At 71.1% G+C, this 56,792-nt stretch carries 47 protein-coding genes, 1 tRNA gene and 1 riboswitch (1 of these 49 cut by a window edge); of the genes, 26 read left to right on the top strand and 22 right to left on the bottom strand.

The window, feature by feature from the left end:
• Nucleotides 1-177: 177 nt before the first annotated feature.
• On the bottom strand, nt 178-3,501 hold the full coding sequence (locus ACF1AJ_RS00885) for an ATP-binding protein (RefSeq protein ID WP_391505738.1): 3,324 nt from the start codon (nt 3,499-3,501) through the stop codon (nt 178-180).
• 37 nt (nt 3,502-3,538) lie between these two features.
• Here ACF1AJ_RS00885 and ACF1AJ_RS00890 point away from each other — a divergent pair, with 37 nt between their 5' ends.
• On the top strand, nt 3,539-4,180 hold the full coding sequence (locus ACF1AJ_RS00890) for a class I SAM-dependent methyltransferase (RefSeq protein WP_391505739.1): 642 nt from the start codon (nt 3,539-3,541) through the stop codon (nt 4,178-4,180).
• Nucleotides 4,181-4,274: 94 nt separating this feature from the next.
• Here ACF1AJ_RS00890 and ACF1AJ_RS00895 read toward each other — a convergent pair whose 3' ends face one another.
• On the bottom strand, nt 4,275-4,877 hold the full coding sequence (locus tag ACF1AJ_RS00895; protein WP_391505740.1) for a CoA-binding protein: 603 nt from the start codon (nt 4,875-4,877) through the stop codon (nt 4,275-4,277).
• The gene (locus ACF1AJ_RS00900; protein ID WP_309860385.1) at nt 4,874-6,175 is read right to left on the bottom strand and encodes an O-acetylhomoserine aminocarboxypropyltransferase/cysteine synthase family protein; all 1,302 of its coding nucleotides are present in this window, start codon (nt 6,173-6,175) and stop codon (nt 4,874-4,876) included. The genes ACF1AJ_RS00895 and ACF1AJ_RS00900 overlap by 4 nt, the downstream gene beginning before the upstream one ends.
• A 76-nt stretch (nt 6,176-6,251) precedes the next feature.
• A riboswitch (guanidine-III (ykkC-III) riboswitch) is annotated at nt 6,252-6,315 on the top strand.
• Between the two features lie 10 nt (nt 6,316-6,325).
• Between ACF1AJ_RS00900 and ACF1AJ_RS00905 the strand changes: the two genes are divergently transcribed.
• On the top strand, nt 6,326-6,640 hold the full coding sequence (locus ACF1AJ_RS00905) for a multidrug efflux SMR transporter (protein ID WP_309860383.1): 315 nt from the start codon (nt 6,326-6,328) through the stop codon (nt 6,638-6,640).
• 15 nt (nt 6,641-6,655) lie between these two features.
• Here ACF1AJ_RS00905 and ACF1AJ_RS00910 read toward each other — a convergent pair whose 3' ends face one another.
• The 3 genes from ACF1AJ_RS00910 to ACF1AJ_RS00920 all read right to left on the bottom strand — a co-directional run bounded on the left by ACF1AJ_RS00910 (nt 6,656) and on the right by ACF1AJ_RS00920 (nt 11,142).
• Nucleotides 6,656-7,678, bottom strand: a complete 1,023-nt coding sequence (locus ACF1AJ_RS00910) for a YeiH family protein (RefSeq protein WP_391505741.1) — start codon at nt 7,676-7,678, stop codon at nt 6,656-6,658.
• A gap of 212 nt (nt 7,679-7,890) precedes the next feature.
• On the bottom strand, nt 7,891-9,483 hold the full coding sequence (locus ACF1AJ_RS00915; protein WP_391505742.1) for a protease pro-enzyme activation domain-containing protein: 1,593 nt from the start codon (nt 9,481-9,483) through the stop codon (nt 7,891-7,893).
• Between the two features lie 45 nt (nt 9,484-9,528).
• The gene (locus tag ACF1AJ_RS00920; protein WP_391505743.1) at nt 9,529-11,142 is read right to left on the bottom strand and encodes a dolichyl-phosphate-mannose--protein mannosyltransferase; all 1,614 of its coding nucleotides are present in this window, start codon (nt 11,140-11,142) and stop codon (nt 9,529-9,531) included.
• Between the two features lie 57 nt (nt 11,143-11,199).
• Here ACF1AJ_RS00920 and rsmI point away from each other — a divergent pair, with 57 nt between their 5' ends.
• The 5 genes from rsmI to ACF1AJ_RS00945 all read left to right on the top strand — a co-directional run bounded on the left by rsmI (nt 11,200) and on the right by ACF1AJ_RS00945 (nt 16,698).
• Nucleotides 11,200-12,018, top strand: a complete 819-nt coding sequence (rsmI, locus tag ACF1AJ_RS00925) for a 16S rRNA (cytidine(1402)-2'-O)-methyltransferase (protein WP_391505744.1) — start codon at nt 11,200-11,202, stop codon at nt 12,016-12,018.
• Nucleotides 12,019-12,133: 115 nt separating this feature from the next.
• Nucleotides 12,134-13,723, top strand: coding sequence for a methionine--tRNA ligase (gene metG, locus ACF1AJ_RS00930; RefSeq protein ID WP_391505745.1), 1,590 nt, complete (start codon nt 12,134-12,136; stop codon nt 13,721-13,723).
• Entirely contained in the window at nt 13,720-14,649 is a 930-nt protein-coding gene (locus tag ACF1AJ_RS00935) for a TatD family hydrolase (RefSeq protein ID WP_391505746.1), read from the top strand. The genes metG and ACF1AJ_RS00935 overlap by 4 nt, the downstream gene beginning before the upstream one ends.
• Nucleotides 14,646-15,497: a 16S rRNA (adenine(1518)-N(6)/adenine(1519)-N(6))-dimethyltransferase RsmA gene (gene rsmA, locus ACF1AJ_RS00940; protein WP_391505747.1), complete on the top strand. Its 852-nt coding sequence runs from the start codon at nt 14,646-14,648 to the stop codon at nt 15,495-15,497. Before ACF1AJ_RS00935 ends, rsmA begins: the two co-directional genes overlap by 4 nt.
• A 265-nt stretch (nt 15,498-15,762) precedes the next feature.
• Nucleotides 15,763-16,698: a 4-(cytidine 5'-diphospho)-2-C-methyl-D-erythritol kinase gene (locus ACF1AJ_RS00945; protein WP_309861421.1), complete on the top strand. Its 936-nt coding sequence runs from the start codon at nt 15,763-15,765 to the stop codon at nt 16,696-16,698.
• Between the two features lie 444 nt (nt 16,699-17,142).
• Here ACF1AJ_RS00945 and ACF1AJ_RS00950 read toward each other — a convergent pair whose 3' ends face one another.
• Together ACF1AJ_RS00950 and ACF1AJ_RS00955 are read right to left on the bottom strand one after the other, a co-directional pair.
• Nucleotides 17,143-19,974: an AAA family ATPase gene (locus tag ACF1AJ_RS00950; protein WP_391505748.1), complete on the bottom strand. Its 2,832-nt coding sequence runs from the start codon at nt 19,972-19,974 to the stop codon at nt 17,143-17,145.
• Between the two features lie 130 nt (nt 19,975-20,104).
• Nucleotides 20,105-21,907, bottom strand: a complete 1,803-nt coding sequence (locus ACF1AJ_RS00955; protein WP_391505749.1) for an ABC-F family ATP-binding cassette domain-containing protein — start codon at nt 21,905-21,907, stop codon at nt 20,105-20,107.
• A gap of 43 nt (nt 21,908-21,950) precedes the next feature.
• Here ACF1AJ_RS00955 and ACF1AJ_RS00960 point away from each other — a divergent pair, with 43 nt between their 5' ends.
• Entirely contained in the window at nt 21,951-23,582 is a 1,632-nt protein-coding gene (locus ACF1AJ_RS00960; protein WP_391505750.1) for an acyl-CoA dehydrogenase family protein, read from the top strand.
• Between the two features lie 98 nt (nt 23,583-23,680).
• Here ACF1AJ_RS00960 and ACF1AJ_RS00965 read toward each other — a convergent pair whose 3' ends face one another.
• Both ACF1AJ_RS00965 and ACF1AJ_RS00970 read right to left on the bottom strand, forming a co-directional pair.
• Complete coding sequence (locus ACF1AJ_RS00965) at nt 23,681-26,197, bottom strand: CDP-glycerol glycerophosphotransferase family protein (RefSeq protein ID WP_391505751.1); 2,517 nt, start codon at nt 26,195-26,197, stop codon at nt 23,681-23,683.
• Between the two features lie 84 nt (nt 26,198-26,281).
• Complete coding sequence (locus ACF1AJ_RS00970; RefSeq protein WP_309861403.1) at nt 26,282-26,785, bottom strand: MarR family transcriptional regulator; 504 nt, start codon at nt 26,783-26,785, stop codon at nt 26,282-26,284.
• A gap of 67 nt (nt 26,786-26,852) precedes the next feature.
• Here ACF1AJ_RS00970 and ACF1AJ_RS00975 point away from each other — a divergent pair.
• From ACF1AJ_RS00975 to ACF1AJ_RS00985, 3 genes are all read left to right on the top strand, one after another.
• Nucleotides 26,853-26,924: transfer RNA gene (locus ACF1AJ_RS00975), tRNA-Gln, on the top strand.
• Nucleotides 26,925-26,954: 30 nt separating this feature from the next.
• Nucleotides 26,955-28,397, top strand: a complete 1,443-nt coding sequence (gene glmU, locus ACF1AJ_RS00980; protein WP_391505752.1) for a bifunctional UDP-N-acetylglucosamine diphosphorylase/glucosamine-1-phosphate N-acetyltransferase GlmU — start codon at nt 26,955-26,957, stop codon at nt 28,395-28,397.
• The gene (locus ACF1AJ_RS00985) at nt 28,398-29,375 is read left to right on the top strand and encodes a ribose-phosphate diphosphokinase (protein ID WP_309861397.1); all 978 of its coding nucleotides are present in this window, start codon (nt 28,398-28,400) and stop codon (nt 29,373-29,375) included.
• Here ACF1AJ_RS00985 and ACF1AJ_RS00990 read toward each other — a convergent pair.
• Nucleotides 29,332-30,675, bottom strand: coding sequence for a nucleotide disphospho-sugar-binding domain-containing protein (locus ACF1AJ_RS00990; RefSeq protein ID WP_391505753.1), 1,344 nt, complete (start codon nt 30,673-30,675; stop codon nt 29,332-29,334). The genes ACF1AJ_RS00985 and ACF1AJ_RS00990 overlap by 44 nt on opposite strands.
• 73 nt (nt 30,676-30,748) lie before the next feature.
• Between ACF1AJ_RS00990 and ACF1AJ_RS00995 the strand changes: the two genes are divergently transcribed.
• The gene (locus ACF1AJ_RS00995; protein WP_391505754.1) at nt 30,749-31,414 is read left to right on the top strand and encodes a TetR family transcriptional regulator; all 666 of its coding nucleotides are present in this window, start codon (nt 30,749-30,751) and stop codon (nt 31,412-31,414) included.
• Between the two features lie 223 nt (nt 31,415-31,637).
• On the opposite strand, the gene ACF1AJ_RS01000 is transcribed toward ACF1AJ_RS00995, so the two are convergent.
• The 4 genes from ACF1AJ_RS01000 to ACF1AJ_RS01015 all read right to left on the bottom strand — a co-directional run bounded on the left by ACF1AJ_RS01000 (nt 31,638) and on the right by ACF1AJ_RS01015 (nt 36,144).
• Nucleotides 31,638-31,988 carry a hypothetical protein gene (locus ACF1AJ_RS01000; RefSeq protein ID WP_018191620.1) on the bottom strand — a complete coding sequence of 117 codons (351 nt, stop codon included), beginning with the start codon at nt 31,986-31,988 and terminating at the stop codon, nt 31,638-31,640.
• Between the two features lie 108 nt (nt 31,989-32,096).
• Nucleotides 32,097-33,554 carry an NADP-dependent phosphogluconate dehydrogenase gene (gene gndA / locus ACF1AJ_RS01005; RefSeq protein ID WP_391505755.1) on the bottom strand — a complete coding sequence of 486 codons (1,458 nt, stop codon included), beginning with the start codon at nt 33,552-33,554 and terminating at the stop codon, nt 32,097-32,099.
• Nucleotides 33,555-33,679: 125 nt separating this feature from the next.
• Nucleotides 33,680-35,095: a glucuronate isomerase gene (gene uxaC, locus ACF1AJ_RS01010; protein WP_391505756.1), complete on the bottom strand. Its 1,416-nt coding sequence runs from the start codon at nt 35,093-35,095 to the stop codon at nt 33,680-33,682.
• Nucleotides 35,092-36,144 (bottom strand): LacI family DNA-binding transcriptional regulator, encoded by a 1,053-nt coding sequence (locus ACF1AJ_RS01015; RefSeq protein WP_391505757.1) that lies wholly within the window; start codon nt 36,142-36,144, stop codon nt 35,092-35,094. The genes uxaC and ACF1AJ_RS01015 overlap by 4 nt, the downstream gene beginning before the upstream one ends.
• A 135-nt stretch (nt 36,145-36,279) precedes the next feature.
• Between ACF1AJ_RS01015 and ACF1AJ_RS01020 the strand changes: the two genes are divergently transcribed.
• From ACF1AJ_RS01020 to ACF1AJ_RS01060, 9 genes are read left to right on the top strand one after another with little or no spacing between them, the layout of a single operon-like run.
• Entirely contained in the window at nt 36,280-37,641 is a 1,362-nt protein-coding gene (locus tag ACF1AJ_RS01020) for an ABC transporter substrate-binding protein (protein WP_391505758.1), read from the top strand.
• A gap of 8 nt (nt 37,642-37,649) precedes the next feature.
• Nucleotides 37,650-38,669, top strand: coding sequence for a carbohydrate ABC transporter permease (locus tag ACF1AJ_RS01025; protein ID WP_391505759.1), 1,020 nt, complete (start codon nt 37,650-37,652; stop codon nt 38,667-38,669).
• The gene (locus tag ACF1AJ_RS01030; protein ID WP_018191614.1) at nt 38,666-39,538 is read left to right on the top strand and encodes a carbohydrate ABC transporter permease; all 873 of its coding nucleotides are present in this window, start codon (nt 38,666-38,668) and stop codon (nt 39,536-39,538) included. Before ACF1AJ_RS01025 ends, ACF1AJ_RS01030 begins: the two co-directional genes overlap by 4 nt.
• A 27-nt stretch (nt 39,539-39,565) precedes the next feature.
• On the top strand, nt 39,566-40,411 hold the full coding sequence (locus ACF1AJ_RS01035; protein WP_391505760.1) for a sugar phosphate isomerase/epimerase family protein: 846 nt from the start codon (nt 39,566-39,568) through the stop codon (nt 40,409-40,411).
• Nucleotides 40,408-41,553 carry a Gfo/Idh/MocA family protein gene (locus tag ACF1AJ_RS01040; protein ID WP_391505761.1) on the top strand — a complete coding sequence of 382 codons (1,146 nt, stop codon included), beginning with the start codon at nt 40,408-40,410 and terminating at the stop codon, nt 41,551-41,553. Before ACF1AJ_RS01035 ends, ACF1AJ_RS01040 begins: the two co-directional genes overlap by 4 nt.
• Nucleotides 41,550-42,413 (top strand): sugar phosphate isomerase/epimerase family protein, encoded by an 864-nt coding sequence (locus ACF1AJ_RS01045; protein WP_391505762.1) that lies wholly within the window; start codon nt 41,550-41,552, stop codon nt 42,411-42,413. The genes ACF1AJ_RS01040 and ACF1AJ_RS01045 overlap by 4 nt, the downstream gene beginning before the upstream one ends.
• Nucleotides 42,410-43,702 (top strand): mannitol dehydrogenase family protein, encoded by a 1,293-nt coding sequence (locus tag ACF1AJ_RS01050; protein WP_391505763.1) that lies wholly within the window; start codon nt 42,410-42,412, stop codon nt 43,700-43,702. The genes ACF1AJ_RS01045 and ACF1AJ_RS01050 overlap by 4 nt, the downstream gene beginning before the upstream one ends.
• Nucleotides 43,699-44,958 carry a D-mannonate dehydratase ManD gene (gene manD / locus ACF1AJ_RS01055; protein ID WP_391505764.1) on the top strand — a complete coding sequence of 420 codons (1,260 nt, stop codon included), beginning with the start codon at nt 43,699-43,701 and terminating at the stop codon, nt 44,956-44,958. The genes ACF1AJ_RS01050 and manD overlap by 4 nt, the downstream gene beginning before the upstream one ends.
• A 25-nt stretch (nt 44,959-44,983) precedes the next feature.
• Entirely contained in the window at nt 44,984-45,487 is a 504-nt protein-coding gene (locus ACF1AJ_RS01060) for a gluconokinase (RefSeq protein WP_391505765.1), read from the top strand.
• 81 nt (nt 45,488-45,568) lie between these two features.
• Here the strand turns inward: ACF1AJ_RS01060 and ACF1AJ_RS01065 are convergent, their stop codons facing one another.
• Both ACF1AJ_RS01065 and ACF1AJ_RS01070 read right to left on the bottom strand, forming a co-directional pair.
• Nucleotides 45,569-46,033: a MarR family winged helix-turn-helix transcriptional regulator gene (locus tag ACF1AJ_RS01065; RefSeq protein ID WP_391505766.1), complete on the bottom strand. Its 465-nt coding sequence runs from the start codon at nt 46,031-46,033 to the stop codon at nt 45,569-45,571.
• Nucleotides 46,026-46,460, bottom strand: coding sequence for an SRPBCC family protein (locus ACF1AJ_RS01070; protein ID WP_391505767.1), 435 nt, complete (start codon nt 46,458-46,460; stop codon nt 46,026-46,028). Before ACF1AJ_RS01070 ends, ACF1AJ_RS01065 begins: the two co-directional genes overlap by 8 nt.
• 229 nt (nt 46,461-46,689) lie before the next feature.
• Between ACF1AJ_RS01070 and ACF1AJ_RS01075 the strand changes: the two genes are divergently transcribed.
• Complete coding sequence (locus ACF1AJ_RS01075; protein WP_391505768.1) at nt 46,690-47,307, top strand: 50S ribosomal protein L25/general stress protein Ctc; 618 nt, start codon at nt 46,690-46,692, stop codon at nt 47,305-47,307.
• Nucleotides 47,308-47,316: 9 nt separating this feature from the next.
• The gene (gene pth, locus ACF1AJ_RS01080) at nt 47,317-47,931 is read left to right on the top strand and encodes an aminoacyl-tRNA hydrolase (protein WP_391505769.1); all 615 of its coding nucleotides are present in this window, start codon (nt 47,317-47,319) and stop codon (nt 47,929-47,931) included.
• Nucleotides 47,932-48,148: 217 nt separating this feature from the next.
• Here pth and ACF1AJ_RS01085 read toward each other — a convergent pair whose 3' ends face one another.
• Nucleotides 48,149-48,619: a hypothetical protein gene (locus tag ACF1AJ_RS01085; protein WP_391505770.1), complete on the bottom strand. Its 471-nt coding sequence runs from the start codon at nt 48,617-48,619 to the stop codon at nt 48,149-48,151.
• Between the two features lie 98 nt (nt 48,620-48,717).
• Here ACF1AJ_RS01085 and ACF1AJ_RS01090 point away from each other — a divergent pair, with 98 nt between their 5' ends.
• Nucleotides 48,718-49,422, top strand: a complete 705-nt coding sequence (locus ACF1AJ_RS01090; RefSeq protein WP_391505771.1) for an alpha/beta fold hydrolase — start codon at nt 48,718-48,720, stop codon at nt 49,420-49,422.
• A gap of 56 nt (nt 49,423-49,478) precedes the next feature.
• Nucleotides 49,479-53,099, top strand: coding sequence for a transcription-repair coupling factor (gene mfd, locus ACF1AJ_RS01095; protein ID WP_391505772.1), 3,621 nt, complete (start codon nt 49,479-49,481; stop codon nt 53,097-53,099).
• 86 nt (nt 53,100-53,185) lie between these two features.
• On the opposite strand, the gene nhaA is transcribed toward mfd, so the two are convergent.
• Entirely contained in the window at nt 53,186-54,331 is a 1,146-nt protein-coding gene (gene nhaA, locus ACF1AJ_RS01100) for a Na+/H+ antiporter NhaA (RefSeq protein ID WP_391505773.1), read from the bottom strand.
• Between the two features lie 113 nt (nt 54,332-54,444).
• Here nhaA and ACF1AJ_RS01105 point away from each other — a divergent pair, with 113 nt between their 5' ends.
• Nucleotides 54,445-55,152: a MazG family protein gene (locus ACF1AJ_RS01105; protein ID WP_391505774.1), complete on the top strand. Its 708-nt coding sequence runs from the start codon at nt 54,445-54,447 to the stop codon at nt 55,150-55,152.
• Between the two features lie 15 nt (nt 55,153-55,167).
• Here the strand turns inward: ACF1AJ_RS01105 and ACF1AJ_RS01110 are convergent, their stop codons facing one another.
• The 3 genes in view from ACF1AJ_RS01110 to ACF1AJ_RS01120 are tightly spaced (at most 59 nt apart) and all read right to left on the bottom strand, a layout consistent with a single transcriptional unit that may run on beyond the window.
• The gene (locus ACF1AJ_RS01110; RefSeq protein WP_391505775.1) at nt 55,168-55,635 is read right to left on the bottom strand and encodes a heme-degrading domain-containing protein; all 468 of its coding nucleotides are present in this window, start codon (nt 55,633-55,635) and stop codon (nt 55,168-55,170) included.
• Between the two features lie 59 nt (nt 55,636-55,694).
• Complete coding sequence (locus tag ACF1AJ_RS01115; protein ID WP_391505776.1) at nt 55,695-56,510, bottom strand: ABC transporter ATP-binding protein; 816 nt, start codon at nt 56,508-56,510, stop codon at nt 55,695-55,697.
• A 1-nt stretch (nt 56,511) separates the two neighbouring features.
• On the bottom strand, nt 56,512-56,792 hold the final stretch of the coding sequence (locus ACF1AJ_RS01120) for a FecCD family ABC transporter permease (RefSeq protein WP_391505777.1). Its footprint extends 784 nt past the window's final position; the window shows 281 of its 1,065 coding nt (coding positions 785-1,065); its start codon lies beyond the right edge, outside the window — the gene reads right to left on this strand; its stop codon occupies nt 56,512-56,514.

Below are 56,792 nucleotides of genomic sequence, written 5' to 3' on the forward strand. Positions count from 1 at the left end.
GTTGTTTTGTGAGAAAGACTATATTGTTTTTTTTTTTTTTGTGGTGACACAAAGCTTTTCTCCTCTTGGGGGGGGGGGGGCGGGGGGGGGGGGGGGGGGGCCCCCCCCCCGCCCCCCCCCCCCCCCCCACGGAAGGGCGAGGAGCGACGGCGGAGGGGCTGGACGGGGTCCGCCGGGTCAGGGGCGCACGTCGGAGAGCAGCGACAGGCCGCGCACGACGGCCTCGGCGGGCGGGACGGCAGCCACGGACGCGGCGGAGGCCTGCAGGCGCTCGCGCCCCCACGTCTCCGCGATCCGGTCCGCGAGGGCGTCCTGGTGCAGGCTCGCGACGTCCTGCCGGGCGTTCGCCCGCCCGGAGAGCGCGAACAGAGTCAGCCCCGCATCCACCCAGCTATCGGGATGCCGCTCGGCCGTTCGCGGGTCGAGCATCCACACGGCGAACCCGGACAGGCCGGACCCGGTGACCGGCCGGTCGAGCGACGGCGGGTTGAGTCGGGAGGTGACCAGGATGCGCGTGCGCAGTGCCGCGGCGGCCGCGTCCGTCTCCGCGGGATCGACGACGGTCGGGTCCGTGGCGAGCACCCGCAGCCGGACGACCAGCGCCGCCGCCCCGAGCACGATCGTCCAGGGGTTCAGGATGCGCTCGCCGGTGGTGGGCGCGCCGCCGAACGCGGCGAGCGCCTCGTCGTAGAGCCGTACCGCCTCGGGCAGGTCACCCTCCGCCACGGCGATCTCCGCCATCCCGGCATAGCCGATCGCGTAGTAGTCGGCGTAGTCGAAGCCGGTGCGGTCGACCTCGACGGCGAGGTACCGCTCCAGCAGGGTACGGCCGCGGGCGGTCTCGCCGTTCGCGATGGCGTTCATCGCGATCAGCCAGTCGAGCTGGCGGAGGTCGCCGTCGGCCTGCAGCAGCGACATCTGGTCGTGGGCGCGCTGCGCCCACTCCAGGGCCTCGGCCGGATGCGCGAGCTGGCTGTGGCATTGGGCGATGGCCTGGGCGGCCGACGCCAGCGACCAGGCGTCCCCGGCTGTCTGGGCCGCCTCCCAGCCGCGCGTCGCACGTTCGAGCGCCTCATCCAGCTCGCCGGAGTTCTCATGCAGTTGCGCGAGCAGCAGGTTGCCGATGGCCGCTCGTTCGGCCTCGGGGGAATCGGCGTACGTGCGCAGCAGATCCAGGCCGGTGTCGGCCCGGCCGGCATGGAGGACGAGTGCGGCCATCGCGTCCAGCCGGGAGTCGGCGAACGGCTGCCGTCGACGCAGCCGGCGCAGCCGGGAGATCGCGCGGGCCGAGGTGCGCAGGTCGACGAACAGGAAGGTGCCGCCGACGATGGTGTAACTCGCCGCGACCGCCTCGCGGAGTTCGCCCTCGGGCTCCCAGTCCTTCAGCAGATCCATGATCGCCGAGCCGAAGCCGAGCACCTCGGAGTGCGCGCTGCGCAGAGACCAGTAGTAGGCGAGCGTCGCGAAGACCACCGCGGCGGTGTCGCGCCGGCCGCCGTCGATCGCGGATCGGAGCACGGTGACGAGGTTGTCCTGCTCCGCGGTCACCCGCTGGAACGTCGGAACCTGCTGCGGGCCGTGCATCCGCGACAGCGTCTCACGGCAGAACGCCACGGCCCACGCGTCCATCCCGACGAGCACGGCGTCCTCCTCGCGGGCGCCGACCAGCTCGTGGTCGCCGAACTCGCGGACCGTCTCCAGCATCCGGTAGCGGAGGAGTCCGGTGCTGCGGTCCTCGGTCACGGTCACCAGCGATTGCGCGACGAGGGCGTCCAGGTCGTCCAGCACGGTCACGGCGCCGGAGCCGGCGACTGCCTCCGCGGCCTCGGCGCTGAAGCCGTCGGGGAAGCGGGACAGCCGTCGCAGCAGCGCCTGCTCCGACGTGCTGAGGAGGTTCCAGCTCCACTCGATGACGGCGAACAGGGTGCGGTGACGCTCGGGCGCGGTGCGCTCGCCGCCGGTGAGCAGGGCGAAGCGGTTGCCGAGACGGCGTTCGATCTCATCCACCGACAGGGATCGGGTGCGCGCGGCGGCGAGCTCGATGGCGAGCGGGAGGCCGTCGAGCCGGTCGCAGAGCCGGGCGACGACGTCGAGGGGCAGCACGGCTCCGGGCCGTGCGGCGCGGGCCCGCTCGACGAACAGGGCGACGGCCGGCCCGTACGCGTCCGCAGGCGACGAGCCGGATGCGGCCGCAGCACCCGACGCGTGCGCCGCGTCCCCGTCGGTGCTCTTCAGCGAGTCGAGCGGGTACACGCGCTCGGCGCCGATCGCGAGCGGCGCGCGGCTGGTGGCCAGCACGCGGACGTTGGTGGTGGAGTCGAGGATGTCTTGCACGTATGCAGCGGCCGCATCCACGATGTGCTCGCAGTTGTCGACGATGAGCAGGGTCTCGCGCTCGGAGAGCAGTCCCAGGATGCGCGAGCGCAGGTCGAGCTGCGAGCCGGGGTCGGCCGCCCTGGTCGCACGGGCCTCGCGGATGCCGAGGGTCGACGCGAACGCGAGCTCGACATCCTCGCCCGACCGGACGCTCGCCAGCTCGACCACGATGACGGCGGGGGTGTGCACGGCACGGTTGCCGACCTCCTGCGCCAGGCGGGTCTTGCCGAGGCCGCCGGCCCCGAGGATGGTCGTCAGCCGGGAGGTGGCGATGAGGTCTTCGACGGCCTGGAGATCGTACTCGCGCCCGACCAGCGCGTTCGGCGCGGTACGGAGTCCGATCCGGACGCGCCGTGGAGCGCTGGGTCGCTCGTCCTCGTCGGCGGCGAGCAGTTCCGCATTGAGGGCGACGAGTTCGGGTCCGGGGCGGGTGCCGAGCCGGTCGAGGAGCGCCTCCTTCAGCTCGGCGAACGCCAGCAGCGCCTCGCTGCGCCGTCCGGCGTCGGCGAGGGCCCGCAGCTGCTCCAGCCGCAGCGTCTCGTCGAGCGGGCGGCTGTCGAGGAGCGGGCGCAGGTCGTGCAGGGCGGCGGTCGGGTCGCCGCCCGCCCGTCGGGCGCGGGCGCGGAGGAGCAGCAGCTCGTCGCGGAGGGAGGCGGCGGTGCGCTGCAGTTCGTCGGCGAGCGGCGAGCTCCCCAGTTCGGCGCCCGGTTCGCCGCGCCACAGTCCGAGCGCGTGCGTGGTCTCGGCGATCGCGGAGGCGGTGTCGCCCGAGCGCACGGCGGCGGTAGCGCGGTCGAGGCAGTGACGGGCGAGCCCGAGGTCGGTCTGCTCGGGCGCGACCGCGAGCGTGTAGCCGCTCGGCGTGGACTCCAGCAGGCCGTCGGCGCTGGTGGTCCGCACGCGCGAGACGAGGGTCTGCAGCGCCGCGCGCTCCTGCCGGGGCGGGGCGTCATCCCAGAGGTCCTCGACGAGGGACGGGACCGTCGCGACGCCGCGTGCGAGCACCAGGGCCACGATCAGGCTCTTGCCGAGCACGCCGGCAGGCTCCGCCAGCGCGCCGGCGCGGTCCTCCACCAGCACCGGGCCGAGCACGGCGACGCGAGGGGGCGGGGGCGCGGACTGCACCCGCCGATCTTAGCCAGTGCGGACGACGCTCGGTGGGATGGTCCGGGGCACCGTGCGCCTGGTGCTCGGGGAGCGCGCTCCGCGTAGGCTCGGCGACATGGCGTTCGACTGGTCGCAGTTCTATGAGAAGCAGGGCGGGCGCGGCGTGCGGCCGACCTTTCAGAGCGCCCTCGCCGCGTGGGACGGAGAGCCGGGCGACGCGGTCGATCTCGGCTGCGGCGACGGCGTCGAGACGCGTCATCTGGCCGAGCACGGGTGGCGCGTCCTGGCGGTGGATGCGGACCCGGGCGTCGAGGAACGCGTGTGCGCCGGGCTGTCAGGTGAGGCATCGGAACGCGTGATGGTGCGGCGTGCGTCGTTCGAGACGCTGGGCGAGCTCCCGGCCGCCGACCTCATCTACGCGGGCTTCGCACTGCCGTTCTGCGACGAGTCGCACTTCCCGTACCTGTGGGCCGACATCCGCGAGGCGCTGCGGCCCGGCGGCGTGTTCGCGGGGGAGTTGTTCGGCCCGCACGACGAGTGGGCCGGACGCGCCGGGATGAGCTTCCACGACCGAGCCCAGGTAGAGGGGATGCTCGCCGGGATGGACGTGGTGCAGCTGGTGGAGGATGACCGTCGCGGCATGTCCTTCGAAGGCCCGAAGCACTGGCACGTCTTCCACATCGTGGCGCGCGCCTGAGATGCCGCGCCCCTCAGCTCACGGTTCCTGAGTTTTTCGCGCTCTGACCATCCATTCGTGCGAAAAACTCAGGAGCTGCTAGTGAGGGGACGGGTCAGCGGAGCGTCTTGCGCGCGGTGATCTGGCCGGTGTCGAAGCCCAGCAGGTGCAGTCCGCCGTGGAAGCGGGCGTGCTCGATCTTCATGCACCGGTCCATGACGACCGTCAGCCCCTTCGACTCGCCGTACTCGGCGGCCTCCTGGTTCCAGATCCCCAGCTGCACCCACACGGTCGGAGCGCCGATCGCGAGCGCCTCGTCGATGACCGCCGGGATGTCGGCGGGCTTGCGGAAGACATCCACGATGTCCGGCACCTCCGGCAGCGACGCGAGGTCGGGGTAGGCCTTCTGGCCCAGGATGGTGTCGGCGTTCGGGTTGACGAAGTACAGCCGGTAGTCGCTCGACTGCTGCAGGTACGTGCCGACGAAGTAGGAGGAACGCGCCGGATTGGGCGACGCGCCGACGATCGCGACGGACTTCGCGCCGCGCAGGATCTTCAGGCGCTCCTTCGCGTCCGGTCCCACCCAGGTGCGCTGCGACTTCAGCAGCTTGGCGAGCGGGGAGTCGGACGGCAGGGCGCAGCTCAGGCCGTTCGCCAGCTGGACCTCGGTGGTGGATTCCGTGGTGGACGCGGTGGTGGGTTCGGTGGCAGTCGTCATGCTGCGTTCGCCTCCTCGACGGCGATCGTGAGCGCCTGATCGAGATCGTAGATGATGTCGTCGACGTCTTCGATCCCGACGCTGATCCGCACGACGCCGGGGAGCACGCCCGCGTCGAGCAGCTGCTGCTCGGTCAGCTGCGCGTGGGTGGTCGACGCGGGATGGATGACCAGCGTCTTCGCATCGCCGATGTTGGCAAGGTGACTGGCGAGGTTCACCGACTCGATGAACTTCTGACCCACCTCGCGGCCGCCCTTCACGACGAAACTGAACACGCTTCCCGGCCCCTTCGGCAGGTACTTGAGGGCGCGGTCGTGATGCGGGTGCTCGGGCAGTCCGGCCCAGAACACCTTCTCGATGCGCGGGTCGGCATCCAGCCATTCGGCCACCGCGCGGGCATTGTCGACGTGCGCCTGGATGCGGTACGGCAGGGTCTCGACGCCCTGCGCCAGCAGGAAGGCCGAGTGCGGCGCGAGCACCGGTCCGATGTCGCGCAGCTGCTCTGCCCGCAGCCGGGTGAGGAAGGCGTACTCGCCGAAGTTGCCCGACCACTGCAGCCCGCCGTACGAGGGCACCGGCTCGCCGAAGAGCGGGAACTTCGAGGAGTGCCAGTCGAACCGACCGCTCTCGACCACCACGCCGCCGAGGGTCGTCCCGTGGCCGCCGAGGAACTTGGTGGCCGAGTGGATGACGATGTCGGCTCCCCACTCGAACGGCCGGTTGAGGTACGGGGTCGCGATCGTGGAGTCGATGGCGAGCGGGATGCCGGCCGCGTGCGCGACCTCCGCCAGCCCCTCGATGTCGGCGATCTCGCCGGAGGGATTGGCGATGGTCTCGGCGAAGACCAGCTTGGTGCGGTCGGTGATCGCGGCGGCGTAGTCCGCGGGATCGGCGCTTTGCACGAAGGTGGTCTCGACGCCGAAGCGCCGGAGGGTCACATCCAGCTGGGTGATCGATCCGCCGTAGAGGTTCGCCGACGCGACGATGTGGTCGCCCGCGCCGACCAGCGACGCGAAGGTGATGTACTGCGCGCTGAGGCCGGAGGCCGTCGCCACGGCGCCCAGGCCGCCTTCGAGGCTGGCGACTCGCTCTTCGAACGAGGCCACAGTGGGGTTGGCGAGACGCGAGTAGATGTTGCCGTACTTCTGCAGGGCGAATCGCGCCGCGGCATCCGCCGTGTCGTCGAACACGAAGGCGCTGGTCTGGTAGATCGGCAGCGCTCGCGCTCCCGTCACCGGGTCGGGGATGTTGCCCGCGTGGATCGCCCGCGTGCGGAAACCGTATTCGCGATCTGCCATGGGCTCACGCTACCCGACCCCGCCGACGCTGTCGGGCGGGCGTCGTAACACGCCGCAACCCGGTTTGCTAGCCTGGGCACAGGCCCGCGAAGGGCCCCGGACGACGGTTCAGTACCCGGTGAGCGACAAGACTGGCCAAGGAGTCGGATCGTGTCCTGGATCGTTCTCATTCTCTCCGGCGTGCTCGAAGCCGTCTGGGCGACCGCGCTCGGCCGCTCGGAGGGGCTCTCGCGGCTGTGGCCGTCCGTGGTCTTCGTCGGAGCGCTTCTCGCCTCCATGGCCGGACTGGCCTTCGCGATGCGGGAGATCCCCACAGGGACCGCTTATGCGGTCTGGGTCGGCATCGGCGCGGCGCTGACCGTGCTCTACGCGATGACGTTCGGCGGTGACGGGTTCTCCCTCATCAAGGCGCTGCTGATCGTCGGCCTGGTCGGCTGCGTCATCGGGCTGAAACTGGTCGACTGAGCGCGAGTTGTTGCCTCAGGCGGCTGTCGACACCCAGACGGCACCCAGCGCGAGCACGGCGATCAGCAGCCACGAGACGAGTCCGGTGACGAGGGCGCGCCAGCCGGTGCCGACCAGGGTGCGGAGACGGACGGCGGTGCCGAGGCCGAACAGCGCCATGGCGAGCAGTACGGTCTGCAGGGTGTCGGCGCCGTCCGTCACGGTGGACGGGAGCGGCACGAATGTCCGCACCAGAACGGCGAGCAGGAACCCGGCGACGAAGAGCGGGACGATGGGCGGGCGCTTCACGCCCGGGTCGCCGACGACGTGGCGGCGACGCTCCACGACCGCGGCGACCGCCACGATCGGGGCGAGCATCAGCACGCGGGTGAGCTTGACGACGACCGCCACGGCGAGGGCGGCGGCGCCCGCGAGCTGCGCGGTCGCGACGACCTGCCCGACGTCGTGCACGCCGGCGCCGACCCAGTGGCCGAACTGCTGAGCATCCAGTCCGAGGGGATGCCAGAACAGCGGAAGCACGAAGATCGCGAGCGTGCCGCACAGCGTCACCAGGGCCACCGGCGTCGCGGCCTCCTCATCCTTGGGCTTCACGACGCCGCTCATCGCGCCGATCGCGGACGCGCCGCAGATCGAGAAGCCGGTGGCGATCAGGAGCGGCTGGTGACCCGGGAGGCGCATCAGCCGGCCGATCCAGAAGGTGCCGGCGAAACTGAGCAGCACGACGCCGATGGTGGTCAGGATGGCGACCCAGCCGAGCCCGGCGATGTCGCCGAGGCTGAGTTTCAGGCCGAGCAGCACGAGGCCGATGCGCATCAGGCGCTTGGCGCTGACGGACAGTCCCGGTGCGAGGCGCCCGGTCACGGCCTGCCGCGCGACCGGGAGCTGGCCCACCACGATCCCGAGCACCACCGCTGCGGTCAGCAAGGGCACGGCGGGCACCAGCCAGTGCACTCCCCACGCGACGGCGGCAGCCAACGCGCACACCGCGAGGCCCGGAAGCCAGGGAAGCGGACGGGCGGTCACCGACGGAGTGCTCACCGGTCCATTCTGTCGGCAGCGCCCACCGTCCTCGCGCCGCCCTACCGCGAACGGCGCCGCCCCCGCGCCGCAGATTCGACCGCTGGCCTCGGAGACTCGACCCCTTGCGTCGGAGATTCGGCTCCCCCAGCGCCAGAACTCCATCCGCGCCGCGGTCCGTCGGAGATTCGGGGCGATTCGTCCGACGCGACGCGGCGCGGCGCACGGGCCGGTCAGAGCGACGACAGCAGCCGCGTGCCGTCCGGCACGCCCAGACCCGTGCACGCATCCCACCCGGCCGTCGCCCGGTAGGCGCCGTTGTCGCCGGTCGTGATGTCGCGGAAGCCGTCCGCGACCTGCCCGGCCGGCACCGAATCGTAGAGCCGGGGCTGGAGGAGTCCGAGCGGCTTGCCCGTCGACTGCACGAGCCGCGCGACGAGCGCAGCCCAGAGCGGGGAGACCGCGCTGGTGCCGCCGATCACGGTGTCCTGACCGTCGACGCGGATGCGGTATCCGGTCTGCGGGTCGGCGACCGCCGACACGTCGGGCACCCCGCGTCCGCCTGGGCCGTTGGCCGAGCCGCCGGCGTCGGTCCCGTCCGCGCCCGACGGCACCCCGACGCCCGCCTGCCATGAGGGCAGCGGGAAGACCGCGCTGACGCCGCCGCCGGTCGCGCCGCCGCCCGTGCCGTTGTTCCAGACGATCTCCGAGCGCACGGTGCCGGTCGAGGTGTCCGCCTCGAGCCGCGTGCCTCCGCAGGCGAGCGCGTGCGGCGAGGAGGCGGGGAAGTCGACGTGCGGCCGGCCGTCGCCGACCCGGTCGCTGCTCCCGTCGTCGCCCGCGGCGGCCGTGGTCGTCACGCCGAGGGCGGCGGCGTCCTGCAGGGCCTCATCGAATGCCGTGCGCGCCTGTGCCGTCCAGCCGTCCTCCGACTGGCCCCAGCTGATGCTGATCGCCGCGGGCGTCGGCTCGGCGTGCGCGGCGGTGGTCACCGCATCCAGGAAGCCGGCGTCGGTGTTGGGCGCGAAGTAGACGACGATCTCGGCCTTGGGGGCCAGCGCGCCGGCCACCTCGATGTCGAGCATGACCTCGCCGTCGGCGCCGTTCGGGTTGCCGTCCGGCGCGTTCGAGCCGCCGTCGACCCCGACCGCGCGAACGCTCGGCGTCGGGATGCCGAGGCCGGCGAAGTACACGTCGAGATCTTCCTGCACGTAGCCGCCGCCGAGCTCGATGATGGCGATGGTCTGCCCGCTGCCGTCGGTGCCCTCGGGGAACGCGTAGACCGTGCCGAGCTGCGGCGGCGTATAGCTCGTGTTGACCGCGGCTGCAGGGACGTACCGGTACTGCGCCCGCGCCTGGGGGCGGTCATCGAGCCCGAGGACAGCGGTCACCACGCCGGCGAGCGCGGCGGGGATGCTGAGCCCGCCGGTCCGCTGGCGGTAGACGGTCCCGCCCTCGCCGGCGTCTTCGGCGCTCGACTCGGCGAGGTCGGTGCCGAACACCCGGGCGACCGTCTGCACGGGACCGGAGATGCGGACCCGACGCGCGCCCGCATCCACCTCGTCGACCGTCAGCCCCAGGCCTTCGAGCGTGCTGCGCACCAGCTCGACGTCCTCGGGCGACGCGCCATAGCGTTCCGCGAGCTCGTCGCGGCTCAGCGGCTCGGCGAAGGCGCTCTGCGGGAGTTCGGCGCGGCGGCGCAGGACGAGCGTCGCATCCACCCGGGAGTCGGGCGCCAGGCCGCCGTGCGCGCGGAAGCCCGGACGTTCCGGCCGTTCGCTTCCGGGGAGGGGGACGAGGTCGAGGGGCTGTTCCGCATCGGTCATACCACTCGGTCTACCACCGGCCTCCGACACCGCACAGGGCCGCAGCTATACCCAGCTGGGCAGCCACATGTGGATCTGCCAGAACCAGAACGGCACCTGCTGGCCCGTCCAGATCGGCCAGAAGAACGCGCTCACCAGGGTGCAGGCGGCAAGGAAGACGCCGGTCCAGACGATGCCGCGGCGCCGTCGCGGCTCCGGATCGGTGCGTTTCCCGAGCACGATCGCGATGGCCGCCGCGAGCGCGAGGATGAGGTACGGCTCGAAGGCGATCGAGTAGAAGGTGAAGATCGTCCGGCCCATGTAGAGCCACCACGGCAGGTAGCCCGCCGCGAGTCCTGTCAGGATGAGGCCGATCCTCCAGTCGCGGTAGCGGATCAGCCAGTACACCAGGAAGAGGATGGCCGCCGTCCCCGCCCACCAGATGAGCGGGTTGCCGAGTGACGTGATCGCCGCCGAGCAGGAGTCCCACTGGCAGCCGGCCTGCCCCTTCGTCGTGCCGACGTAGTACATGCTCGTCGGCCGCAGCATCAGCGTCCACGTCAGCGGGTTCGACTGGTAGGGGTGCGGGGTGTGCAGATTGATGCTGTAGTCGTACATCTGCGTCTGGTAGTACCAGAGGTTCTGCACCCAGAGCGGCACCCAGCTGAAGGCGCCCGTCCACTGCGCGTGCGCGGCTTCGGCCCAGTGTCGGTAGTAGCCGTTGCTCGACAGGATCCAGCCCGTCCACGTCGCGACATACGTGACGAACGCGAGCGGGACCATGAGGACGAAGGTCGCCGGCGCCTGCTTGAGCAGGGCGCCGCTCGCATAGAACGGCAGCCTCTCCCGGCGGCGCGCCACCGCATCCACCACCACCGTGTACACGGCGAAGAAGGCGAGGAAGTAGAAGCCCGTCCACTTGACCCCGGCGCACAGCCCGCAGAGGATGCCCGCGGCGATCAGCCACGGACGCCACCACAGCACAGGCCCCCACGCCGGATCGCGACCCGCCGACCGGGCGGCTGCGACCTTCGCCGCCAGCCGATCGGCCGCCCAGCGCCGGTCGAGCAGGATGCAACAGAATGCCAGCAGCGCAAAGAACATCACGAAGTTGTCGAGGAGCGCGACGCGGCTCATCACGATGGCGTGACCGTCGATCGCGAACAGGAAGCCGGCGATTGTGGCGAGCATCGTCGAGCGGAACAGGGTCCGCGCGATGAGGAAGACGAGCAGCACCGCGATCGTCCCGGCGATCGCGGTAGAGACGCGCCAGCCGAACGAGTTCGCGGGGCCGGTGGCCGCCATCCCGAGCCCGATCAGCCACTTGCCGAGCGGTGGATGCGCGACGAACGACGGATCCGCGTCGAAGATCTGCGTCTGGCCTGCGGCAAAACGCGGGTCGGCCTTGTCGGGCCAGCTGCCCTCGTAGCCGAGGTTCCACAGGCTCCAGGAGTCCTTCACGTAGAAGGTCTCGTCGAACACGAGCGCGTGCGGCTGCCCCAGGTTCCACAGTCGCAGCACGGCGGCGAGCAGGGTCACCGCGACGGGCGCGCCCCACATCCACAGCCGCAGGCGGGCCGGTGTTCCCAGGACGCGCGCCCACCAGTCGTCGAGGCGCGTGCCGACGGGGACCGCGGCGACGTGCGCGGCCGGGAGGTCGGTCGGAGGAGCAGAGGTCACCCAGCCATGCTAGGGGCGGAGGCTCGGTGTCGCCTTTCGACTGCCACACTAGAAGCCATGATCATCCTCGCCGCGACCCCGATCGGCAATCTCGGCGACGCGTCCCGGCGGCTCGTGGAGGTGCTGTCGGCCGCGACGGTGGTCGCGGCGGAGGACACCCGGGTCGCCCAGCGCCTCCTGGCCGGGCTCGGCGTCGAGAACCGCCCTCGGTTGATCGCCCTGCACGACCACAACGAGCGGGACCGCGCGGCGGAGCTCGTGGAGCTGGCCCGCGACCAGGATGTGGTGCTGCTCTCCGACGCCGGGATGCCCACGGTGTCCGACCCCGGATTCCACCTCGTGGAGGCGGCCGCCGCGGCCGGGGTCGGCGTGACGGCCCTTCCCGGCCCGTCGGCGGTGCTGACGGCGCTCGCCGTCTCCGGGCTCCCGACGGACCGGTTCACCTTCGAGGGCTTCCTCCCGCGCAAGCAGGGGGAGCGGCTGTCCACCCTGCGGGCGGTCGCCGCCGAGCAGCGGACCATGGTGTTCTTCGAGTCGCCGAACCGGCTCGCCGCCTCCCTCGGCGACATCGCGACCGCGCTCGGCGCCGACCGGCGCGTCGTCGTCTGCCGCGAGCTGACGAAGCTGTACGAGGAGGTGCGTCGCGGCACCGCGGCGGAAGTGGCCGCCTGGGCCGCGGAGGGCGTGCGCGGGGAGATCGTCGTGGTCGTCGCGGGCGCGCCGCCGCGGGCGGCGGATCCCGAGGCGGCGGTGCAGCAGGTGCTCGCGCTGGTCGCGTCGGGCACGCGGCTCAAGGATGCAGCGGCCGAGGTCGCCGAGGCGACGGGCCTCGGGAAGCGCGACCTCTATCAGGCGGCGCTCGAGCGGCGCGGCTGACGAGTCCGTCCACGCGCTCATTCCCCGCAGCGCTCGTTCCCCACAGCACATCCCGTTCTCCACAGACGGAGTAACACACCGGATCGCGTGCTCCAGCGCCCGTAGGATAGTCACCATGTCCGACGGCTCTTCCTTCTACATCACCACGCCGATCTTCTACGTGAATGATGTCCCGCACATCGGGCATGCCTACACGGAGGTCGCCGCCGACGTCCTCGCCCGCTGGCACCGCCAGGCCGGCGACGACACCTGGCTGCTCACCGGCACCGACGAGCACGGGCAGAAGATCCTGCGTACGGCGACCGCCAACGGCACCACGCCGAAGCAGTGGGCCGACAAGCTGGTCACCGAGGAGTGGCTGCCCCTCCTCGACACGGTCGACATCGCCAACGACGACTTCATCCGCACCACCGATGAGCGGCACGAGGTCAACGTCCAGAAGTTCCTGCAGAAGCTCTACGACGACGGCTACATCTACGCCGGCGAGTACGAGGCCCTCTACTGCGTGGGCTGCGAGGAGTTCAAGCCGCAGAGCGAGATCGTCGACGGCACCGGGGAGTACGAGGGCCAGAAGGTCTGCGCCATCCACTCGAAGCCGCTGGAGCTGCTGCAGGAGAAGAACTACTTCTTCCGGATGAGCCAGTTCGCCGACCGTCTGCTGTCGCTCTACGAGGAGCGCCCGGACTTCGTGCAGCCCGAGTCGGCCCGCAACGAGGTCGTCAGCTTCGTGCGCCAGGGGCTCAGCGACCTGTCCATCTCGCGGTCGAGCTTCGACTGGGGCATCAAGGTGCCGTGGGACGAATCGCACGTCGTCTACGTGTGGTTCGACGCCCTGCTCAACTACATCACCGCCGTCGGCTACGGGCAGGACGACGAGGAGTTCGCCCGCCGCTGGCCGGCGAACCACCTGGTCGGCAAAGACATCCTGCGCTTCCACGCGGTCATCTGGCCCGCCATGCTGATGGCGGCGGGTCTCGAGGTGCCGAAGCGCGTGTTCGGTCATGGCTGGCTCCTCGTGGGCGGCGAGAAGATGTCCAAGTCCAAGCTGACGGGCATCGCGCCGACGCAGATCACCGACACGTTCGGCTCCGACGCGTTCCGCTACTACTTCATGCGCGCCATCAACTTCGGGCAGGACGGCTCGTTCAGCTGGGAAGACCTGGCCGCGCGGTACCAGGCGGAGCTCGCGAACGGCTTCGGCAACCTCGCTTCGCGCGTGATCGCGATGGTGACGCGGTACTTCGAGGGCATCGTGCCGCCGGCGGGCGAGTACCAGGAGGTCGACCTGCACGTGCAGGAGGTCGTCCGCACCGCGGCGGCCGATGCCGACGCGGCGATCTCGCGCCTGGCAATCCACGACGCCCTGACGGCGATCTGGCGGATCGTCGACGAGCTCAACGGCTACATCACCGAGCAGGAGCCGTGGACCCTGGCGAAGGATGAGGCCAAGCGCGAGCGCCTTGGCACCGTGCTGTACACGGCGGCCGAGGGACTGCGGTCCCTCGCCGTGCTGCTGTCGCCGGTGATCCCGGCCGCGACCGGCAAGCTGTGGGAGTCGCTCGCCGTCTCCGGCGAGCTGGGCGCCCTCGACGCGCAGCCGCTCCGGACGGCGGGCGACTGGGGTCAGCTGCCGGCGGGCACCGAGGTCAACGGCCTCGAGGCGCTGTTCCCGCGGATCGACGCGGAGGCGGTCGCCGCGGTATGACGGACCCGTCGTTCGTCCGGCAGCGGCACGTCACCGACGGCCGCGACCTCAGCTATCCTCCGCTGCCCGAGGCGCTGACCGTTCCCGTCTACGACAACCACACGCACCTCGAGATCGCCGACGGCGAGCAGCCGCTCGACTACCGCGAGCAGCTCGACCGGGCGTCGAGCGTCGGCGTGCGCGGCGTCGTACAGGTGGGCAACGACGTCGAGACGTCCCGCTGGTCGGCCGAGACGGCGGCCGTCGAGCCGCGGATGCTCGCCGCCGTCGCGCTGCACCCGAACGACGCGCCGGACTACGACGAACGCGGAGAGCTGGACGACGCCCTCGCCGTGATCGCCGAACTCGCAGGCCGGCCCCGGGTCCGCGCCGTCGGCGAGACCGGCCTCGACTTCTTCCGCACGGAGGAGGGTCCGCGGCGCGATGCGCAGTTCCGCACGTTCGAGGCCCACATCGAAATCGCGAAGCAGAACGACATCGCGCTGCAGATCCACGACCGCGACGCGCACGCGGCCGTCGTCGCCACGCTGAAGCGGGTCGGAGCTCCCGAGCGGACGGTGTTCCACTGCTTCTCGGGCGATGTGGAGCTGGCCCGCATCTGTGCCGAGAACGGCTGGTACATGTCGTTCGCGGGCAACGTCACCTTCAAGAACGCACCGAACCTCCGTGCCGCGCTGGAAGCGGCCCCGCGCCACTTGGTCATGGTGGAGACGGACGCCCCCTTCCTCACGCCGATGCCGTTCCGCGGCCGCCCGAATGCGCCCTACCTCATCCCGCATACGCTCCGGGCGATGGCCGAGGTGATGGGAACGGACGCCTCGACCCTCGCCGCGCAGATCAACTCCAACACCGAGCTCGTCTACGGCCGGTGGGACAGCGAGCCCGTCGGGCCGCCGCCGACGCGCCCCATCGGGATCATCGCGTGAGTGAGCTCCGGCTGCTCGGGCCGGCGGAGATCCGCGACCTGGCGGAGCTGCTCGACGTCACCCCGACGAAGAAGCTCGGGCAGAACTTCGTGATCGACGCCAACACCGTCCGTCGGATCGTCCGCGTCGCGGAGGTGCAGGCGGGCGACAGCGTCGTGGAGATCGGGCCGGGACTCGGATCCCTCACCCTCGGCCTGCTGGAGGCCGGAGCGGACGTGGTGGCCGTCGAGATCGATGGCCGTCTCGCCGCGCAGCTGCCCACGACGGTCGCCCAGCTGGCGCCGGACGCCGCACAGCACCTGACCGTGGTGCATCGCGACGCGCTCGCCATCACTGAGCTGCCGGTCGATCCGGTGCGCCTGGTTGCGAACCTCCCCTACAACGTCTCGGTGCCCGTGCTGCTGCACTTCCTCGAGCACTTCCCGTCCCTCCGCTCCGGCGTCGTCATGGTCCAGGCTGAGGTCGGTCACCGGATCGCGGCACAGCCCGGCTCGAAGGTCTACGGCGCCCCGAGCGTGAAGGCCGCCTGGTACGGCACCTGGCGCACCGCCGGTTCCGTCAGCCGCCAGATCTTCTGGCCGGTGCCGAATGTCGACTCCGTCCTCGTCGCGTTCGAACGCCGCGACGACCCGCCCGGCGACGAGCAGCTCCGCCTCCGCACGTTCGCCCTCATCGACGCCGCCTTCCAGCAGCGCCGCAAGACCCTCCGTCAGGCCCTCGCCCCCGTCTACGGCGACCCGGCCTCCGCTGAGGCGGCCCTGCAGGCGGCGGGGATCTCCCCGTCCCTGCGCGGTGAACAGCTCGGCCTGAGCGACTTCGCGCGCCTGGCGGCGGCCGGCGCGGAGTAGCGGCGGCCGCATCCCGGCGGCGGCATCCCGGCGGCTGCAGCGCCCGTCCACGGACGCGCGGTCTTGGCGGCCGGTGGTCGCGACCACATGGTGACCGCCATGCTGCCGACCTGCGCCGCCAATCGGCCCGACGCAGCCCGACGTAATCTGACGCAGCCCGAGCCGACCCGGCGCGGCCCGGGGGCCGGCCCGGCGCGGCCCGCGCCGCGAACAGACGCTCAGGCCGTGCCCAGCGTGGACGTTCCGGTGTGTGTAGGTTGGAGGTATGGTGGACGCGTGGGACGTCGACGGCGTGCATGTACGCGCCCCGGGCAAGATCAACGTGTTCATGCGTGTCGGAGCCGTCATGGAAGACGGGTACCACGACGTCGCGACCGCTTACCAAGCCGTCTCCCTCTACGAGGATGTCCGGGCGTATCACGCCGATGACTTCTCGGTGAGTTTCGGCGGCACCGTCGACACGAGCGGCCTGCCGCGCGACGAATCCAATCTGGCGATCAAGGCCGCCCGTCTGCTCGCGAAGCGGACCGGCTACTCGAGCGGGGTCCGCCTGGAGATCGACAAGCACGTTCCCATCGCCGGCGGAATGGGCGGAGGCTCGGCCGACGCCGCCGCGACGCTCGTCGCGTGCGATGCCCTCTGGGGCACCGAGCTCGGGCGCGAGGAACTCCTGACGCTCGCCGCGAAGCTGGGCGCCGACGTGCCCTTCGCGCTGGTCGGCGGCACCGCCATCGGAACCGGTCGCGGTGACCGGCTGAGCCCTGCCCTGGCGACAGGCCAGTTCCATTGGGTGCTCGCGCTCCCAGACGGCGAGCTGAGCACGCCGCGCGTCTACAGCGAGCTGGATCGGCACCGCGAGCGCCACGCGGCCGATATCGCTCCGGCGCAGGTCTCGCCGACGGTCGACTCCGCCGTGCTGCAGGCCCTCCGCGCCGGCGAACCGGCCATGCTCGCCGAGGCGCTGACCAACGACCTGCAGGCTCCGGCCATCCACCTCGTGCCCGAGATCGCCGATGTCATCGAGCTGGGCGAGATGAACGGTGCGCTGGCCGGAATCGTGTCCGGATCCGGCCCCACCGTCGCCTTCCTGGCGGCCGATCTTGATTCGGCGATCGATCTGCAGATCGCACTCAGCGCCGCACGCGTGAGGGCCGTCCGGGCCACCGGGCCCGTGCATGGAGCACGGATCCTCGGCGACTGATCTCGCAGCGCCGGCCCGAAAGTCGGTAACGGCGGCGCTCGTGCGTGTGGTGCACCAGGTGCGGTGATGTGGGGTCATGCATTCAGCATCCCGGCACCAGTCTCGAGCCATATTCCGATCGCGGAATCTGTGGAGAACCCGCGCCGCGCACGTTCGGGTGCAACGTAGGAGAAAGTGCCGCAAATCTCCGACCGACTGCGGTGCGGATGGAGATTCGGCGCGATCAGCCGCGAATCTCCGACGCAAGCGCCCGGAGGGCCGACGCAAGCGCCCGGAGGGCGGACGCGAGAGGGCGGACTGCCCGAGGATGCCCGGCCACGACACGCGTCGGGTTGAGACGATTCGTCGGAATGTGAAGCGTATCCACGTCCCGGGCCGGGCATCCCAGGTCTCTCCACCTTAACCAGCGCTCGGCCCCTGAAAGCTGCCCGAAGCGCGAAACCGTCAAGACTTGACGGGTCTCCTCCGGGACAGCGTCCGCAGGTCGCGGCGCGAGCGCAGCCCGAGCTTCGAGAGGATGTTGCGGACGTGGAAGTTGACGGTCGTCACGGACACGTAGAGACGCTCCGCGATCTCCTTGTTCGTCATCCCCGCGGCGAGCGCGTGCGCCACCTGCCGCTCGCGCGTGGTGAGCGTTGCCAGCGGATCGACGGTGGAGGACGCGACCGCCGTCTCGTCGAGCAGACGTACGCAGCGGGCGAGGTAATCTGCGGCGCCGAGCCGGCGGAATGTCTCGGCCGCAGCATCCAGCTGTGCCCGCGCCCGCTCCCGGGTTCCGGCCGTGGCTCCCGGCTGCGCGGCAGCGAGCCGTCCGGCGTCCAGCGCGGCGACGGCGCGGGGAAAGGGGAACCGCTCCGCTCCCGGCTCGGCGACCGCGTCTTCGTAGGCGTCGAGCGCTTCGGCCGCGCGGCCCTCCGCCTCGAGCACGCACCCCTCCAGCCAGCGCAGCGATCCGTAATACGGCCGCCACATCGGCGACGACGCCGCCCGCTCGTACGCCTCCCGCGCCTCCACCGGCCGCCCGAGGGCCGCGAGCGCGTCGACCCGGTAGGTCAGCCAGCCGAGCGTGGAGCCGCGGGATGCGGCAGCCTCCGCCTGTTCGGCTGCCGCCAGCTGATCGTGCGGCCGGCCTAAAGCGCGCCCGAGCTCCGCACGCGCGAGGTGCGGCAGGTCGCCGTCGTACGATCCGGTGATGCGCGGGTCGGCCTGCGCGGCGGCGCGGAGCCGCTCCTCGACGGCTTCCGCCTCGCCACGGCCGGCCCGCACCAGCGCGGAGGTCCACAGGGCGATCGGCCAGCAGGACAGGTCGGTCTCGTCGAGCGCGAGCGCGACGGCCGTGTCCGCCAGGGTGACGGAGTCCTCCCATTCGCCGGTGAGGAAGAGGATGTGCGCGTACATCGTGCGTGCGAATCCGGCCGTCCAGCTGGAGGGGAAGCGTCGCGCCAGGTCCGCAGCGCGCGCCAGGTCGGCACGCGCCCGGCCGATGTCGCCGCTCAGGATGAATACGCGCGAGCGGCTGACCAGCGCATCCACCGCGGCCGGCGACTCATGTCCGACGAGCAGCTCGTCGAGTTCGACGGTGAGCGGACCGAACAGGTCGGGCCGGCGGGAGTGCGCGGCCGAATTGATCGCCCAGCCGAGCAGACGCGTCAGGTCGTCCTGCGGTGCGGCCAGCCAGCGGAGGGTCGGATCGGCGACCTCGTTCGGCGCGGGGGAGGCGGCGATGTGCTCGCGCGCGGCGTCGAGGTGGTCGATCACGCCGGCGAAGTCGCCCATCGCCATGAGCACCTTGGGCAGCGCCTCGGCCACGTGCGACCGGAGTGCCCGCTCGTCCGGGGTGAGTGCCGGTCGCCGCTCGAATGCCAGCGCCAGCGCGAGCGCGCCCGGGAGGTCGCCCGAGAGCGTCCGCAGTTCCAGCAGGACCGCGTCGCGCGTGGGCGAGGCCGGCGTCGCCTCGAAGGCGGGCCGGAGGTCCAGGATGCGCTCGTGCATCCGGAACCGCATCGCGATGAGACCCAGCTCGAGCAGCGCGCGCTCCGCGTCGCCGCTGTCCGCCAGGTCGACGGCCGATCGTGCGTAGCTGAGCGCCTGCTCCGCCTGCCCGAGGTCGGACACCGTGAGCGCGGCGGAGAGCAACTCGGCGACCAGGGTCGGGTCGGCATGGTCTGCGGCCTCCACCCGGTGCCGCAGCGCCCGGTGACCGGACAGCACCTCGGAGGCAACACGGTGGATGGCGACGCGCCTCTCCAGCGACAGCTCGCCCGCGAGGGCGTCGGCGAGGATGGCGTGCGCCGGCTCGACGCGGACCACGCCGTCGCGCGTCTCGGCGAGGACGAGCCCGCGGGCGACCGCACCGTGCACATCCACATCGATTCCGAGGCGCTGCGCGATGGTTCCGACCACCGGCAGCGGCAGCGGGTCGCGCAGCACCGCGACGAGTTCGGCAGCCGCGCGCACCGACGGGTCGGCGCCCTCCAGCGAGGCGGCGATCGCGGTGGCGAGCGGGGTGATCGCGGTGGCGGGGAGGTCCCATCCGGCCGGGTGCAGCGCCTGGGCGAAGGTGTCGCGCAGCTGGCCGAGGAGGACGCTCAGCAGCAGCGGAGATCCCTGCGTCGCCTCCGTCAATCGCGTGGCGGTACGGCGGGAGACGGGGTGTCCGAGGATGTGGCGGGCGAGCTCCTGCGTGTCGCCGACGGCCAGCGGCGTGAGCTCGACGCGGGCGTGGTTCGTGGTGGTCGACGCCAGGTCGTCGAAGAGGGCGCTGACGCTGTTCGGCTGCGGCCGTGCCGCCGCCGTGAACAGGAACGACTGCTCCGCCAGCCGGCGCACCAGGAAGCGGAGAGCGCGCGCGGAGGGCTCGTCCACCCATTGCGCGTCGTCGACGATGAGGCACACCGGGCCGTCGATCGCGTCGATGGCGTCGAGCAGCAGCCGGCCGACCGTCAGGGGGTCGTCGCCGGGCGACGGCGGGCGGATGGCGGCATTCGTCGCCCGCTTCGTGCCGGTCCGCTGGGCGTTGAGGCCGCGGACGAGGGTCTCCACGGTCGCGTAGGCGAGGTCGGACTCGAACGAGTCGGCGTGCACCCGCAGCACCGTCCAGCCCTCGAGCCGTTCGGCGACATCGGCGAGCAGCGCCGTCTTGCCCATGCCGGCCTCGCCGGTCAGGAGCACGGCCCCGCCGCGCTCCTTGGCGCGGTGCGCGACCAGGAGCATCGTCTCGCGGGCACGGTCCCGTCCGAACAGGGGCCGCTCGTCGGCCCGCTCCTGGTCAGTCACGTGGCGCTCCCGTCCCCGTCGGCCGCGTCGGGTCGGGTTGCGCGACCGATCCTCAGGATCATCGCACAGCGCGAAGCCGAGTTCGTTCCCCAGTCCGGGGGAGTGGACGCGGGGTGCCGGCCGTGCCGGATCAGCCCTCCAGCTGCTCCGAGAGCTCCAGCCAGCGGGTCTCCAGGTCGGCGATCTCGCCCTCCAGCGTCCGGAGTTCCTCGGTGAGCCGGCCGAGGCCCTGATAGTCGCTCTGGTCGTGGCGCGCCAGCTCCTCGTGCTTGGCGGCGACCTGGTCGCCCACCTTGGCGAGCCGGCGGTCGAGCGCCGACAGCTCCTTCTCGGCGGCGCGGAGCGCGGCGCCGGAAAGGGCGGGGCTGACGGGCGTCGGTGTGGATGCTGTGCTCGCGACGGCATCGGAGGCCGCGGCCCCGACCGCGCCCTGCGCGCGCCGCAGCCGCAGGTACTCGTCCACCCCGCCAGGAAGGTGCCGCAGGCGGCCATCGAGCACGGCGTACTGCTGGTCGGTGACGCGCTCGAGCAGGTACCGGTCGTGGGAGACGACCAGCAGCGTCCCCGGCCACGAGTCGAGAAGGTCCTCCATCGCGGCCAGCATGTCAGTGTCGAGGTCGTTGGTCGGCTCGTCGAGGATGAGCACGTTCGGCTCGTCGAGCAGGATGAGCAGCAGCTGCAACCGGCGCTTCTGGCCGCCCGACAGATCCTTCACCGGGGTCGAGAGCTGCGCGTTCGAGAAGCCGAGACGCTCCAGCAGCTGGCCCGGGGTGACCTCCTTGCCGCCGGCGAGGTAGGTCGTCCGCTTGCCGGCGACGACCGCGGAGACCCGCTCGTCCTGCACGTCGTCGAGCTCGGCGAGCTGCTGCGTGAGTGTCGCGATCCGCACGGTCTTCCCGCGCTTCACAATGCCGGAGTCCGGCTTCACCGTGCCCGCGACCAGGCCGAGCAGCGTCGACTTGCCGGCGCCGTTGACGCCCAGGATGCCGGTGCGCTCACCGGGGGCGATCCGCCACTCCACGTCGCGCAGCACGGTCTTCGGCGGGTACGAGACGGAGACGTCGATCAGGTCCACCACATCCTTGCCGAGGCGGGAGGTGGCCAGTGTCGTCAGCTCGACGGTGTCGCGCGGCGGCGGCTCGTCGGCGATGAGTGTCGCGGCCGCATCCATCCGGAACTTCGGCTTCGAGGTGCGAGCGGGAGCCCCGCGGCGCAGCCACGCCAGCTCCTTGCGCATCAGGTTCTGCCGCTTCGTCTCGGCGACCGCGGACATCCGGTCGCGCTCGACGCGCTGCAGGACGTAGGCGGCGTACCCGCCCTCGAAGGGCTCGACGATGCCGTCGTGCACCTCCCACGTCGTCGTGGACACCTCGTCGAGGAACCAGCGGTCGTGCGTCACGACGACGAGCGCGCCGGACGCCGTCGACCAGCGGCCCTTCAGATGCTGGGCGAGCCAGGCGACGCCCTCCAGGTCGAGATGGTTCGTGGGCTCGTCGAGGAAGAGGATGTCGTGGTCGTGCACCAGCAGCGCGGCCAGGGCGACGCGGCGGCGTTGGCCGCCGGAGAGCTCCCCGATGGTCGCCTCCCAGCGGATGTCGGAGACGAGCCCGGCCAGCACGTCGCGCACGCGCGGATCGCCGGCCCAGAGGTGTTCCTCCCGGTCGCCCACGATGGCGTGCCCCACGGTCAGCTGCGACGGCAGCTCGTCGCGCTGGTCGAGCATCCCGACCGTGACTCCTCGGCGCCGGGTCACCCGGCCCGAGTCCGGCTCGATGCGCCCGGCGAGCAGCTGCAGCAGCGTCGACTTGCCGTCGCCGTTGCGACCGACGACGCCGACGCGGTCGCCCTCGGCGAGCCCCAGCGTGACCGAGTCGAAGACGGTGCGCGTCGGGTACTCCAGGTGAAGGGATTCCGCGCCGAGAAGGTGAGCCATGAGGGTCTCCAGCCTACCCGGCGGGCGGAGCTAGACTCCCGCCATGGTCACCCACACCGTCGTGAACCAGGCGCCGCCGCGCGTCGACGTGGACGAGTTCGCGGCGAACCTGCCGCTCCGGGAGGGCGTGGAGCGCTACGACGCCGGCTGGGCCATCCCGTCGCTCGGTGACATCGGGCGGCTGGTCGGCTCGGAAGCGTTCCAGCGGGATGCGGAGCTCGCCGACCGCCACGAGCCCCAGCTGCACGCCTTCGACCGCTGGGGCAACCGCATCGACGAGGTCGAGTACGACGACGGGTACCACCGCGTCATCGCCGCGGCGGTGGCGGCCGGCGCCCACACCTCCGCTTGGGCCGACCCCCGGCCCGGCGCGAACGTCGCCCGCGCCGCCGCCTTTTTGCAGTTCGCGCAGGTCGAGCCGGGCCATGCCTGTCCGGTCTCGATGACGCACGCCGCGGTCCCGGCGCTCGCCGCCTCCGAGAGCCTCGCCGCCGAGTGGATGCCGCGGCTGCTCAGCCGGGACTACGACGGCCGGTTGCTCGCGGGCAAGACCTCCGCGCTGTTCGGGATGGCCATGACCGAGAAGCAGGGCGGATCGGATGTGCGAGCCAACACGACCCGCGCGCTCGCCGACGGGGACGGGCGGTGGCTGCTCACCGGCCACAAGTGGTTCTGCTCCGCGCCCATGTCGGACGCGTTCCTCGTGCTCGCGCAGACCGCGAACGGGCTGTCCTGCTTCCTCGTGCCGCGCCTGCTGGAGGACGGCACGCGCAACGTGTTCCTCATCCAACGGCTGAAGGACAAGCTCGGCAACCGCTCCAACGCGTCGTCCGAGGTGGAGTTCGACGAGACGGTCGGGTATCTGCTGGGGGAGGAGGGCCGGGGCGTGCGCACCATCCTCGAGATGGTGAACCGCACCCGTCTCGACTGCGTCTACGGCAGCGCCGCGGGGATGCGGCAGTCGGTCGCCGAGGCGGCCTGGCACGTGCGGCACCGGGCGGCGTTCGGGCGGCGGCTGATCGACCAGCCGGCGATGACGGCGGTGCTGGCCGACCTCGCGCTGGAGTCGGAGGCGGCGACCGCCGTGTCCCTGCGGCTGGCGCGCGCTCACGACGCGGATGCTCCGGAGGGGGATGTGGCGTTCCGCCGGCTCGCGACCGCCGTCACCAAGTACTGGGTGTGCAAGCGCGGTCCGGGGCACGCGTACGAGGCGCTGGAGTGTCTGGGCGGCAACGGTTATACGGAGGCGTTCCCGCTGGCCCGGCGGTATCGGGAGCAGCCGGTGATGGCGATCTGGGAGGGCTCGGGCAACGTGATCGCCCTGGATGCGCTGCGCGCGCTGCGTCGGGAGCCCGCGGCGGCGGAGGCGTTCGACTCCGAGCTCGCGGCCGCTCGGGGGGTGTACCGGACCTTCGACGGACACCATGACCGTCTGCGGGCGCGCCTCGCGGCGGCGGCGGCGTCCGCCACCGACGACCCCGCGTCGGCCGAGGCGGCGGTGCGCCCGCTCGTCGCGGCGCTCGCTGTCGCCCTGCAGGCGTCCCTGCTCATCCGCACAGCACCTGCCGCCGTCGCGGACGCCTTCGTCGCCGCCCGGCTCGGCCCCGAGCGCGGCACCCTCTACGGCGAGCTCCCCGCCGGTCTCGACCTCCCCGCCCTCACCGCCCGCGCCTGACCCGTCGCCGCACCCCCACGCCAACAGCTCCTGAGTTTTTCCGGCGACACGCTGCGGCTGGCGCGAAAAACTCAGGAGCTGTTGGCTGGGGAGTGCGGTCAGGCGGATGGGGCGGATGGGGCGGATGGGGCGCCGATGGCGGCGTAGAACTCTCCGACCGCCTTGCGGTTGTACGCGTGGTAGTCGAAGCGGCTGTCCGGCACGTCTCCGCGGAGGAAGGCGCGCATCCCGTCGGCCACGCCGTCGACCGTCTGCGGCACGATCATGCCGCTGCCCGCGGGGAGGGCGTTCTTCGCCGAGGCGAACTCGACCGTCACGATCGGCAGCTGCAGCACCAGCGCCTCCAGCAGCACCATCGGCTGGCCCTCGTAGTCGCTGGAGAGCACGAAGCAGTCGGCCTTCGCCATGATCGCGTGCGGGTTGCGCTGCATCCCGGTCAGGAACACCGAACCCTCGAGACCCAGCTCGGCGACAAGACCTTCGAGCTCGCCGGCCAGCGGCCCGGACCCGACGATCACGAGCCGTGTCCGCGGGTTGTCCGCATGCACCGCGGAGAACGCGCGGATCAGCCGCGCCTGGTTCTTCTCGGGCGACAAACGGCCGACGTTGACGAACGTGGTGACGTCGTCGTCGGCGAGCAGCAGCTCGGCCCAGTCCGGGATGCTCCCGGTCTCTTCGTCGAAGGTCAGCTCGTGCAGGTCGGCGCCGGCGTTCTCGAGGATGTGCTCGGCGTCGACCGTGTTCAGCGCCGACACGAACTTCTCGGGCGACGCGTACTCGGCGAGCGACGTCCGGTTGATCTCGGACAGCGTGGGCGAGACGGAGACGAGGTGGTCGTACTGGCCGTAGAGGGTGAAGATCTGCGTGAGGCTGTGCAGCATCCGCTTCTCGCCGTTGACCTCGCGGTGCGCGTCCGACGCCAGGTCGTTGTGCAGCCAGATCGCGCGCTGGGCGTCGGGGGAGTGCAGCAGGAGCGTCGCCCAGAACGGCCCGTACCCGGAGAAGTCGACGACGTAGTCGAACCGGCTCTCGCCGAAGCAGCGGTACCACTCGTCGTCCCACAGCCGGTTCTGGGCCGGGATGTCGGCGTGCTGGGCGATGCGCCCGCGCCGGAAGTCGAGGTGCCGGGCGACATGCAGCAGCTTGGTGCCGTTCATCCCGCCGACGCGCGGGAACTGCCGCACCGATGGATGGATCTGCCGCTGCTTCCCGATGACGACCTGCGACCGGCTCTGGGCGAAGAACGCGGAGACGTCGTAGCGGTCGTGGTCGAGGTTGTTGAGCAGGTTCAGCGCGGAGGTCGTGATGCCGTTGGGCCGCATCCCGCCGAGGTACAGCAGGATCTTCTGCCGCCCGTCGTCCGCGAGGTCGGTGCGCAGGCGATACCCGTCGCGCACACCACGGAACACGACGTCGACGACCCGGCGCGACGCCTCGCCGTCCTCGTAGGGGGTGAACCGCCGCTGCATGTCGAGGTAGCGCTCGCGCGACTCGGCCGGGACGGTGTCGCCCGCCTCGGCGATGGCGTGCAGCTCGTCGCCGACCTCCCGGGCCGACAGCAGCACGGGGCCCGGCCACTCCTCCGGCTCGAAGTAGAGCCCGCGGGTGCCCGCGTAGTCGGCGAGGTCCGGCGTGAAGAACACGATCGGTCGGCCGGTCTGCAGGAAGTCGAAGAAGATGCTCGAGTAGTCGGAGATGAGGATGTCCGTGGCGCCGAGCACGAGGTTGGTCGGGATCTCGTTGGGGACGAGCATCCGCTTCAGCTCCGGCCGGTGCGCGGCCAGCGCGTGCACGGTCTGGTGTGTCTTCAGCAGGACGGCGTACCGGCTGGTGTCGATGCGCTCCTCGATCTGAGCGATGTGGGCGAGCAGCGCGTCCAGGTCGTCCTCCGGGCGGCCGAAGGTCTGCCCCTTCCATGTCGGCGCGTAGAGCACGATCTTCCGGTCGCCGACCGGGATGCCGGCGGCGATGAGCCGCTGCCGCACCGTCTCGCGTCCTGCGTCGTCGAGGAACTGCCGGTCGATGCGCGGATACCCCTCTTCGACGAGGGTGCCGCTGTAGATTCCGGTCAGCTTGTAGCCGGTCTGGTACATCTGCTCCGACATGAACGGGTTCGCCGAGAGCAGGTAGTCGGCCTGCACGAAGTTCCGGATGATGTTCGCGGTGGCGAGCGCGCCGTCCTCGATGTCGTAGCCCATCCGCTTCAGCGGCGTGCCGTGCCAGGTGTTGAGGTAGACCTGGCCGGGACGCTTCGAGAAGTCCGGAGGGAAGGTCGCGTTGTTCACGAGGTACTGACTCGTGGCGAGCGCGCGGTAGTAGGCGGCGGAGCCGTAGCGGACGAAGCTGACGCGGTCGTTTCCGGCGAACTCCTCGACGGCGGCGCGGTACTGGGTCAGATCCGACAGCGCCCAGATGTGGGTGAGGTGGCCGAGGTCGGGGCTCGCGAGCAGCTCGCGGAAGATCGCCTCGGGGTTGTCGAGCATCCCGTTACCCGAGAACGACTCGTAGAAGACGGAACCCTGCACGATCGGCTGACGGCGCCAGTGCGCGTGGATCTCATAGCGCGCGGCGCGCTTGACCCGAGAGGGGAGTCGCTTCAGTCGGGAGAGTCTCATCGCGCACGAGTTTATGAGAGCGGGATAACAGCATCCTGGGAGCGGATCATGCGGCGGCCGTGAGCGCGGCACTCGCGCACGGCGTCACCCTTCGGTGTCGAACCCGAGGCTGAGCTTGCGGAGCAGCCCGGCGAGGCGCTCGGCGTCGGCGGCCGAGAGACCGTCGAGGAGGTCGGCCTCCGCATCCACCAGGCGGGTGATGGCCGCATCCACCCGGGTGAGGCCCTGCGCGGTCATCTGGACGAGGATGCCGCGGCCGTCGTTCGGGTCGGTTCGGCGCTCGACGAGGCCCCGCGCGACCAGACGGTCGATGCGGTTCGTCATCGTGCCGGACGAGACGAGGGTCTGCTGCAGCAGCGACTTGGGGCTCAGCTGGTACGGCGCTCCCGCGCGGCGGAGGGCCGCCAGCACGTCGAACTCCCACGAGTCGAGGTCGGAGCGTTCGAACGCCCCGCGACGGGCGCGGTCGAGATGGCGGGAGAGCCGGTCGACGCGCGAGAGCACCTGCAACGGGGCGAAGTCGAGGTCCGGGCGCTCCCGCAGCCAGGCGTCCACGATGCGGTCCACCTCGTCGCGTGCGTCGGCCATCCCCCCATGCTATTGGGGGTTCGGGCGGGACGCGTCTGGCAGACTGTCATCTGCGCGAAACGCGCGTTCCGCCTTGGTGTAATGGCAGCACGACAGCCTTTGGAGCTGTGAGGTCCAGGTTCGAGTCCTGGAGGCGGAGCGACCGACCGCCCGACCCCCTGGAGGGACATTGACCGACCAGAATCTCGCCATCGTCGTTCTCGCGGCGGGGCAGGGCACGCGGATGAAGTCCGCCACCCCCAAGCTGCTGCACCCGCTGGGCGGCATCCCGATCGTGTCCCACGTGCTGGCCACTGCGCGCGCGCTCGACGCCGCGCACGTCGTCGCCGTCGTGCGTCACGAGCGCGACCGCCTCGCCGAGGTGATCGAGGCCGACCTCCCCGAGGCCGTCATCGTCGACCAGGACGAGGTGCCCGGCACCGGCCGTGCGGTCGAGCTCGCGGTCGAGGCGCTCCCCGCCGACTTCTCCGGGGATGTGCTGGTCGTGAACGGCGACGTCCCGCTGCTCGACGCGGGCACCCTCCGCGAGCTCATCGAGCGGCACCGTGCGAGCGAGGCGGCTGCGACCATCCTCTCGTCGTTCCCGGCCGACGCGACCGGATACGGCCGTATCGTGCGCACCCCGCAGGGCCACCTCGACCGCATCGTGGAGCACAAGGACGCGAGCGAGGAGGAGCGGGCGATCGGCGAGATCAACGCCGGCATCTACCTGTTCGGGCTCGCGGCCCTCCGCGACAAGCTGGCGCTGGTGTCCACCGACAACGCCCAGGGCGAGAAGTACCTCACCGACGTGATCGGGCTGCTCCGCGAGGCCGGGTTCGACGTGGATGCGCTCCCCGTCGCCGAGTCGTGGCTGGTCGAGGGCATCAACGACCGTGCCCAGCTGAGCGACGCCGCGGCGAAGCTCAACGCGCTGATCGTCCGCACCTGGCAGCTGGCCGGCGTGACCGTCCAGGACCCGGCGACGACGTGGATCGACGTCAAGGCGAAGCTCGCCCCCGACGTGACCGTCCTCCCGGGCACGCAACTCCGCGGCGCTACCGTGATCGAGACCGGCGCCACCGTCGGACCGGACACGACCCTCACCGACACGGAGGTCGGCGAAGGCGCGACCGTCACCCGCACGGACGCGACGCTCGCCGTCATCGGCGCGGGCGCGACGGTCGGCCCGTTCGCGTACCTCCGTCCCGGCACCGTGCTCGGCGCTCGTGGCAAGATCGGCACCTTCACCGAGACCAAGAACGCGGTCATCGGCGAGGGCACCAAGCTCGCGCACTTCAACTACGTCGGCGACGCCGAGGTGGGGGAGAAGGGCAACCTCGGCGCCGGCGTCATCACCGCCAACTACGACGGGGTGAACAAGCACCGCACGGTCATCGGCTCCCATGTCCGGATCAGCACGAACACCGTGCTCGTCGCGCCGGTTAGGATGGGTGACGGAGCGTACACGGGGGCGGGCACGGTCGTCCGCAAGGACGTCCCCGCCGGAGCCCTCGCGATCACTGTCGCTCCTCAACGCAATATCGAAGGCTGGGTCGCGGAGAAGCGACCGGGCACGGACGCCGACAGAGCGGCTCGCGAAAGCGACGCGTCGGAAGAGAGCGGAGCGTAAGTGTCAGGGATCACCGCGACCGGCCAGAAAAGACTCGTCCTCATCTCCGGTCGCGCGCATCCTCAGCTCGCCCAGGAGATCGCCGAATGCCTCGGCAGCGAGCTCATCCCGACCGACGCGCGCACCTTCGCCAACGGCGAGATCTACGCGCGCTTCGACGAGAGCGTCCGCGGGTCGGATGCGTTCGTCATCCAGTCGCACACCTCGCCGATCAACGAGTGGCTCATGGAGCAGCTCATCATGGTGGATGCGCTGAAGCGCGCCTCCGCTAAGCGCATCACCGTCGTCGCTCCCTTCTACCCCTACGCCCGTCAGGACAAGAAGGGCCGCGGACGCGAGCCGATCTCCGCGCGGCTCGTCGCCGACCTGTTCAAGGCGGCAGGCGCTGACCGCATCATGTCCGTCGACCTGCACGCCGCGCAGATCCAGGGCTTCTTCGACGGCCCGGTCGACCACCTGTTCGCCATGCCGGTGCTGCTCGAGCACATGCGCCGCGAGCTCGACCCCTCGACGCTGACCGTCGTGTCGCCCGACATGGGCCGCGTCCGTGTCGCCGACATCTGGAGCGACAAGCTCGGCGCACCGCTCGCGATCATCCACAAGCGCCGCGACCCGCTGGTCCCGAACCAGGTCTCCGTGCACGAGATCGTCGGCGACGTCAACGGTCGCGTCTGCCTGCTCGTCGACGACCTGATCGACACCGGCCGTACGATCGTGAAGGCCGCCGAGGCGCTGAAGGATGCCGGCGCGACCGGTGTCGTCGTCGCCGCGACGCACGCCGTGTTCAGCGACCCGGCGGTCGAGCTGCTGCAGAGCGACGCGATCGACTCGGTCGTCGTGACCGACACCCTCCCGCTGCCCGAGCACAAGCGTTGGGAGGGCCTCACAGTCCTGCCGATCGCGCCGCTGCTGGCCAACGCGATCCGCGAGGTCTTCACCGACGGTTCGGTGACGTCGATGTTCGACGGGGCCGCGTAGCAGCCGCTTCGCGGACGGTGTCGACCACCGCGCGCTCCAGGCCTTCCAACCCGGAGGATGCGCGGATGGCCCGGCCGATCGCCGCGCTGCGCTCCGCGTAGGCGGGGTCGTCGAGTACGGTCCGCACCGCCCCTGCGATCGCCGCGGCTTCCGGGCGGTTGGTCGGCAGCTTCACCCCGACACCCGACCAGGCCACCCGCGCGGAGACCTCGGTCTTGTCCTCCGTGGTGCCGGCGACGACCACGGGGACGCCGTTCTCCATGGCGTAGTGGATGCCGCCGTATCCGCCATTCGTGACGTACACCGCCGTCCGCGGGAGCAGCCGGTCGTACGGCAGGTAGGACGCGACGCGCGCGTTGCGCGGCAGGTCGGCGCCCAGCTCGGACACGGGGCGTCCGCCGGTGCTCGCCACCACCCACACGTCCTGGTCCGCGAGCGCGTGGATGGTGGGCAGGATGAGGTCGTTCAGGTCGCGGTTGGCCACCGTCCCCTGGGTGACGTGGACGACCGGGCGGCCGTCGTCCAGATCGCCCCACCATGCCGGTAGGGATGTGTCGGAGGGCTGCGTGCGGGAGACGGGTCCGACGAAGTGAATGGGCACACGGACGTCTGCGCGCGGGTACTCGAACTCGGGGACGGTGAACTGCACGACGCCGTCCGCGTGCGACGGCCAGTCGAGCACGAAGCCGTTCAGGCCGGTCCCCGCCTCCTGCCCGATGCGCTGCGCGGCCCGCTGGACCGGGGCGAACACGATCTTCTCGGCGATCGCCGTCAGCGCGGCGTTGCGGACACGGCCGAGGGCTCCGGGTCGCGGCGGGACACCGAGCCCGAACGGCGCGGTGTCGCGGCTCTTCACACCGAGCGGGACGATGCCGAGATTGAGCAGTGCCGGGCGGTCCGCGGGCGGGCGGGCTGCGAGCAGGGCGGCTCCGAGGAAGAGGCTCTCGGCGAGCACGACGTCGATGTCCAGCTCGCGGATGACCGCATCCATCGCCGCCAGTTGCGTCCGCGCCGGGCGGAGGAAGATCTCGGTCATGTCCCACCGGATCCCGGCCGGCCCCGTCAGTCCGACGCGGCCGGGGAAGGCGGCGTCGATGTCGGTGTCGTCGTAGTCGGCTTCGGCCGGCAGGCGGAGGACGGACGCGCCTGTCGCCGCGGCGCGCTCGAGGTACCGCTCGCCGGTGAGGAAGTGGACGCGGTGGCCGCGGTCGACCAGAGCGCGGCTGACGGCGAGAAGGGGGATGACGTGTCCGTGCACGGGCGTGCTGCAGAGAAGGATGTCGAGCGGGCGGGCGTTCATGGTCCGGGTCCTCGTTTCGGGTAAAGTCGAATAAACGTCAACAGTATTCACTACACTCGAAAGGTAGTCAATAGTGGCCGGCACGCGTCCGTACCGTTCGACCCTTCGGCAGGAGCACGCGCAGCAGACGCGGCGCCGCATCCTGGAGGCCGCCGCCGAGGTGTTCTCCGCACGCGGCTATGCGAGCGCCTCGCTCGCGGACATCGCGACGGCCGCGGGCGTCTCGGTCGAGAGCGTCAAGGTGCACGGGCCGAAGCGGGCGCTGCTGCTCGCCGCTTTCGAGCTGAGCTTCGGCGGCGAGGCGGGGGAGTCGTCGCTCACCGAGCGTCCCGAGATCGCGGCGATCGCCGCGCTCGACGATCCGCAGGAGATGCTCGACCGGCTCGTTCCCTTCATCGCCGCCGCCAATGCGCGGACAGCGGGCCTCTGGGCGACGTTCACCGCCGCGGCGCGCGACGATGAGGCGGTTCGCACCGCGTACACGGAACTGCTCGGGCGCCGCCATGCCGACTACCTGGCGATGGTGGGTCTCCTGGGCGAGCGCGGGATCGCCTCCATCTCGGCCCAGTCGCCGGCCGCGCGCCGTGAGCTCGCCGACGCGCTCTCGTTCGTCATGTCGCCCGAAGGCCACCAGCAACTCGTCGGCGAGAGCGGATGGACCTTCGAGCGCTACTCGGCCTGGGTGCTCGCGACCGTGCGCACGCTCATCGCGGAAGCCGGTGCGGCGTCGACGGGATGAGTCCCAGCCGTCACGGCGCCTACGGAGGACATTCCGCCGTGCCGCGCCGAGCCATCCTCCGTTTTGCGCCTTTCGGGGTGGCCACTACTGCATCCACCTCCCTTTCTTCACCGCCTCGCTTTGAGCCGCGAACGGAGGAGATCTACGTGTCGGCCCCGGCGTGCCGCCACGAACGGAGGACGTGGCGGTCGACCGCAGCCGGGAACGCCTCCGTTCGCGAGGCCTACGGAAGCCGGTGCGGCGTCGACGGGATCAGGCCCAGCGGCGCCACCCACGTCGCGTCGCCCTCGGTGTTGAGCGCGTAGCACTGCCATCCCGGCCCGACCGGCCCGGCGAGTTCGAAGCGCGCGGACGAGCCCTGCGCCTCGGGCTGGTAGTGCTGCGCGTACACGGAGCAGGTGTAGTCGGCGGTCTGCGTCTGGATGCTGATCGTCAGCAGGATGCCGGGCAGCAGCAGCGCGCTCAGCGCGACGACGACGAAGACCCGGCTGGCGACCGTCATCGTCCGCCCGCGGAGCGGTCGCTCCCCGAGCGGCTCGTACTCCGCGAGCTCCGGATGGTCGTCGTACGTCACCCTCCCATCCTCCCTCTCCACCGCCGTCGAGTACACAAAAATTGCCCGCCGATCGCGCGATCAGCGTGCAATTTTTGTGGACTCGACGGGGGCCGAGGCCCGAGACGGTCAGTGGGTGGAGGGCTCGGTCTCGATTTCGGTGCGGTCGCCGGACCAGAGGGTGTGGAAGACGCCGTCCTTGTCGACGCGCTTGTAGGTGTGCGCGCCGAAGAAGTCGCGCTGGCCCTGCACGAGCGCGGCGGGGAGGCGCTTCGAGGCGAGCGAGTCGTAGTACGACAGCGCCGAGCCGAAGCCCGGGACCGGCACCCCCGAGAGAGCCGCCGTCGCGACGATCCGGCGCCAGGCGTCCTCGCCCTCGCGGACCGCGTCGGCGAAGTACGGCGCCTCGAGCAGCGTCGCGATGTTCGGGTTCTCGTCGTACGCGTCCGCGATGCGGTTGAGGAACTGAGCGCGGATGATGCAGCCGCCGCGCCAGATCTTGGCGATCTTGTCCTTGTGGATGTCCCACCCGTACTTCTCGGCGCCGGCGATGATCGCGTCGAAGCCCTGCGCGTAGGCGACGACCTTCGAGGCGTACAGCGCCTTCGAGACGTCGTCGGCGAACGCCTGCACGTCCTCGGCCTTCTGCACGTCGGGCCGGGACTGGATGGTCGCCTGCACGGCCGCGCGCTGCTGCGGCTTCGACGAGACGGCGCGGGCGAACACGGCCTCCGCGATGCCGCCGACAGGCACGCCCAGGTCGAGCGCGTTCTGCACGGTCCAGACGCCGGTGCCCTTGGAGCCGGCCTGGTCGAGCACGATATCGATGAACGGCTTGCCGGTCTCCGCATCCACCTGGCGCAGCACCTCGGCGGTGATCTCGATCAGATACGACTCGAGGTAGCCGTTGTTCCACTCGGCGAACACGTCCGCGATCTCCGCCGGCGACAGGCCGCCGATCGTGCGCAGCAGGTCGTAGGCTTCGGCGATCAGCTGCATGTCGGCGTACTCGATACCGTTGTGGATCATCTTCACGAAGTGCCCGGCGCCGTCGGTGCCGACGTGGGTCACGCACGGCTCACCCTCGGCCACCGCGGCGATCGACTCCAGGATGGGTCCCAGCGTCTTGTACGACTCCACCGAACCGCCCGGCATGATCGACGGGCCGTTCAGTGCACCTTCCTCGCCGCCGGAGATGCCGGCGCCGACGAAGTGGATGCCCGTCGGCGCGATGCGCTTCTCGCGCTCGATGGTGTCGTGGAAGTTGGCGTTGCCGCCGTCGACGATGATGTCGCCCGGCTCGAACCGCTCCACCAGCTGGTCGATCACGGCGTCGGTGCCCGTGCCGGCCTGCACCATGATGATCGCGGTGCGCGGCTTCGACAGCGACGCGACGAAGTCGTCGATCTCCTCCGAGCCGACGAAGCCGGCCTCGGGGTGCGCGTTCATCAGGTCTTCCGTCCGCGTGTAGGTGCGGTTGTAGATGGCGACGGTGTTGCCCTCGCGCGAGGCGAGGTTGCGGGCCAGGTTCGACCCCATCACCGCCAAGCCGACGACGCCGATGTTCGCGGTTGCTTCCTGTGACACGTAGTGCTCCTTCGTGTAGCCGCGACGGACGGAGGCCGTCCGCCACGACGGGGATGTAGTCGGGGGTCAGCTCTCCCGCTGGTGGCAAGAATCGAGCAGTCCCACAAGCGTAGCGCGACGCCCGGTCAGCCGAGTCGGAACGTGGTGCGCGGGATGTCGTCGACCAGCCGCCGGGCGAGGACGAACGCGTCCTCCTCGCCCAGGCGGTGCTCGGCGACCAGCGCGGCAAGATAAGACGCATCCACCCGGCGGGACATGTCGTGCCGTGCCGGGATGGAGCAGAAGGCACGCGTGTCGTCGATGAACCCGCTGGTCTTGGTGAACCCGGCGCTGTCGGTGACCGCCCGGCGGTAGCGGAGGATGGCGTCCGCGGTGTCGATGAACCACCACGGCGCTCCCGCGTAGACAGACGGGTAGAAGCCCGCCAGCGGCCCGATCTCGCGCGAGAAGGTCGTCTCGTCGACAGTGAACAGCACGAGCCGGAAGACGGCATGAGTCCCGAAGTCGCGCAGAATGGGCGTGAGCGGCTGCGTGAACGACCCGACGGCGGGCAGGTCGTGACCGGTGTCCGGGCCGTAGGCGTCGAACGTGGGCCGGTGGTGGTTGCGAAGGACGCCCGGGTGCAGCTGCATCACGAGCCCGTCCTCGGCGGAGAGCTCCGCGAGCCGGTAGAGCAGGTTGCGGCGGTAGGCGACGGCTTCCCCCGAGGTGAGGGTGCCGTCGAGGGCGGCCCGGTGGATGCGGGACGCCTCGGCCTCGTCGAGGGGATCGCTCCCCGCGTCGATCACGCCGGTGTCGGTCGCCGTTCCGCCCGCCTCGATGAACGCCTGGCGACGGCGCCGCAGCGCCTCCAGCAGCCCGGTGTACGTGGCGGTGTCGACGTCGGCGACGGCGCCCAGGCGCTCCAGCCGACCGGCCCATCCCGGTTCGTCGGGGTGCATGTAGCGGTCCGCGCGGAAGGTGGGGATGACGCGGCCGCCGAACGTCGGGTCGGCGGTTAGCCGGGCGTGTGCAGCCAGGTCGTCGGCGGGGTCGTCGGTGGTCGCGAGGACCTCGATATTGAAGCGCTCGAACAGCGCCCTGGGCCGGAACGCGGGGTCGGCGAGCGTCGCGCTCAACTGGTCGTACAGCGCGTCGGCGGTCATTGCGGACGGCTGCTCGGTGAGGCCGAAGACCTCGCTGAACTCCGTCTCGAACCAGAGCCGCACGGGCGTGCCCAGGAAGGCGTCCCAGTGCTCGCAGAGCCGCCGCCAGATCGAGCGTCCATCGGCCGTCGACGGACGGCCGTCGCGCGCGAGCCCCAGGTCGTCGAGCGGCACGCCGACCGCGTGCAGCATCCGCGTCACGTAGTGGTCGGGCGAGATGAGGAGGGCCGCCGGGTCGGGAAAGGGCTCGTCGTCGGCCAGCATGCGCGCATCCACGTGTCCGTGCGGCGAGAGGATCGGCGCCGTGGCCACCTCCGCGTGCAGACGCCGGGCGAGGTCGCGCACACCGGGGTCGGCGGGGAACAGGCGGTCGGGATGTGGCGCAAGGGCGGTCATGCGGTCGATGCTCCGTTCGTGGTCGGTGCGTTCCGGGGTGCCGGTCCGGTGGAGTCGCGGACAGTCAGGTGCGTGGGGAGGGTGACGGCCTGCCGCGTGACGGGAGAAGGGCCGCCGTCGAGCCGGGACAGCAGCATGGCGACAGCAGTGCGCCCCGCCTGCTCGATCGGCGCGGTGAGGGTCGTCAGCGGCGGGTTGCAGAAGTCGGCGCCGAAGATGTCGTCGCAGCCGACGATGCTGAGGTCTTCGGGGATGCGGACGCCGCGCTCGCGGAAGCGCGGAAGCATCCCGATCGCCAGTAGGTCGTTGAAGGCGATGCACGCGGTGACACCTGCGTGCAGGACCGCGTCTGCCGCCGCTGCTCCGGCGTACTGTCGCGGCGCGAACGGCCCGATGCGGACCGCCTCGACCCCGTAGCGTTCGGCCGCGCGGACGAGCGCCCGCCAGCGGCCCTCGTTCGGCCAGGACGTCGCCGGGCCGGCGGCGTACGCGATGCGGCGGTGGCCGAGGGAGACGAGGTGGCCGACGGCTTGCTCGATCGCGCTGGGCGTGTCGATGAAGACGCTCGGCACGCCGCGCGTCTGCCGGTTCACGGCGACGAGCGGGATCTCCTTGGCGAGGGCCGTGAGCCGCCGGTCGGTGAGACGGGAGGCGGCGAGGATGGCGCCGTCGAACGAGCAGCGGAGCTTGTGCAGTGTGCCGTCCTCCAGCTCGTCCGACTCCTCGGTGTCGACCAGGAGCTGCGTGTAGCCGGCGGCCTTCAGCTGGTGCTGGGTGCCCCGGATGATGCCGAAGTAGAACGGGTTCGTCACGTCCGAGACGAGCACGGCGATGGCGCGGGTCCGTCCGCTCGTCAGCGCCCGCGCCTGCGAGTTCGGCACGTAGTTGAGCTCCCGGGCGGCGCGCTCGATCCGCTCCCGGGTGAGGGCGTTCACGCGGCCCGGGTTGGAGAGCGCGCGCGACACCGTGGAGGTGGCGACTCCGCTGAGCGCGGCCACGTCCGCCAGGGTCGCGGGGCGGTCGTTCCCCGCACCGGTGAGAGGGCTCATGCGGATATCAGAGCACACGATGGCAAATTGTGGCAATCGCTTGCAGTTCAATTTGCCGCGCTTCTAGAGTCGCAGCCAACCTGCCCGGCCCACCGGGTCGAGGTCACACGATCCCTGCTCAAAGGAGAGTCACGAATGAGATCACGTCTTGCGCTCGGCGCGGTGGCGGCCCTCGCGGCCGCAACGCTCGCCCTCACCGGATGCTCCGGCTCCGGCTCCACGTCCTCGTCCTCCGCGGGCGGGAAGATCGACGGAACGGGGAAGACCCTCGACGTCATGATCGCCGCCAACACGCTGTATCCGACGGAGCAGCAGAAATGGTTCTCCGACGTCTCCGCCCAGTTCCAGAAGGAGACGGGGGCGACCGTGAAGTTCGAGACGTTCGCGTCGGCGAACGACGAGCTCACCAAGATCCAGACCTCGGTGTTGAGCGGTCAGGGCCCGGACATCTACGACCTGGGCACCACGTTCACCCCGACCGCCTACTCGACCGGCGCGTTCGTGAAGCTCACGAAGGACGACTGGGAGAAGATCGGAGGCCGCGACCGCTTCGTGCCGGCGACCCTCGGCATCTCCGGCCCGAGCGAGTCCGACGAGGTCGGCATCCCCTTCCTCAGCCGCCCGTTCGTGATGGCGTACAACAAGGATCTGCTGAAGGCGGCGGGCATCGACAAGCCGGCCGACACCTGGGACGGCCTGGCCGAGCAGGCGAAGAAGCTGACCAGCGGCGACGTGCACGGCATGGCCGTCGCCTACGCGGACAGCTTCGACCCGTGGAAGTTCGTCTGGGCGATGTCGATGCAGCAGGGCAACACCATCCTCGACCTGAAGACGAAGAAGGCGACCATCGATGACGCTGCCGTGAAGAAGGCGTACCAGACGTACTTCGGCTGGTTGACCGAGGACAAGGTCGTCGACCCTGCCGCGATCGGGTGGAAGAACGCGCAGGCCGTCGCCGCCTTCGCCTCGGGCAAGGCGGCGTTCCTGCCGATGGTCTCTTCGTCGTCGCAGGTCTCGCTCGACAAGTCGGGTGTCGCGGGCAAGTACGCCTATGCCGTCATGCCGACCGTCCCGCCCGGCGCGTCGAAGCTGCCCGGTGACGGCAAGGCTGCCGCCACGATCATCTCGGGCGACAACATGGTCGTCGCCAAGTACTCGAAGAACCAGGACCTCGCGTTCGCGCTGATCAAGATGCTGACCAGCGAGGAGAACCAAGTGGCATACACGAAGACGTTCGGCGACCTGCCGACGAACGCCGCGGCGGCGAAGAAGATCGAGGAGGGGAACGAACTCCTCGGCCCGATCCTCGACGCCGGGACGAAGGCGTACGGCACGCCGTTCTCCGGCGCCTGGGGCGACACCCAGCTGGCCCTGGTCAACGTGGTGGTGCAGTCCATCCCGGCCCTGTCGTCGGGAGGCGTCTCGTCGTCCGACCTGCAGTCGCGGCTCAAGGCCGCGCAGGCGACCGCGCAAGCCGCGCTGAGCAAGGCGAAGTAGTAAGACCGATGTCTAATCCCACCATCGCCGCGCCCCAGGGCCCGGCACCGGCCGACGGCTCGCCCGCGGGACGCGCTCCCGCGGGCGGCCCGGGCCGCGCGGGCGCCCCAGGCCGACGCACGCCCCGCAGCGCGCGACGCCGCGGCCTCGAACGACGCAACCGACCGCTCTGGATGCTGCTCCCCGGCGGCATCCTCATGCTCGTCATCATCGTCGTCCCGCTGATCGTGGCCGTCGTCATGTCGACGCTCGACCTCGACCAGTACACGCTGCAGAGCTGGCTTCAGGCGCCGTTCCTCGGGTTCGGCAATTACGTCGAGGCCGTCACCGCGTCGCCGCTGCTCCGCTCGATCGGGATCAGCGTCTCGTTCGCGGTCATCGCCGCGGTCGTCACGCTCCCGATCGGGCTCTCGGCGGCGCTCGCCACGCAGAACCGATTCCGTGGCCGCGCGCTGGTGCGCTCGCTGTTCCTCATCCCGTACGTGCTCCCCGCATTCGTCGTCGGCACGCTGTGGCGGACGATGCTGCAGCCGGGCGGCGTGGTGGACAGCATGCTCGGCGCGGTCGGCGCGCATCCCGGGCTCTGGCTGAACGGCCCGTTGAGCTACTGGTCGCTGATCATCGTGCAGCTGTGGACGTCGTGGCCCTTCTTCTACCTGCTGGTCGTCGCCGGCCTCCAGAGCGTCGACCCCGAGGTGCACGAGGCTGCGGCGATCGACGGCGCGACCTGGTGGATCAAGCTCCGCTACGTGATCCTGCCCTACCTGCGGGGATCCATCCTGCTGGCGCTGATCATCGCGTTCCTGCACAACATCAACGCCTTCACGCTGCCGTTCGTGCTGTTCGGCATCCCGGCGCCGCAGGACGTCGACGTGCTGCCCGTGCTCACCTACACGACCAGCTTCCAGAGCTTCCGGTTCGGGCTGAGCGCGGCGATGGCGATCTGCTCGCTCGTGCTGATCGCCATCCCGCTGTTCGTCTACCTGCGGGCCGTGCGGCTCGACTCCGGAGAGGAGGCGCAGCGATGACGGCCGTCACCTCCAGCGCCGACGTCCACCGCCTGCTCCCGCGCTGGCTCATCGTCACGATCATCACCGTGCTGCTCGTGATCGTGCTCGGCCCTGTGCTGTACATGCTGTTCGCCTCCGTCAATTCGGATGTTTCGGTCGCGTCGGGTGCGTTCCTCCCGACCGAGCTGCACCTCGACAACTACCTGAAGGTGTGGACGACCGTCGACCTCGGCACCGGGCTCGCCAACAGCGTGCTCATCTGCGGCGCGGTGGCGATCGTGTGCGCGTTCCTCGCGGTGGCGACGGCGTACGTGCTCGTGCGGTACGAATTCCGCGGGCGGCTGTCGTTCCTGCGGGCGCTGCTCGGGCTGCAGTCGATCCCGGGCACGCTGATGCTGCTGCCCGTGTTCGTGCTGTTCTCGTCCACCGCGTCGCTGCTCGGTGTGCAGATCATCGGGACGCGCTGGGCGGTGTTCATCACCTATCTCACGTTCGCCCTGCCGTTCTCGACCTGGGTGATGGTGACCTACCTGCGCGGCCTGCCGAAGGCGCTGGAGGAGGCGGCCAGGATCGACGGCGCGTCGTCGTGGCGCATCCTCACGGGCATCGTCGTCCCGCTCAGCTGGCCGGGCATCGTCGTCTCGGGCATCTTCGCCTTCCTGCTCGGCTGGAACGATGTGCTGTTCGCCTCGGTGCTGACGAACCCCGAGACGCGCACGGCCGCGGTGGCCCTGCAGGTGTTCGGCGCGACGCAGGAGGGCGGCGCCGTGCCGCTGTACGGCCAGATGATGGCCGCATCCCTGATCTGCGCACTGCCGGTGGTGGTGCTGTACCTCGTCTTCCAGCGGTACCTGGTGGGCGGATTGACATCCGGAGGAGTGAAGTGACCAGTGAATGAAGTGACCAGTGGAGAAATGACCGCACCCGTGAGCTGGACCCTGTCGGGGTTCGGCGACGAGATCGACGCGGACCCCGTCGTGCAGGCGGCTGTGCTGCAAGCGCTCGGCGCAAGCTTCATCGAGGTGCGGAGCGCCTGGGGCGTCAACATCGTCGACCTCGACGCGGCGCAGCTCGACCGGCTCGCCGCCGTGTTCGAGGAGCGCGGGATGGGCGTCTCGGCCATCGCCTCGCCGGTCGGCAAAGTGGATGTCGCGCTGCCGGTGGAGCACGAAGTGGAGCGTCTCGGCCGCGCGATCGCCGCGGCAGAACGGCTGGGCGCGCGCTACATCCGGCTGTTCTCGTTCTTCCGCGCGGACGGCGTCCCGGTGGAGAGCATCCGCGACGACGTGATGGTGCGGATGCGCGCCCTCGCCGACCTCGCCGAGGCGGCCGGCGTGATCCTGCTGCACGAGAACGAGAAGGACATCTACGGCGACACCCCGGAGCGCTGCCTCGACATCGTCGAGACCGTCGGCTCCCCGTCCCTCCGCCTGGCCTGGGACAGCGCGAACTTCGTGCAGGTCGGTGTCGCGCATCCCTTCGACGACGGGTACGCGCTGCTGCGCCCGCACCTGGAGTACCTGCAGGTGAAGGACGCGCTGTCCGCCACCGGCGAGGTCACCCCGGCCGGGGAGGGCGACGGCCAGGTGATCGAGACCCTGACCGCGCTGCGTGACGACGGTTACACGGGCTTCGCCTCCCTCGAACCACACCTCACCGACGTGAACGCGCTCGGCGGCTTCTCCGGGCCGGCGGCCTTCGGACGGGCCGGGCGCGCGTTCCGCCTCCTCACCGACCGGATCGGAGTGACCCTCGTATGACAAACCCCGCCACCACCGCACCTGCGTCGCCCTTGCGCGTCGCCATCGTCGGGTGCGGCATCATCGGCCTCAACCACGCCCGCGCGATCCTGCGGCATCCGCGCCTCGCGATCACCGCCCTGGTGGATGCGGTGCCCGCGGCCGCGCGCACGCTCGCCGACACCGTCGTGGCGGAATCCGGTGCCGACCGCCCGGCCGAGTTCACGACGCTGACCGCGGCGCTCGCCGCCGCCCCGATCGACGTCGTCATCATCTGCACGCCGAGCGGCCTGCACGTCGCGGTGGCACGCGAGGCTCTCGCCGCGGGCACGCACGTGGTCATCGAGAAGCCGCTCGACACGGAGATGGGACGGGCGCGCGAGATCCTCGAGCTCTCCCGCGCCGCCGAGCGCGACGGTCTCGTCGTCTCGGTGATCAGTCAGCACCGCTTCGACCCGGCCTCGCGGGCGATCGCGCATGCCGCGCACACGGGCCGGTTCGGTCGCGTCACGAGCGGGGTCGCGTCGGTGGCCTGGTGGCGCAGCCAGGAGTACTACGACTCCGGGCAGTGGCGCGGCACCTGGGAGCTGGACGGGGGAGGCGCCGTGATGAACCAGGGCGTCCACACCGTCGACCTGCTGGTGTGGTTCCTCGGCCGTCCGGTCGAGATCACGGCGCACACCGCCCTGCTCGCCCACGAGCGGGTCGAGGTGGAGGACATCGCCGTCGCGACCATCCGCTTCGAGTCCGGCGCGCTCGCCGTGCTGCATGCGACCACCGCGGCGTTCCCCGGGCTGGCCGTGCGCATCCAGGTGCACGGGGACCGCGGATCGGCGATCGTGCACGACGACCAGCTGGAGACGTTCTTCGCCGACGGCGACACCGCCGAGCGCGCCGCCGATGTCGTTCCCGCGGCCGAGTTGCGCGGCGGCGACCGCGGGCCGGACGCCTTCGTCATCGGGCACCTGCGGCAGTACGACGACATCGTCGACGCCATCGACGGCCGGCGTGCTCCGGGCGTCCGGGTGGAGGACGCGTTCGAGTCTCTCTGCGTCGTCCGCGCCGTCTACCTGTCCGCCACCCTCGGCCGGCCGGTCCGATTCGACGAGGTGCTCGCGGGCGAGCTCGACGATGTCGTGGTCACGACGGGGGTGCCGGCATGAGGTTCTCCGTCTTCACCGCATCCACCCCGGAATGGACTCCCGAAGAGGCCGCGCAGTACCTCGCCGAGCAGGGCTGGGACGGCATCGAGTGGCGGATCACCGACCAGCAGGAGGCCGACGAGCCGGGATTCTGGGCCGGCAACCGCGCGACCTGGCCGCTGACCGGGCTCGAGGAGCGGCTGGACGACATCGCCCGGGTCACCCGCGAGTCGGGTCTCGAATTCTCGGGCATCGGCGGCTACGCCCGCTGCGACCAGCACGACGACGTCGAGCGGATGCTCGCCGCGACCGCGCGACTCGGCGCCCGCCAGGTGCGCGTCACCATGCCGCGGACCGATTCGGGGGACTACCGCGCCCTGTTCGCCGCCGCCCGCCGCGACATCGCGTGGGCCGCCGAGCGTGCCGCGCACCACGGCGTGAAAGCGCTGGTTGAGCTCCACCATGAGACGATCACGCCGTCCGCCTCCGCAGCGTTCCGCCTGCTCGACGGGCTCGACCCCGAACACGTCGGCGTCATCCACGACCTCGGCAACCTCGTCATCGAGGGGCGCGAGGAGACACTGGCGTCGCTCCAGCTGCTCGGCCCGTACCTGGCGCACGTGCACGTGAAGAACGCCGCGTGGGTGCCGGGGGAGCCGGAGACCGACGGCACCGTCCGCTGGAACCACGAGTGGGCGCCGCTCCGCACCGGCACCGGCGACGTGGATGCGTACTTCCGGGCGCTGCACGCTTTCGGGTACGACGGCTGGGTCACGTGCGAAGACTTTTCGACCGCGGTTCCGCTCGCGGAGCGCACCCGCGACGATCTCGCGTACCTGCGCGCTGTCGACGCGCGGACCCGGCCGACGGCGGCCGCGTGACGCCCCCGCCGCGGTCCGCCCGCCACCCCGTCCGGGTCGCCCACCTCGGCCTGGGCGCCTTCCACCGCGGCCACCAGGCCTGGTACACGCAGGCCGCCGACGACGCGGGCGGCTCCTGGGGCATCGCCGCCTTCACCGGGCGCAGCCCCGAGGCGGCCCGCGTGCTGGCCGCCCAGGACGCGGTCTACACACTCGTCGAACGCGGAGCGGACGGCGACGCGGCCCGGGCGGTGGATGCGCTCAGCCGCGTCCACGACGGCGCCGACCGCGACGCGTGGCGGGCGACCATCGCCGACCCCGACGTCGCGGTGCTCACGCTCACCGTCACCGAGGCGGGGTACCGGCCGGGCTCCGGCGCTCCGGCCCGGGTGCTCGACGGCCTCGCCGCGCGCTCGGCGGCCGGCGCAGGCGGCATCGCGGTCGTCAGCTGCGACAACCTCGCGCGCAACGGCGAGGTGCTCCGGGATGCCGTGCTCGCGCTCGCCGCGCCCGATGCGGAACTCGCCGACTGGATCCGCGCCGACGTGTCCTTCGTCTCGACCATGGTGGACCGGATCACCCCGGCCACCACCGAGGCCGACCGGGCGGAGGTGCGTCGGCTCACCGGCTGGGACGACGCGGCGCCCGTCGTCACCGAGCCGTTCACGGAGTGGGTGCTCGCCGGAGCGTTCCCCGCGGGACGGCCGGACTGGGAGGCCGGGGGAGCCCGCTTCGTCGCCGACATCGAGCCGTTCGAGCGCCGCAAGCTGTGGCTGCTCAACGCCGGGCACTCCCTTCTGGCGTACCAGGGGCTGCTGCGCGGTCGCGCGACCGTCGCAGAGGCCGTCGGCGACCCTGGGCTGCGCGACGAGCTGGAGCTGCTCTGGTCGGAGCAGCGCACCGAGCTCCCGTTCGACGACGCCGTCGTGGACGAGGCGCTCGCCGCTCTGCGCGACCGGTTCGCCAACGGACGCATCGAGCACCGGCTCGCCCAGATCGGGGCGGACGGCTCGCAGAAGCTCGGTCCCCGCATCCTCGATCCGCTGCGCGCCCGGCTCACGGCCGGACGCCCGCCCGGCACTGCGCAGGCGGGCGTGCTCGCGGCGTGGGCCCTGCACCTCGTCCAGGAGGCCGGCGACCTGCGCGACGCGGGAGCCGCCGACCTGGCCCCGCGGCTCCGCGAGGCACGGACCGACGCCGACCGTGCCGTCCTCATCCTCGACGCCCTCGCCCCCGACCTCACCGAACGCACCGACCTGGTCGGCCTCATCGCCGACCGCATCGCATCCCTGCAAGGAGCCCCCGCATGAGAATCATCTCCGCCGACGTCCTCGTCGCCAGCCCCGGCCGCAACTTCGTCACGCTCCGCATCACGACCGACGACGGCACGGTCGGGCTCGGCGACGCCACCCTCAACGGCCGCGAGCTCGCCGTCGCCGCCTACCTGAGCGAGCACGTCGTCCCGTTGCTGATCGGACGTGACGCGCACCAGATCGAGGACACCTGGCAGTACCTGTACCGCGGCGCGTACTGGCGGCGCGGCCCGGTGACGATGGCGTCGATCGCCGCGGTCGACACCGCGCTGTGGGACATCAAGGCCAAGGTCGCCGGGCTGCCGCTCTACCAGCTGCTCGGCGGCCGCAGCCGGACGGGATGCCTCACCTACGGTCACGCGTCCGGCGCGGAGCTGCCCGAACTGTTCGACTCGGTGCGCGCCCACCTGGAGCAGGGCTACCGCGCCATCCGCATCCAGACCGGGGTGCCCGGCCTCGGATCCGTCTACGGCGTCGCGTCCTCACCGAACGCGATCGCCGGAGCGGACCCCCACGCGGGCGGCAGCACCGCGCGCTACGACCACGAGCCGGCCCGCCGCAGCGCCGTCCCCGTCGAGGAGCAGTGGGACACGCGCGCGTACCTGCGCCACATCCCGGGCGTCTTCGAGGCGGTGCGGAACGAGTTCGGGCCCGAGCTGCCGCTGCTGCACGACGCGCACCACCGGCTCACGCCCATCCAGGCCGCAAAGCTCGGCAAGTCGCTGGAGCCGTACGACCTGTTCTGGCTCGAGGATGTGACCCCCGCCGAGAACCAGGCGGTGCTGCGGCGCGTGCGCGAGCACACCACGACGCCGCTCGCGATCGGCGAGGTCTTCAACACGATCTGGGACTACCGGGAGCTGTTCGAGGAGCAGCTGATCGACTACGTGCGGAGCCCCGTCACGCACGCGGGTGGCATCACCGGCCTCCGCCGCATCTTCGACTACGCGGCGGTGTACCAGATCAAGTCGGGCGTGCACGGACCGACCGACGTCTCGCCCGTCGGACTGGCCGCGGCCATCCACCTCGGCGTCGCCATTCCGAACTTCGGCATCCAGGAGTACATGAAGCACAGTCCGGAGACGGACGAGCTGTTCCGGCCCGGCTACCGGTTCGAGGACGGCCTGCTCGTGCCGGGCGAGGAGCCGGGGCTCGGCGTCGACTACGACGAGGTGCTCGCGGAGTCCTTCCCGTACCAGGCGGCATACTTGCCGGTGAACCGTCTGCTCGACGGCTCGATGCACGACTGGTGACCGGGGACGCAGGGAAGGAGCGCACGTGGAGCGTGTGCAGGTGGTGGTGATGGGCGTGTCCGGTTCGGGCAAGAGCACCGTGGGGGAGCTGCTCGCGGCGCGCCTCGGGGTGCCCTTCGTCGACGGCGACGCGCTGCACCCGCCGGCGAACGTCGCCAAGATGGCCTCGGGCGTCCCGCTGACCGACGACGACCGCATCCCGTGGCTGCGCGAGGTCGGCCGGGTGCTTGAGACGACCGCGCCGGAGGGCGTGGTCGTGGCGTGCTCGGCGCTCAAGCGGGCGTACCGAGACCTGATCCGGTCGGAGGCGTCGGGCGCGGTGTTCGCGGAGCTCGACGGCTCCCGCGAGCTGCTCGCGGGACGGATGGCAGCCCGGCCCGGCCATTTCATGCCCGTGTCGCTGCTGGACTCGCAGCTCGCGACCCTCCAGCCGCTCCAGGAGGACGAACCGGGGATGCGTCTCGACGTCGGCCGCCCGCCGAGCGAGCTGGCCGACACCATCGCGCGAGAGCTGCCCGCCCGCGCCTGATTCCGTATCTCTGTGGGTCGCAACACGCCGTTATGGCCGCGCCATGACGGCGTGTTGCGACCCACGGGTTGCGTGGGGCGGTCAGTCCGGCTCCGGCGGGGCTGCGAGGGCGCCCAGCTGGCTCGCGAACGCGGCCGCATCGACCGGGGCGAAGAACGCCGCGTCGGCGGCCTCGACGTCCGCCGTCGCTCCCCGGGCGGCCGCGACACCCTCCGCCGTCGGGCGGAGCACGCGCGCACGCCCGTCGGTGGGATGCGGCAGCCGCTCGACCAGCCCCGCGCGTTCGAGCGTGCGGACGACCTGCGAGGTCATCATCGGATCCGTCGCAGCGAATCCGGCCAGGTCGGCCTGGGTCACCAGCCGCTCCGGCTCCCGATCGCTCAGCCAGGTGAGGGAGGCGAGCAGCACGTACTGCACGTGTGTCAGCTCGTGCGGCGCGAGGGCCGCGCGCATCGCCGCCTGCCACCGGTTCGTCACCCGCCAGAGCAGGAGGCCGGGGCTCTGCGCGGCGGCGGGGAACCGGCTGCCGAGCCCGCCGTCAGGCATGGGCGGCCGTGCGGGTCTCGGCCGCATGCAGCAGTTCCGCCATCGCCTCGGGGAAGTCGCCGGCGATCTGCGGGCCGAGCTCCGGGCCGACGGCGTCCGAGCCCTCACCGTCGATCTCGAGCGTGTGGGTCACGGCGGTCCGGCCGTCCGCCTCCGGCGTGATCGTGTGACGGAAGGTGAGCGTGAGGCCGCCGAACGCGGTGCGATCCGCGTAGACCCGCTCGGGCACGAGCTCCACGATCTCGGAGGTCATGGCGTCCTGTCCTTGCGGGGTGACGGTGATGGCCGTCCCGACCGCGAAGGGGCCGTGCAGCTCGAAGCGGTCGCTGGCCGGGCCGAGCGGCGTGCCGCTGTGCAGGTCGCGCAGCGCCGACCAGACGGCGGAGGCGGGGGCGGTCGTCAGGTCGCGGTACTGGGTGGTCCACATGGTGTTCTCCGATCCGAAAACTAATAAGCGCGCTTAGCGTATCGCCATCGGGTAGACTCGGCAACTGAACTTCGGCGAGGGATGCTGCCCCCAGCATCCGTGATCGACGCGGTGGAGCAGGCTACGCAGTCTTTCCTCGCGCACTTCGATGCGTTCGAGTCGAACAACAACCACACTGCGGGCCTCGCGGCTCGCCCGACAGCCGGACCACGTCCGGCGAGGAGACACCATGGCAGACGAGTCCAACAAGGTCGCAGCCGAGCTGCGCGAGAGCTTCGGCAAGGGCGCGGCGCGCAAGATCCGTGCCGCCGGCAAGATTCCCGCCGTCATCTACGGTCACGGCACCGACCCCGTCCACATCACCGTCCCGGCGCACCAGGTCGGCCTGCTGCTCCGCAAGGCGAACGCGGTCCTCGACCTCGACATCGCCGGCAAGGCCGAGCTCGCGCTGGTCAAGGACGTGCAGAAGGACCCGGTGTCGCAGATCATCGAGCACCTCGACCTCATCCTGATCCGCCGTGGCGAGAAGGTCACCGTCGAGGTGCCCGTGCACGTCGAGGGCGAGCCCTACTCCGGCACCATCGCCATGCTCGAGGTCAGCACCATCCGCCTCGAGACCGAGGCGACCCACATCCCGGAGCGCATCGTCATCGACGTCACCGACGCGCCGGAGGGCACCCAGTACCTCGCGAAGGACTTCGACCTCCCGCAGGGCTCCACCCTGGCCGAGGACGAGGAGCTCCTCATCGTCAACATCTCGGTGCCAGCCTCCGCCCGCGCCGAGGACGAGGAGACCGCTGCGGCTGAGGCCGCCGCGGATGCCGAGGCCGCCGGAAGCGCCGAGTAAGCGCCTCCCATGGAATCCACCCGTCAGGCGTCGTCCACGGGACCGTCCGACGGGCCGTGGCTCGTGGTCGGGCTCGGCAACCCCGGGCCCGGCTACGCCGCCACACGCCACAACGTGGGCCAGATGGTGCTCGACGAGCTCGCCTCGCGTGGCCGTCTCACCTTCAAGACCCACAAGACGAACGCGACGGTCGCCGAGGGGCGGTTGACCCCCGGCGGCCCGCGTTTCGTCCTGGCCAAGCCGAACACGTACATGAACGTGTCCGGTGGGCCGGTGTCGCAGCTGCTGCGCTTCTACTCGCTCGACCCGTCGCATCTGATCGTGGTGCACGACGAGCTCGACATCCCGTTCGACTCCATCCGTCTGAAGTACGGCGGCGGCCACGGCGGCCACAACGGGGTCCGGGATGTGATCGCCGCGATCGGCACGGGCGACTTCACCCGTGTGCGCGTCGGTGTGGGCCGTCCGCCGGGTTCATCGGCTGCCGCGGACCACGTCCTCAAGGGCTTCTCGGCGACCGAGCGCAAGAACCTCCCCATCCTCGTGGCGGATGCCGCGGACGCGGTCGAGCAGATCGCCGCCGACGGCCTCACCACCGCGCAGAACCGCTTCCACGCGCGCTGACCCGTCCGCCGCGAACGGAGGACTTCTCGGGGCATACGGGCCCGGATGCCTCCCTTTCGCGCGCCCACCGGCGTGCCGTGCCGGAACCTCCTCCCTTCCCGCATGCTTCGAGGCAGTCGGAAAGGGAGGAGAAACGGAACGGGAACTCGCGTGTCGGCCGGAAACGGAGGCGGATGCGTGCGTCAGGCGCGCGAATGACCTCCGTTTCCGACGGCCGTTACGCGGGCGGGAGCGACGCCCCCAGCGCCGCCGCGTACACCGCGAACGACACGATCGGCGCCGCCGCGGCCACGATGATGGCCACGACGCCGAACGGTCGTCCGCGCTTCGTCGCCACCGCCACGATGCCGAGCACGAGCGCGAGGATGCCGAGCGCCGTCCCGAGCAGCATCTGCACACCCATGAGGAGCGCGACGGGCGCGAACGCCTGCGCCTGCTCCGGCGTGAGATCGCTCGTGTTGAACGAGAAGCTGGTCGACGTGCGCGACGCGAGCGGACCGGCGGCCATGCCGACGACCACCGACGCGATCACCGAGAGGATGAAGACCGGGACCGCGATGGACATCGCCGTGATGCCGAGCGCGCGCGAGCGCGGGGGAGCGGGCGGCGCATCCCACCCGGCGGGCGCGTACGGCGACGGCGGCGGCGGATAGGAGTTGTAGTACGCGGGCTGATTCGGGTCGGTCACACTTCCCCCTCGGATTCGGGCCGCCTCACGGCGGATGCTCAGCCAGAGCGTAGCGGACGCCCTGCCTGCAACCGGAGACGACGCGTACGGTGACCGCCATGAAGTTGTTCACGCGCGAGTGGGGCACCGGAGACCGCCTCGCGATCCTGGTCCACGGGGTCATGTCGGACTCGCGCAACTGGCGCAGGGTCGGGCCGGTGCTCGCGGAGCGCGGGTACCACGTCATCGCCGTCGACCTGCGCGGCCACGGGCACAGCCCACGCACCGAGGAGTACTCGGCCGAGCTGATGGCGCAGGACATCCTCGACACGGTGCCTGCGCATCCCGAGTTGGTCATGGGCCACTCGCTCGGCGGTCTGACCGTCAGCCTCGCGATCGAGCGGCTCGACCCGCAGCGCGTGATCTACGTCGACCCCGCGTTCTCGTGCCCGGCGGCGAACCGGTTCCAGCAGATGCTCGCGCCGGCGTTCCTGCGCACCCTCGCCCGGCAGTCGGCCGCACGCATCGCGAAGCGCAACCCGCGCTGGGATCCGGCCGATGTCGCGATCGAGGTCGAGACGTTCAAGGCGTTCGACCGGGCCGTGCTTCCCGTGGTGGTGACGCCGTCCGCGATGCGTGCGCCCGAGGTCATGACGGTGCCGTCGATGGTCATGCTGGCCGATAACTCCCAGCTCGTGAAACCGGAGCTCGCGGAGCGCCTGCGGTCCGAGGGGTATGAGGTGCGCGTCGTCCCCGGTTCCGGCCACGTCATCAACCGCGACGATCACGAGGGCTTCATGCGGGCCCTCGAGGGCTGGATCTGACTCCCGTCCATTCCGCACCCCTCGACCTGTCGGTGGGCCCACGTAGAATTGACCGAGTGATACTCCAGGGTCTGGTCGCCGCGCTCGCACGCGAGTCCTCGTTCAACGATGCGCTCGGCTATGCGGCGCGCGACGCCGACTTCTCGCTGGCGGACGGCCTGCGTGCTCCTCTCCTCGCGGGGCTGCTGCGCAGGCGTGCCGAGCAGGGCGCATCGCAGGCGATCCTGCTCATCACGGCGACCGGTCGCGAGTCGGAGTCGATCCGCGGCGCCCTTCCGTGCATCCTGCCCGAAGGCGAGATCGTCGAGTTCCCCGCCTGGGAGACGCTGCCGCACGAGCGGCTGAGCCCGAGTCCCGAGATCGTCGGCAAGCGACTGAGCGCGCTCCGGCGTCTGGCCGACTGGTCGGAGGGTGACCGGAGCACCCCGTTCATCCTGGTCGCGTCGGTGCGGGCCGCGCTGCAGCCTCTCGCCGATAACCTCACCGACTACTCGACGGTCGCCCTGAAGTCGGGAGCACGCGGCTTCGACCTCGGGGGCCTGGCGTCACAGCTGATCGACCTGGCGTACGGGCGCGTCGACATGGTCACCCGGCGCGGCGAGTTCGCCGTCCGCGGCGGGATCCTCGACGTGTTCCCGCCGACGGCGGACCACCCGTACCGCATCGACTTCTTCGGCGACGAGGTGGATGCGATCCGCGCCTTCTCCGTCGCCGACCAGCGGTCGATGCCCGAGCCGATCGCCGAGGTGAGCCTGCCGCCGAGCCGCGAGCTGCTGCTCAGCGAATCGGTGCGTCAGCGGGCGCGCGAGATGGAGCACGAGTTCCCGAGCCTGTCGGCCATGCTCGCCAAGATCGGCGAGGGCATCCCGGTCGAGGGGATGGAGTCGCTGGCTCCCGCGCTCGTCGACCGTCTGGTGCCGCTCACGCACTACCTGCCCGACGGCGCGGCCGTCGCGGTGCTGTCGCCCGAACGCGTCGCCTCCCGCGCGGTCAGCCTGGCCGAGACGAACCGCGAATTCCTCTCCGCGGCCTGGAGCGCGGCGACCGTCGGTGCCGCAGCGCCGATCGATCTCGCCGCCGGCGACTTCCTGACGCTGCAGCAGCTGAAGGACTCGGTGAAGTTCAGCCGTCCTGGCGCTCCGAGCCCCGACCACCCCTGGTGGACGATGAGTGGCTTCCAGGCGAACGACGTGCTGCCCGAGGAGCGCGAGCTGGAGGAGCACCTGCAGGTGCGCATCCACGCCGAGGCGGTGCCCAGCTTCCAGGGCAACGTCTCCGGCGCCGTCGAACACGTCGCCGCGCGCCTGCGCGACGGCTGGAGCGTCGCGATCGTCGCGGCAGGCAATGGCCTGGTGGAGCGCGCCGCCGACGTCCTGGCCGAGTCGGAGCTGCCCGCACGGCCGGTCGACGAGTTCCCCACCGACCCGGAGCCCGGCATCGCCTACCTCGTCAAGGCGACGGCCGAGCACGGCTTCGAGGTTCCCGAGACCAAGCTCGCCCTGATCAGCGAGGCCGAGTTCTACGGCCGCGCGGTGGGCTACGACTCCCGCCAGGTCAAGAAGCTGGCGGCGCGGCGCAAGAACGTCGTCGACCCGATGCAGCTGAAGCCGGGCGACTACGTCGTGCACGAGACGCACGGCATCGGCAGGTTCGTGGAGCTGACCCAGCGCGAGGTGTCGAGCGGCGGCCGCAAAGCGGTCAAGTCGAAGCGCGAGTACCTCGTGCTCGAGTACGCGCCCTCGAAGCGCGGCTACCCCGGCGACAAGCTCTACGTGCCGACGGACCAGCTCGACCTCCTCACCCGCTATGTCGGCGGCGAGGCGCCGCAGCTGTCCAAGATGGGCGGCAGCGACTGGGCCGCCGCGAAGGGCCGCGCGCGCAGGGCGGTACGCGACATCGCCGTGGAGCTGGTCAAGCTCTATTCGGCCCGCATGGCGAGCAAGGGTCACGCCTTCGCTCCGGACACACCCTGGCAGCGCGAGCTGGAGGAGGCCTTCCCGTTCGCGGAGACGCCCGACCAGCTGCAGACCATCGACGAGGTGAAGGCCGACATGGAGCGGCCCATCCCGATGGACCGCCTGATCTCGGGCGACGTCGGTTTCGGCAAGACCGAGATCGCCGTGCGCGCCGCGTTCAAGGCGGTTCAGGACGGCAAGCAGGTCGCGGTGCTCGTTCCCACCACGCTGCTCGTGAAGCAGCACGCCGAGACGTTCCAGGAGCGCTTCGCCGGCTTCCCCATCCACCTGCGCCAGCTCAGTCGCTTCCAGACCGACAAGGAGGCGCGCGAGACCCTGCGCGGCATGGCCGACGGCACGGTGGATGTGGTGATCGGCACTCACCGCATCCTCGCCGACGGCGTCAGCTTCAAAGACCTCGGCCTCGTCATCATCGACGAGGAGCAGCGGTTCGGCGTCGAGCACAAGGACGCGCTGAAGAAGCTGAAGACCAACGTCGACATCCTCGCGATGAGCGCGACGCCCATCCCGCGCACGCTGGAGATGGCGGTCACCGGCATCCGCGAGATGTCGACGCTCGCGACACCGCCGGAGGACCGGCACCCGATCCTCACCTTCGTCGGTCCGTACTCGGACAAGCAGGTGGCGGCGGCGATCCGTCGCGAGCTGCTGCGCGAGGGTCAGGTGTTCTTCGTGCACAACCGCGTCGGCTCGATCACGAGCATGGCCGCGAAGCTGGCGGAGCTGGTGCCGGAGGCCCGGATCGGCGTCGCCCACGGCAAGATGAACGAGCACGCGCTGGAGCAGGTCGTCGTCGACTTCTGGGAGCGGCGCTTCGACGTGCTGGTCTCCACGACGATCATCGAGACCGGCCTCGACATCGCCAACGCGAACACGATCATCATCGACCGCGCCGACAAGTACGGCCTCAGCCAGCTGCACCAGCTGCGCGGTCGTGTCGGCCGCGGTCGCGAGCGCGCGTACGCGTACTTCCTCTGGGATGAGAACAAGCCGCTGAGCGAGACCGCCCACGACCGGCTCTCGACCATCGCCGCGAACAACGACCTCGGCAGCGGCATGCAGGTCGCACTGAAAGACCTCGAGATCCGTGGAGCGGGCAACCTGCTCGGTGGCGAGCAGTCCGGCCACATCGCGGGCGTCGGTTTCGACCTGTACCTCCGCATGATCGGCGAGGCCGTCTCCACCTTCCGCGGCGAGGTCGCGGAGGGCCAGACGGAGCTGCGACTGGAACTGCCTGTCGACGCGCACATCCCCGAGGAGTACGTCGACAGCGAGCGGCTGCGGCTCGAGGCGTACCAGAAGCTGTCGACCGCGAGCTCGCCCGCCGCGAAGGACGGCCAGATCGACCTCGTGCTGGAGGAGCTGACCGACCGCTACGGCACCCCGCCGGAGGCCGTCACCAACCTCGTCGCCGTGTCGCGGCTGCGTCGCGCGGCGCAGAAGGCGGGACTCGGCGAGGTCGTGGCGATGGGATCCAACCTGCGGTTGGCGCCGGCGATCCTGCCGGACTCGCTGCAGGTGCGCCTGCAGCGCATGTACCCGGGGTCGAAGTACCACGCGGCTCCGAAGGTCGCGACCGTCCCGCTGCCCCGGGTGAACGGCGAGGCGCTCGACGATGCGTCCCTGATCACCTGGGTCGCCGACCTGCTGGGTGCCTTGTTCCCGGAGAAGGAGACGGCCGCCGCCGAGCGCGCCAGCTGACGCGACCCGTCCCGCTCCTCCGTGGGTCGCAACACGCCGTTATGCAACGGCGATAACGGCGTGTTGCGACCCACGGATGCGACGAATCAGGGGTGCGGGTGCTCGCGCCGGTTGCGCCGGGCCAGCGCGCTGACGAGGAATCCGGCGGCGACGATCGCGACCGCGGATCCGAGCAGCACTGCCAGCGTGCCCTCCGCCCGCACCTCCTCCGATCCCGCGAACGCCAGCTCGTTCATGAGCAGGGACACGGTGAAGCCGATCCCGCCGAGCGCGGCGACGGTGACGAGTCCGAAGAGCGAGATGCGCCCGCGTTCGGCACCGCGCTTCGTGAACGAGCCGAGCCATCCGCCGAGGGTGATGCCGATCAGCTTGCCGACCGGCAGGGCGACCAGGATGCCCCAGAACGCCGGCGACAGCTGCGACGGCGACACGGCGGGGATGGGCACCAGAGCCGCCGAGAACGCGAACAGCGGCAGGATGAGCCCGTTCGACCACGGTTCGAGAGCGTGGGTGACCTTCCCGGCGGGCCGGCGCGCCATGACGAGTCCGAGGGCGACGCCCGCGATGGTCGCGTGCACGCCGGAGTCGTAGACCAGCCACCAGGTGAGCAGCGCGAGCAGCACCATGAGGACACCGAGCGGCCAGCGCATCCGCCCGCGCAGCATCCGGCTCAGCACCCCGAACACGGCGACCGTGACGGCGGCGAGCGCCAGCTCCAGCAGGTTCGGGTCGGTGGTGAAGAACACGGCGATGATGACGATCGCGATGAGGTCGTCGAGCACCGCGAGGGCCAGCAGGAAGACGCGCAGCCGGTTCGGCAAACCGCGGCCGAAGACCGCGAGCACGCCGAGCGCGAAGGCGATGTCGGTCGCGGTCGGGATGGGCCACCCCTGTGACACGCCGGTGCCCGCGGTCAGCGCCAGGTAGATCCCCGCAGGCACGACCACGCCGGCGACCGCCGCGATCGCCGGATGGATGGCCTTCTGCACACTGTTGAGCTCGCCCACGACGAGCTCGTGCTTGAGCTCGACCGCGACGATGAAGAAGAAGATCGCGAGCAGGCCGTCGCTGATCCAATGGCCGACGCTCAGGTCGAGCGGCCCGGCTCCGAGGTGGGTGTGCTGCACGTCGAGCAGCGCGGGGCCGGCGGCGGTGTTGGCGAGGAGGAGGCCGAGCGCGGCGGCTCCGAGGAGGAGTCCGGCGGCGGTGCGCTCGGATCGGATGATGCTCATGCGGTCACCATTCATGCAGGGTCACGGAAACGACGCCGACCAGACTTCCCGGCACACCGCTCATGACTCTACCCGGTGGCAGGATGGATGAATCGTAGAGCGAGGAGGTCCGCATGGGCGAGGCAGTGGGTCACGACGCGGGACCGGTGGTGGTGCCGGAGGCCGCGACGAAGCTCGACGAGCTGGTCGCCGTGATGGCCCGCCTGCGCGCTCCGGGCGGCTGCCCGTGGGATGCCGACCAGACCCACGAGTCGCTGGTGCAGTACCTGATCGAGGAGACCTACGAGCTCATCGACGCCATCGAGACCGGTGACCGCGACGAGCTGCTGGAGGAGCTCGGCGACGTGCTGTACCAGGTGCTCTTCCACGCCGACATCGCCGCGCACACGCCGGGCGAGGATTTCGACATCCAGGATGTCGCCGCGCACATGACCGCGAAGATGGTCGGCCGTCACCCGCACGTCTTCGGCGACCGGACCGCCGCCGACGCGCGCCGCGCCGAGACCGCGGATGACGTGGTCGGCTTCTGGGACGAGCTGAAGAAGCAGGAGAAGCCGGGCCGCACGAGCGTGCTCGACGGCATCCCCCAGGGCATGCCCTCGCTCGCGCTGGCCGACAAGCTGCTCGGCCGGGCGCAGAAGGTCGGGCTGCTCGACCTTCAGGAGTCGGGCGGAGTGCAGGTGGGCAGCGAGGACGAGCTCGGGCCGCTGCTGCTCGCGATCGTCGCGTCGGCCAAGGCGCAGGGGCTGGATGCGGAGCGCGCGCTGCGCTCGACCCTGCGCGACCTGCAGGACGAGATCCGCGAGCAGGAGGCCGTCTAGCCCACCGCCACTACCTCACTCGCCGAGCGAAGCCAGGTACTCGCGAATGCCGTCGGTCACCAGCAGGTGGTCCTCCTCCGAGGTGAGGCCGGATGCGGTCACCGCTCCGATGACGCCGGTGCCGGCGACCCGGATCGGGAACGAGCCACCGGTGAGCGCGTAGTCGCGGGCATCGAGCCAGCCGAGACCCTCCACATCCACGTCCGCCAGCCGGAGGGCCACCAGGGCGCTGCTCGCCTCGAACCGGTGCACGACGGCCGCCTTCTTGCGGATCCAGTCCTGCTGATCGACCGTCGTCCCCGGCAGCATGGCGCGGAACAGGATGTGGTCACCGCGCCGGATGTCGACGGCCACGCCGGCGCCGGCCGCGAGCGCGCGCTCGATGATGAGGCTTCCGAGGCGCCACGCCGCGGCGAGGTCGAACGACGGCAGGACGAGTTCCCGCTCCTGCTGCTCGAGAAACGGGATCGAGAGGTCGGTCATCGTGGTCCTCCGGTCGGGGCCGCCGCACGGCGTGTCACGCCGACACTAGCCGAGTGGGCCTAGGCCGTGTGGTGCCGTCCGAGCGGTACGACGAGCGGCGTCCCGGTCACCGGGTCGTCGGCGATGACCGACTCGACGCCGAACACGTCGCGCACGAGCTCCGTCGTGACCACCGCGGCCGGGTCTCCCGCCGCCACGACCGACCCCGAGCGCATGGCGATCAGGTGTCCCGCATACCGCGCGGCCAGGTTGAGGTCGTGCAGCACCATGACGACCGTCGTGCCGCGGGCAGCATTGAGGTCGAGCAGGAGGTCGAGCACATCCAGCTGGTGACTGAGGTCGAGGAAGGTGGTGGGCTCGTCCAGCAGCAGGATGTCGGTGCGCTGGGCGAGCGCCATCGCGATCCACACGCGCTGCCGCTGACCGCCGGAGAGCTCGTCCACCGGCCGGTCGGCGAGGTCGGTGATCCCGGTCGCCGTCATCGCCTCGGCCACCGCGTCGTCGTCGTCGGCCGTCCACCGCCGGAACCATCCCTGGTGCGGATACCGGCCGCGCGACACCAGGTCTGCGACGGTGATGCCGTCGGGCGCGGTCGGCGTCTGGGGCAGCAGTCCGAGGCGCTGCGCCACCTGCTTCGTCGGCAGCGAGTGGATGTCGGAGCCGTCGAGCAGGACGCTGCCGGAGGCCGGCGGGAGCAGCCGCGACAGCCCGCGCAGCAGGGTCGACTTGCCGCAGGCGTTCGGCCCGACGATGGCGGTCACGCGGCCGGCCGGGATGTCGAGGTCGAGTCCGTCGACCACCACCCGTCCCTCGTAGGCGAGCGAAAGATCGCGGGCGGCCAGCTCCGGCACGGCGGAAGGGGTCTCGTATGTCATGTCAGCCTCCACGGCCGATGCGGTTGGTCCTGGCGAGCAGCCAGAGCAGGTAGGGGGCGCCGACGATCCCGGTGACGACGCCGACCGGCAGCACGACGCCCGGGAGCGCGAACTGGGCGACGATGTCCGAGACGACGAGGATGAGCGCGCCGAGCAGCGCCGACGGGATGAGCGCGAGCGACCCGCGGCCCAGCAGCCGCCGGGCGATCGGCGCGGCGAGGAACGCCACGAAGGAGACAGGACCGGCGACGGCGACGGCGAGCGCCGCGAGCGCGACGGCCA

Origin of the sequence: Leifsonia sp. NPDC014704, assembly GCF_043083605.1 — a bacterium.
In the GTDB taxonomy this organism is placed as follows: Bacteria; Actinomycetota; Actinomycetes; order Actinomycetales; family Microbacteriaceae; genus Leifsonia.

What these genes read in the sequence shown, in the direction of transcription:
- ACF1AJ_RS00890 (WP_391505739.1), top strand. Translation starts at nt 3,539, where the DNA reads ATGGTCCGGGGCACCGTGCGCCTGGTGCTCGGGGAGCGCGCTCCGCGT.
- ACF1AJ_RS00895 (WP_391505740.1), bottom strand. Translation starts at nt 4,877, where the DNA reads ATGACGACTGCCACCGAACCCACCACCGCGTCCACCACGGAATCCACC.
- ACF1AJ_RS00900 (WP_309860385.1), bottom strand. Translation starts at nt 6,175, where the DNA reads ATGGCAGATCGCGAATACGGTTTCCGCACGCGGGCGATCCACGCGGGC.
- ACF1AJ_RS00915 (WP_391505742.1), bottom strand. Translation starts at nt 9,483, where the DNA reads ATGACCGATGCGGAACAGCCCCTCGACCTCGTCCCCCTCCCCGGAAGC.
- rsmI (WP_391505744.1), top strand. Translation starts at nt 11,200, where the DNA reads ATGATCATCCTCGCCGCGACCCCGATCGGCAATCTCGGCGACGCGTCC.
- metG (WP_391505745.1), top strand. Translation starts at nt 12,134, where the DNA reads ATGTCCGACGGCTCTTCCTTCTACATCACCACGCCGATCTTCTACGTG.
- ACF1AJ_RS00935 (WP_391505746.1), top strand. Translation starts at nt 13,720, where the DNA reads ATGACGGACCCGTCGTTCGTCCGGCAGCGGCACGTCACCGACGGCCGC.
- ACF1AJ_RS00945 (WP_309861421.1), top strand. Translation starts at nt 15,763, where the DNA reads ATGGTGGACGCGTGGGACGTCGACGGCGTGCATGTACGCGCCCCGGGC.
- ACF1AJ_RS00955 (WP_391505749.1), bottom strand. Translation starts at nt 21,907, where the DNA reads ATGGCTCACCTTCTCGGCGCGGAATCCCTTCACCTGGAGTACCCGACG.
- ACF1AJ_RS00960 (WP_391505750.1), top strand. Translation starts at nt 21,951, where the DNA reads ATGGTCACCCACACCGTCGTGAACCAGGCGCCGCCGCGCGTCGACGTG.
- ACF1AJ_RS00965 (WP_391505751.1), bottom strand. Translation starts at nt 26,197, where the DNA reads ATGAGACTCTCCCGACTGAAGCGACTCCCCTCTCGGGTCAAGCGCGCC.
- ACF1AJ_RS00970 (WP_309861403.1), bottom strand. Translation starts at nt 26,785, where the DNA reads ATGGCCGACGCACGCGACGAGGTGGACCGCATCGTGGACGCCTGGCTG.
- ACF1AJ_RS00990 (WP_391505753.1), bottom strand. Translation starts at nt 30,675, where the DNA reads ATGAACGCCCGCCCGCTCGACATCCTTCTCTGCAGCACGCCCGTGCAC.
- uxaC (WP_391505756.1), bottom strand. Translation starts at nt 35,095, where the DNA reads ATGACCGCCCTTGCGCCACATCCCGACCGCCTGTTCCCCGCCGACCCC.
- ACF1AJ_RS01015 (WP_391505757.1), bottom strand. Translation starts at nt 36,144, where the DNA reads ATGAGCCCTCTCACCGGTGCGGGGAACGACCGCCCCGCGACCCTGGCG.
- ACF1AJ_RS01020 (WP_391505758.1), top strand. Translation starts at nt 36,280, where the DNA reads ATGAGATCACGTCTTGCGCTCGGCGCGGTGGCGGCCCTCGCGGCCGCA.
- ACF1AJ_RS01025 (WP_391505759.1), top strand. Translation starts at nt 37,650, where the DNA reads ATGTCTAATCCCACCATCGCCGCGCCCCAGGGCCCGGCACCGGCCGAC.
- ACF1AJ_RS01030 (WP_018191614.1), top strand. Translation starts at nt 38,666, where the DNA reads ATGACGGCCGTCACCTCCAGCGCCGACGTCCACCGCCTGCTCCCGCGC.
- ACF1AJ_RS01035 (WP_391505760.1), top strand. Translation starts at nt 39,566, where the DNA reads ATGACCGCACCCGTGAGCTGGACCCTGTCGGGGTTCGGCGACGAGATC.
- ACF1AJ_RS01040 (WP_391505761.1), top strand. Translation starts at nt 40,408, where the DNA reads ATGACAAACCCCGCCACCACCGCACCTGCGTCGCCCTTGCGCGTCGCC.
- ACF1AJ_RS01045 (WP_391505762.1), top strand. Translation starts at nt 41,550, where the DNA reads ATGAGGTTCTCCGTCTTCACCGCATCCACCCCGGAATGGACTCCCGAA.
- manD (WP_391505764.1), top strand. Translation starts at nt 43,699, where the DNA reads ATGAGAATCATCTCCGCCGACGTCCTCGTCGCCAGCCCCGGCCGCAAC.
- ACF1AJ_RS01065 (WP_391505766.1), bottom strand. Translation starts at nt 46,033, where the DNA reads ATGCCTGACGGCGGGCTCGGCAGCCGGTTCCCCGCCGCCGCGCAGAGC.
- ACF1AJ_RS01070 (WP_391505767.1), bottom strand. Translation starts at nt 46,460, where the DNA reads ATGTGGACCACCCAGTACCGCGACCTGACGACCGCCCCCGCCTCCGCC.
- ACF1AJ_RS01075 (WP_391505768.1), top strand. Translation starts at nt 46,690, where the DNA reads ATGGCAGACGAGTCCAACAAGGTCGCAGCCGAGCTGCGCGAGAGCTTC.
- pth (WP_391505769.1), top strand. Translation starts at nt 47,317, where the DNA reads ATGGAATCCACCCGTCAGGCGTCGTCCACGGGACCGTCCGACGGGCCG.
- ACF1AJ_RS01090 (WP_391505771.1), top strand. Translation starts at nt 48,718, where the DNA reads ATGAAGTTGTTCACGCGCGAGTGGGGCACCGGAGACCGCCTCGCGATC.
- nhaA (WP_391505773.1), bottom strand. Translation starts at nt 54,331, where the DNA reads ATGAGCATCATCCGATCCGAGCGCACCGCCGCCGGACTCCTCCTCGGA.
- ACF1AJ_RS01105 (WP_391505774.1), top strand. Translation starts at nt 54,445, where the DNA reads ATGGGCGAGGCAGTGGGTCACGACGCGGGACCGGTGGTGGTGCCGGAG.
- ACF1AJ_RS01110 (WP_391505775.1), bottom strand. Translation starts at nt 55,635, where the DNA reads ATGACCGACCTCTCGATCCCGTTTCTCGAGCAGCAGGAGCGGGAACTC.
- ACF1AJ_RS01115 (WP_391505776.1), bottom strand. Translation starts at nt 56,510, where the DNA reads ATGACATACGAGACCCCTTCCGCCGTGCCGGAGCTGGCCGCCCGCGAT.